The organism is Streptomyces corallincola (assembly GCF_019104725.1).
GTDB classification, from domain to species: domain Bacteria; phylum Actinomycetota; class Actinomycetes; order Streptomycetales; family Streptomycetaceae; genus Streptomyces; species Streptomyces corallincola.
In genome coordinates, this window is the sequence record NZ_JAHRXF010000013.1 from 1 (window position 1) to 54,948 (window position 54,948).

57 protein-coding genes (1 of these 57 only partly in view) are annotated in these 54,948 nt (G+C 72.1%); 37 read left to right on the forward strand and 20 right to left on the reverse strand.

The genetic code is table 11. The features are described from left to right. Window positions 1-32: 32 nt before the first annotated feature. The 8 genes from KUM39_RS11345 (at window position 33) to KUM39_RS11380 (ending at window position 6,858) form a co-directional block, all read left to right on the forward strand. The gene (locus KUM39_RS11345; RefSeq protein ID WP_217785407.1) at window positions 33-677 is read left to right on the forward strand and encodes an HAD family hydrolase; all 645 of its coding nucleotides are present in this window, start codon (window positions 33-35) and stop codon (window positions 675-677) included. A gap of 78 nt (window positions 678-755) precedes the next feature. Beyond that, window positions 756-1,964 (forward strand): MFS transporter, encoded by a 1,209-nt coding sequence (locus KUM39_RS11350; RefSeq protein WP_217785408.1) that lies wholly within the window; start codon window positions 756-758, stop codon window positions 1,962-1,964. Continuing rightward, window positions 1,915-3,087, forward strand: a complete 1,173-nt coding sequence (locus KUM39_RS11355) for an acetoin utilization protein AcuC (RefSeq protein WP_217785410.1) — start codon at window positions 1,915-1,917, stop codon at window positions 3,085-3,087. Before KUM39_RS11350 ends, KUM39_RS11355 begins: the two co-directional genes overlap by 50 nt. Window positions 3,088-3,188: 101 nt before the next feature. Next, window positions 3,189-4,001 (forward strand): phosphatase, encoded by an 813-nt coding sequence (locus KUM39_RS11360; RefSeq protein ID WP_217785411.1) that lies wholly within the window; start codon window positions 3,189-3,191, stop codon window positions 3,999-4,001. A 130-nt stretch (window positions 4,002-4,131) separates the two neighbouring features. Next, a complete protein-coding gene (locus KUM39_RS11365) occupies window positions 4,132-4,344 on the forward strand; it encodes a helix-turn-helix domain-containing protein (protein WP_217785412.1) in 213 nt (70 codons plus the stop codon). Between the two features lie 136 nt (window positions 4,345-4,480). Further along, complete coding sequence (locus KUM39_RS11370) at window positions 4,481-4,579, forward strand: 30S ribosomal protein bS22 (protein ID WP_003948845.1); 99 nt, start codon at window positions 4,481-4,483, stop codon at window positions 4,577-4,579. 162 nt (window positions 4,580-4,741) lie between these two features. Then, window positions 4,742-5,812: an NAD-dependent epimerase/dehydratase family protein gene (locus tag KUM39_RS11375; RefSeq protein WP_217785414.1), complete on the forward strand. Its 1,071-nt coding sequence runs from the start codon at window positions 4,742-4,744 to the stop codon at window positions 5,810-5,812. Window positions 5,813-5,826: 14 nt separating this feature from the next. Further along, the gene (locus KUM39_RS11380) at window positions 5,827-6,858 is read left to right on the forward strand and encodes a lysophospholipid acyltransferase family protein (RefSeq protein WP_217785415.1); all 1,032 of its coding nucleotides are present in this window, start codon (window positions 5,827-5,829) and stop codon (window positions 6,856-6,858) included. 113 nt (window positions 6,859-6,971) lie between these two features. On the opposite strand, the gene KUM39_RS11385 is transcribed toward KUM39_RS11380, so the two are convergent. From KUM39_RS11385 to KUM39_RS11395, 3 genes are all read right to left on the reverse strand, one after another. Further along, window positions 6,972-8,222, reverse strand: a complete 1,251-nt coding sequence (locus KUM39_RS11385; protein WP_217785417.1) for a DUF5667 domain-containing protein — start codon at window positions 8,220-8,222, stop codon at window positions 6,972-6,974. Window positions 8,223-8,443: 221 nt separating this feature from the next. Then, window positions 8,444-9,241, reverse strand: coding sequence for an ECF subfamily RNA polymerase sigma factor, BldN family (locus KUM39_RS11390; protein ID WP_217785419.1), 798 nt, complete (start codon window positions 9,239-9,241; stop codon window positions 8,444-8,446). Between the two features lie 426 nt (window positions 9,242-9,667). Continuing rightward, window positions 9,668-10,591 (reverse strand): HAD family hydrolase, encoded by a 924-nt coding sequence (locus KUM39_RS11395; RefSeq protein WP_217785421.1) that lies wholly within the window; start codon window positions 10,589-10,591, stop codon window positions 9,668-9,670. A 125-nt stretch (window positions 10,592-10,716) separates the two neighbouring features. On the opposite strand from KUM39_RS11395, the gene KUM39_RS11400 reads away from it, so the two are divergent. The 7 genes from KUM39_RS11400 (at window position 10,717) to hemB (ending at window position 17,868) form a co-directional block, all read left to right on the forward strand. Next, window positions 10,717-10,989, forward strand: coding sequence for a glutaredoxin family protein (locus tag KUM39_RS11400; protein ID WP_217785423.1), 273 nt, complete (start codon window positions 10,717-10,719; stop codon window positions 10,987-10,989). A 241-nt stretch (window positions 10,990-11,230) separates the two neighbouring features. Beyond that, window positions 11,231-11,998: a redox-sensing transcriptional repressor Rex gene (locus KUM39_RS11405; RefSeq protein ID WP_217785425.1), complete on the forward strand. Its 768-nt coding sequence runs from the start codon at window positions 11,231-11,233 to the stop codon at window positions 11,996-11,998. Then, window positions 11,995-13,689: a glutamyl-tRNA reductase gene (locus KUM39_RS11410; RefSeq protein ID WP_217785426.1), complete on the forward strand. Its 1,695-nt coding sequence runs from the start codon at window positions 11,995-11,997 to the stop codon at window positions 13,687-13,689. Before KUM39_RS11405 ends, KUM39_RS11410 begins: the two co-directional genes overlap by 4 nt. Continuing rightward, window positions 13,686-14,645: a hydroxymethylbilane synthase gene (hemC, locus tag KUM39_RS11415; protein WP_217785427.1), complete on the forward strand. Its 960-nt coding sequence runs from the start codon at window positions 13,686-13,688 to the stop codon at window positions 14,643-14,645. The genes KUM39_RS11410 and hemC overlap by 4 nt, the downstream gene beginning before the upstream one ends. After that, a complete protein-coding gene (locus KUM39_RS11420) occupies window positions 14,642-16,342 on the forward strand; it encodes a bifunctional uroporphyrinogen-III C-methyltransferase/uroporphyrinogen-III synthase (RefSeq protein ID WP_217785429.1) in 1,701 nt (566 codons plus the stop codon). The genes hemC and KUM39_RS11420 overlap by 4 nt, the downstream gene beginning before the upstream one ends. Before the next feature lie 170 nt (window positions 16,343-16,512). Continuing rightward, window positions 16,513-16,761, forward strand: coding sequence for a hypothetical protein (locus KUM39_RS11425; RefSeq protein ID WP_217785430.1), 249 nt, complete (start codon window positions 16,513-16,515; stop codon window positions 16,759-16,761). A gap of 114 nt (window positions 16,762-16,875) precedes the next feature. Then, window positions 16,876-17,868 (forward strand): porphobilinogen synthase, encoded by a 993-nt coding sequence (gene hemB / locus KUM39_RS11430; protein ID WP_217785431.1) that lies wholly within the window; start codon window positions 16,876-16,878, stop codon window positions 17,866-17,868. Window positions 17,869-17,889: 21 nt separating this feature from the next. On the opposite strand, the gene KUM39_RS11435 is transcribed toward hemB, so the two are convergent. From KUM39_RS11435 to KUM39_RS11450, 4 genes are all read right to left on the reverse strand, one after another. After that, the gene (locus KUM39_RS11435) at window positions 17,890-18,657 is read right to left on the reverse strand and encodes a DUF4253 domain-containing protein (RefSeq protein WP_217785433.1); all 768 of its coding nucleotides are present in this window, start codon (window positions 18,655-18,657) and stop codon (window positions 17,890-17,892) included. Beyond that, a complete protein-coding gene (locus KUM39_RS11440; protein WP_217785435.1) occupies window positions 18,602-19,057 on the reverse strand; it encodes a DUF3566 domain-containing protein in 456 nt (151 codons plus the stop codon). The genes KUM39_RS11435 and KUM39_RS11440 overlap by 56 nt, the downstream gene beginning before the upstream one ends. A 202-nt stretch (window positions 19,058-19,259) precedes the next feature. Then, window positions 19,260-19,454, reverse strand: a complete 195-nt coding sequence (locus KUM39_RS11445) for a DUF397 domain-containing protein (RefSeq protein WP_217785436.1) — start codon at window positions 19,452-19,454, stop codon at window positions 19,260-19,262. Beyond that, entirely contained in the window at window positions 19,451-20,278 is an 828-nt protein-coding gene (locus KUM39_RS11450) for a helix-turn-helix domain-containing protein (protein WP_217785437.1), read from the reverse strand. Before KUM39_RS11450 ends, KUM39_RS11445 begins: the two co-directional genes overlap by 4 nt. 112 nt (window positions 20,279-20,390) lie before the next feature. Here KUM39_RS11450 and KUM39_RS11455 point away from each other — a divergent pair, with 112 nt between their 5' ends. Next, complete coding sequence (locus KUM39_RS11455) at window positions 20,391-20,801, forward strand: ATP-binding protein (RefSeq protein WP_217785438.1); 411 nt, start codon at window positions 20,391-20,393, stop codon at window positions 20,799-20,801. Window positions 20,802-20,938: 137 nt separating this feature from the next. Next, a complete protein-coding gene (locus KUM39_RS11460; protein ID WP_217785439.1) occupies window positions 20,939-21,907 on the forward strand; it encodes an SDR family NAD(P)-dependent oxidoreductase in 969 nt (322 codons plus the stop codon). 28 nt (window positions 21,908-21,935) lie between these two features. Here KUM39_RS11460 and KUM39_RS11465 read toward each other — a convergent pair whose 3' ends face one another. Both KUM39_RS11465 and argS read right to left on the reverse strand, forming a co-directional pair. Further along, window positions 21,936-22,190, reverse strand: coding sequence for a hypothetical protein (locus KUM39_RS11465; protein ID WP_217785440.1), 255 nt, complete (start codon window positions 22,188-22,190; stop codon window positions 21,936-21,938). A gap of 161 nt (window positions 22,191-22,351) precedes the next feature. Continuing rightward, the gene (gene argS, locus KUM39_RS11470) at window positions 22,352-24,130 is read right to left on the reverse strand and encodes an arginine--tRNA ligase (protein ID WP_217785441.1); all 1,779 of its coding nucleotides are present in this window, start codon (window positions 24,128-24,130) and stop codon (window positions 22,352-22,354) included. Between the two features lie 165 nt (window positions 24,131-24,295). Here argS and lysS point away from each other — a divergent pair, with 165 nt between their 5' ends. Then, window positions 24,296-26,038, forward strand: a complete 1,743-nt coding sequence (gene lysS / locus KUM39_RS11475; protein WP_217785442.1) for a lysine--tRNA ligase — start codon at window positions 24,296-24,298, stop codon at window positions 26,036-26,038. 78 nt (window positions 26,039-26,116) lie between these two features. On the opposite strand, the gene KUM39_RS11480 is transcribed toward lysS, so the two are convergent. From KUM39_RS11480 to KUM39_RS11490, 3 genes are all read right to left on the reverse strand, one after another. After that, complete coding sequence (locus KUM39_RS11480) at window positions 26,117-27,403, reverse strand: DUF2637 domain-containing protein (protein WP_217785527.1); 1,287 nt, start codon at window positions 27,401-27,403, stop codon at window positions 26,117-26,119. A 147-nt stretch (window positions 27,404-27,550) separates the two neighbouring features. After that, window positions 27,551-28,525: a DUF3558 domain-containing protein gene (locus tag KUM39_RS11485; protein WP_217785443.1), complete on the reverse strand. Its 975-nt coding sequence runs from the start codon at window positions 28,523-28,525 to the stop codon at window positions 27,551-27,553. A 126-nt stretch (window positions 28,526-28,651) separates the two neighbouring features. Further along, window positions 28,652-29,629 (reverse strand): DUF3558 domain-containing protein, encoded by a 978-nt coding sequence (locus KUM39_RS11490; protein ID WP_217785444.1) that lies wholly within the window; start codon window positions 29,627-29,629, stop codon window positions 28,652-28,654. Window positions 29,630-29,874: 245 nt separating this feature from the next. On the opposite strand from KUM39_RS11490, the gene KUM39_RS11495 reads away from it, so the two are divergent. From KUM39_RS11495 to KUM39_RS11505, 3 genes are all read left to right on the forward strand, one after another. Further along, complete coding sequence (locus tag KUM39_RS11495) at window positions 29,875-31,068, forward strand: RtcB family protein (RefSeq protein WP_217785445.1); 1,194 nt, start codon at window positions 29,875-29,877, stop codon at window positions 31,066-31,068. A 123-nt stretch (window positions 31,069-31,191) separates the two neighbouring features. Beyond that, entirely contained in the window at window positions 31,192-31,479 is a 288-nt protein-coding gene (locus KUM39_RS11500) for a hypothetical protein (protein WP_217785446.1), read from the forward strand. Further along, entirely contained in the window at window positions 31,467-31,784 is a 318-nt protein-coding gene (locus KUM39_RS11505; protein WP_217785447.1) for a hypothetical protein, read from the forward strand. The genes KUM39_RS11500 and KUM39_RS11505 overlap by 13 nt, the downstream gene beginning before the upstream one ends. A 48-nt stretch (window positions 31,785-31,832) precedes the next feature. On the opposite strand, the gene KUM39_RS11510 is transcribed toward KUM39_RS11505, so the two are convergent. Together KUM39_RS11510 and KUM39_RS11515 are read right to left on the reverse strand one after the other, a co-directional pair. After that, complete coding sequence (locus KUM39_RS11510) at window positions 31,833-32,609, reverse strand: SDR family NAD(P)-dependent oxidoreductase (protein WP_217785448.1); 777 nt, start codon at window positions 32,607-32,609, stop codon at window positions 31,833-31,835. Window positions 32,610-32,778: 169 nt separating this feature from the next. After that, window positions 32,779-33,120 carry a YnfA family protein gene (locus KUM39_RS11515; RefSeq protein ID WP_217785449.1) on the reverse strand — a complete coding sequence of 114 codons (342 nt, stop codon included), beginning with the start codon at window positions 33,118-33,120 and terminating at the stop codon, window positions 32,779-32,781. 174 nt (window positions 33,121-33,294) lie between these two features. Between KUM39_RS11515 and KUM39_RS11520 the strand changes: the two genes are divergently transcribed. From KUM39_RS11520 to KUM39_RS11540, 5 genes are all read left to right on the forward strand, one after another. Further along, window positions 33,295-33,834 (forward strand): hypothetical protein, encoded by a 540-nt coding sequence (locus KUM39_RS11520; RefSeq protein WP_217785450.1) that lies wholly within the window; start codon window positions 33,295-33,297, stop codon window positions 33,832-33,834. A 273-nt stretch (window positions 33,835-34,107) separates the two neighbouring features. Continuing rightward, the gene (locus tag KUM39_RS11525) at window positions 34,108-35,256 is read left to right on the forward strand and encodes an LLM class flavin-dependent oxidoreductase (protein ID WP_217785451.1); all 1,149 of its coding nucleotides are present in this window, start codon (window positions 34,108-34,110) and stop codon (window positions 35,254-35,256) included. Continuing rightward, on the forward strand, window positions 35,253-35,951 hold the full coding sequence (locus KUM39_RS11530; protein ID WP_217785452.1) for a CE1759 family FMN reductase: 699 nt from the start codon (window positions 35,253-35,255) through the stop codon (window positions 35,949-35,951). Before KUM39_RS11525 ends, KUM39_RS11530 begins: the two co-directional genes overlap by 4 nt. A gap of 150 nt (window positions 35,952-36,101) precedes the next feature. Further along, window positions 36,102-36,812, forward strand: a complete 711-nt coding sequence (locus tag KUM39_RS11535; RefSeq protein ID WP_217785453.1) for a response regulator transcription factor — start codon at window positions 36,102-36,104, stop codon at window positions 36,810-36,812. 138 nt (window positions 36,813-36,950) lie between these two features. Further along, window positions 36,951-38,423 (forward strand): HAMP domain-containing sensor histidine kinase, encoded by a 1,473-nt coding sequence (locus tag KUM39_RS11540; RefSeq protein ID WP_217785454.1) that lies wholly within the window; start codon window positions 36,951-36,953, stop codon window positions 38,421-38,423. A 59-nt stretch (window positions 38,424-38,482) separates the two neighbouring features. Here KUM39_RS11540 and KUM39_RS11545 read toward each other — a convergent pair whose 3' ends face one another. Beyond that, window positions 38,483-38,815 (reverse strand): hypothetical protein, encoded by a 333-nt coding sequence (locus tag KUM39_RS11545; RefSeq protein ID WP_217785455.1) that lies wholly within the window; start codon window positions 38,813-38,815, stop codon window positions 38,483-38,485. 319 nt (window positions 38,816-39,134) lie between these two features. Between KUM39_RS11545 and KUM39_RS11550 the strand changes: the two genes are divergently transcribed. Together KUM39_RS11550 and KUM39_RS11555 are read left to right on the forward strand one after the other, a co-directional pair. Beyond that, window positions 39,135-40,145, forward strand: a complete 1,011-nt coding sequence (locus tag KUM39_RS11550; RefSeq protein ID WP_217785456.1) for an ATP-binding cassette domain-containing protein — start codon at window positions 39,135-39,137, stop codon at window positions 40,143-40,145. Next, window positions 40,142-41,014 carry an ABC transporter permease gene (locus KUM39_RS11555; RefSeq protein ID WP_217785457.1) on the forward strand — a complete coding sequence of 291 codons (873 nt, stop codon included), beginning with the start codon at window positions 40,142-40,144 and terminating at the stop codon, window positions 41,012-41,014. The genes KUM39_RS11550 and KUM39_RS11555 overlap by 4 nt, the downstream gene beginning before the upstream one ends. Window positions 41,015-41,101: 87 nt before the next feature. Here the strand turns inward: KUM39_RS11555 and KUM39_RS11560 are convergent, their stop codons facing one another. Beyond that, a complete protein-coding gene (locus KUM39_RS11560; RefSeq protein ID WP_217785458.1) occupies window positions 41,102-41,590 on the reverse strand; it encodes a hypothetical protein in 489 nt (162 codons plus the stop codon). A 295-nt stretch (window positions 41,591-41,885) separates the two neighbouring features. Between KUM39_RS11560 and KUM39_RS11565 the strand changes: the two genes are divergently transcribed. Continuing rightward, window positions 41,886-42,218 carry a hypothetical protein gene (locus KUM39_RS11565; RefSeq protein ID WP_217785459.1) on the forward strand — a complete coding sequence of 111 codons (333 nt, stop codon included), beginning with the start codon at window positions 41,886-41,888 and terminating at the stop codon, window positions 42,216-42,218. A 58-nt stretch (window positions 42,219-42,276) separates the two neighbouring features. Here KUM39_RS11565 and KUM39_RS11570 read toward each other — a convergent pair whose 3' ends face one another. Together KUM39_RS11570 and KUM39_RS11575 are read right to left on the reverse strand one after the other, a co-directional pair. Further along, window positions 42,277-43,263: a CorA family divalent cation transporter gene (locus KUM39_RS11570; protein ID WP_217785460.1), complete on the reverse strand. Its 987-nt coding sequence runs from the start codon at window positions 43,261-43,263 to the stop codon at window positions 42,277-42,279. Between the two features lie 212 nt (window positions 43,264-43,475). Continuing rightward, window positions 43,476-43,913: a hypothetical protein gene (locus KUM39_RS11575; protein ID WP_217785528.1), complete on the reverse strand. Its 438-nt coding sequence runs from the start codon at window positions 43,911-43,913 to the stop codon at window positions 43,476-43,478. A 790-nt stretch (window positions 43,914-44,703) separates the two neighbouring features. On the opposite strand from KUM39_RS11575, the gene hemL reads away from it, so the two are divergent. The 8 genes from hemL to KUM39_RS11615 all read left to right on the forward strand — a co-directional run bounded on the left by hemL (window position 44,704) and on the right by KUM39_RS11615 (window position 53,031). After that, window positions 44,704-46,032, forward strand: a complete 1,329-nt coding sequence (hemL, locus tag KUM39_RS11580; RefSeq protein ID WP_217785461.1) for a glutamate-1-semialdehyde 2,1-aminomutase — start codon at window positions 44,704-44,706, stop codon at window positions 46,030-46,032. A gap of 95 nt (window positions 46,033-46,127) precedes the next feature. Next, window positions 46,128-46,775, forward strand: coding sequence for a histidine phosphatase family protein (locus tag KUM39_RS11585; protein WP_246619977.1), 648 nt, complete (start codon window positions 46,128-46,130; stop codon window positions 46,773-46,775). Window positions 46,776-46,951: 176 nt separating this feature from the next. Next, complete coding sequence (locus tag KUM39_RS11590; RefSeq protein ID WP_217785463.1) at window positions 46,952-48,277, forward strand: polysaccharide deacetylase family protein; 1,326 nt, start codon at window positions 46,952-46,954, stop codon at window positions 48,275-48,277. A 91-nt stretch (window positions 48,278-48,368) separates the two neighbouring features. After that, the gene (locus tag KUM39_RS11595; RefSeq protein ID WP_217785464.1) at window positions 48,369-48,959 is read left to right on the forward strand and encodes a TlpA family protein disulfide reductase; all 591 of its coding nucleotides are present in this window, start codon (window positions 48,369-48,371) and stop codon (window positions 48,957-48,959) included. 1 nt (window position 48,960) lies between these two features. After that, complete coding sequence (locus KUM39_RS11600; RefSeq protein ID WP_308288107.1) at window positions 48,961-49,761, forward strand: cytochrome c biogenesis CcdA family protein; 801 nt, start codon at window positions 48,961-48,963, stop codon at window positions 49,759-49,761. Between the two features lie 3 nt (window positions 49,762-49,764). Beyond that, complete coding sequence (gene resB, locus KUM39_RS11605) at window positions 49,765-51,462, forward strand: cytochrome c biogenesis protein ResB (protein WP_217785465.1); 1,698 nt, start codon at window positions 49,765-49,767, stop codon at window positions 51,460-51,462. Continuing rightward, window positions 51,459-52,565 carry a c-type cytochrome biogenesis protein CcsB gene (gene ccsB, locus KUM39_RS11610; protein ID WP_217785466.1) on the forward strand — a complete coding sequence of 369 codons (1,107 nt, stop codon included), beginning with the start codon at window positions 51,459-51,461 and terminating at the stop codon, window positions 52,563-52,565. The genes resB and ccsB overlap by 4 nt, the downstream gene beginning before the upstream one ends. 25 nt (window positions 52,566-52,590) lie before the next feature. Continuing rightward, window positions 52,591-53,031, forward strand: a complete 441-nt coding sequence (locus KUM39_RS11615; protein WP_246619963.1) for an SRPBCC family protein — start codon at window positions 52,591-52,593, stop codon at window positions 53,029-53,031. Between the two features lie 47 nt (window positions 53,032-53,078). Here KUM39_RS11615 and KUM39_RS11620 read toward each other — a convergent pair whose 3' ends face one another. Both KUM39_RS11620 and KUM39_RS11625 read right to left on the reverse strand, forming a co-directional pair. Beyond that, complete coding sequence (locus KUM39_RS11620; RefSeq protein ID WP_217785467.1) at window positions 53,079-54,473, reverse strand: condensation domain-containing protein; 1,395 nt, start codon at window positions 54,471-54,473, stop codon at window positions 53,079-53,081. A gap of 215 nt (window positions 54,474-54,688) precedes the next feature. Continuing rightward, window positions 54,689-54,948 carry the 3' portion of a nucleoside deaminase gene (locus KUM39_RS11625; protein ID WP_217785468.1) on the reverse strand. The gene runs 190 nt beyond the window's last position, so the window shows 260 of its 450 coding nt (coding positions 191-450); its start codon lies off the right edge, out of view; its stop codon occupies window positions 54,689-54,691.

The following is a 54,948-nucleotide window of genomic DNA, read 5'->3' on the forward strand; positions in this document are numbered from 1 at the left end:
CTCTGCATTTCCGGGTGTTTTACAGTTGCTGAATGCGCCATGACCTCATCATCTTCGACAACGACGGTGTCCTCGTGGACAGCGAGCCGATCTCCAACCGGCTGCTGGCCGGTTGTCTGACCGAGCTGGGGATTGCCACGTCGTACGAGGACTCCATCCGGGACTACATGGGTTCGGCCATGCACCGGGTGCACGATCTGGTGCGGGAGCGGACCGGGCGGGTGCTGCCCGAGGACTTCGACGATGTGTTCCACGCTCGGGTCTTCGCGGCCTTCGAGCGGGAGTTGCAGCCGGTCGCCGGGGTCGGTGAGGTGCTGGAGAAGCTGGTGGCGGACGGGGTGCCGTACTGCGTGGCGTCCTCGGGGAGCCATGAGCGGATCAGGGTGGGGCACCGGGTGACCGGGCTGGACCGGTGGTTCTCCGAGGACCGGATCTTCAGTTCGCAGGATGTCGGGCGGGGCAAGCCGTCGCCCGATCTCTTCCTGTACGCGGCCGAGCGGATGGGGGTCGCTCCCGAGCGGTGCGGGGTGGTCGAGGACTCGCCGCTCGGGGTCCAGGCCGCCGTCGCCGCCGGGATGGACGTCTACGGGTTCACCGCGATGACGCCCGCGGACCGGCTGCGGGGGGCCACTCAACTCTTCGGTCATATGAGGGAGTTGTCTGACCTGCTGGTATGAGGTGCGGGGTCCGTGCTGCCCGGTGGGGTGGGTGCGCGGGGCTACCCACAGGTAGGTGGGGGTTCTACTCTCGCGCGCATGGGCGATGTGCTGCGGTGGGGGCGGGGGGCGTTGGGGGTTGCATTCTTTGTTCAGGGGGTGGCGTTCGCGCTGCTGGTGACGCGGATTCCGGCGGTGCAGGAAAGGTATGGGGTTTCTGACGGTCTCCTGCCTGTTTTTCTTGCCGCCGTGCCCGTCCTCGCCGGGGTGGGGAGTGTCGCCACCGAGCAGCTGGTGAAGCGGGTGCGGCCGAGTCGGTTGCTGAGGTGGTCGCAGCCGGTGGTGCTGCTCGCGCTGCTCGGGGTCGGGGCGGGGCGGTCCGTACTGCAACTCGCGCTCTGTCTGGCGGTGTTCGGGCTGGCGGTCGGGATGCTGGACGCCTCGATGAACATGCTCGGGGTGAGTCTCCAGCGGGCGTACGGGCGGAGCATCATTCTGGGGTTCCATGCCGCGTACAGCCTGGGCGGGATTCTCGGGGCGTCGCTCGCCTGGGCCGGGGCGCACTGGCATCTGGCGCTGTGGGTGTCGTATCTCCCTGTCGTGGCCGTGCTGTTGCCGGGGGCGCTCATCGGGAGCCGGTGGTATGTGGACGGGGAGCCGGGAGGCGCGGCCGAGGAGGCTCGGGGGCAGGTCCTGGTGTTCCGGTTGCTGCTGCCGCTCTGTCTGGTGATGACCTTCGCCTACATCGGGGACTCGACCGTCTCCAACTGGAGTGCCAAGTATCTGAAGGACGTGCTGGGGAGTTCGGAGCAGCTCGCCACCGTGCCGTACAACGTGTACATGGTGACGACGCTGGTCGGGCGGGCCGTCGGGGACTTCGGGGTGCGGCGGTTCGGCGCGTCGGGGGTCGTACGGGCCGGGGCGGTGGTGGCGGCCGGGGGGTTCGCGGTGGTGGCGGTGGCGCCCGGGGCGTGGGTGGGGATGCTCGGGTTCACGCTGCTGGGGCTCGGGCTGTGTGTGCTCGTACCGCAGACGTTCGCGGCGGCGGGGCGGCTGTTTCCGGGGGCCTCGGACGCGGCGGTGGCGCGGCTCAACATCTTCAACTACGTGGGTTTCCTGGTCGGTTCGCCGCTGGTGGGGGCGCTGGGGGACGCGTGGAGCTACCGGGGGGCGATGCTGGTGCCGATGGTCCTGGTGCTGGTGACGCTGTTCTTCGCGCGGTCGTTCGGGGCGCGGCCGGACCGATACGGTGGCGGGCATGAGCGGGCGCGCGCGGTTGATGTGGGACGAGGCGGTCACGGCCTATGACTTCGGCCCGGACCATCCGATGGACCCGGTGCGGCTGGCGCTGACCCGGCGGCTCGTCGCGTCCTTCGGGCTGGACCAGGATGTGGAGGTCGTCGCGGCGAAACCGGCCGGGGAGTCCACGCTGCGGCTGGTGCACCGGGCCGACTACATCGACGCCGTGCGGTCCGCCTCGGCCGATCCCGGTGCGGCGGACGGCGCGTACGGGCTCGGCACACTCGACGATCCGGCGTTCGCCGGGATGCACGAGGTGTCCGCGCTGATCGCGGGCCAGTCGGTGGGCGCGGCGGAGGCGGTCTGGCACGGCGAGGCGCTGCACGCGGTGAACTTCGCGGGCGGGCTGCACCACGCGATGCCGGGCGGTGCCTCCGGGTTCTGCGTCTACAACGACGCGGCGCTCGCGGTGGCGCGGCTGCTGGAGCTGGGCGCGGAGCGGGTCGTGTACGTGGACGTGGACGTGCATCACGGGGACGGGGTGCAGGCCGCGTTCTGGGAGGACCCGCGGGTGCTGACGATCTCGCTGCACGAGCATCCCGGCACGCTGTTCCCGCAGACGGGCTGGCCGCAGGAGACCGGGGCCGGGGACGGTGCGGGCACGGCGGTGAACGTGGCGCTGCCCGCCGGGACCGGGGACGCGGGGTGGCTGCGGGCGTTCCACGCGGTGGTGCCGGAGCTGGTCGCGGAGTTCCGGCCGCAGGTGCTGGTGTCCCAGCACGGCGCCGACACGCACTTCGAGGACCCGCTGGCGCATCTCGCGGTGTCCCTGGACGCGCAGCGGGCGGTGCAGGTCGCCTGTCACGAGCTGGCGCACGAGCACGCGGACGGCCGCTGGATCGCGCTCGGCGGTGGCGGGTACGCGGTGGTGGACGTCGTACCCCGGTCGTGGACGCACCTCGTGGGGATCGCGGCCGGGCGGGAGATCGCGCCGGAGACGGTGATCCCGGAAGGGTGGCGGCAGGAGGTGTACGCGCGGACCCGGCGGCTCGGGCCGCAGCGGATGACGGACGGCCGCTGGCCGGTGTCGTACGCCTCGTGGGAGTCGGGGTACGACCCGGCGGACCGGCTGGACCAGGCGGTGCTGGCGACCCGGCGGGCGGCGTTCCCGCTGCGCGGGCTGCTGCCGTAACGGCGTTGCCGCGCGGCCGGGTTGGCGGTCGCGTACGCCGACCGTGCGGTGTTCCGGCGGATTCGGCGCGGGCGGGGGCGCGGTGGGCCAGCATCGGTGGGGTGTTGACCCATGACGGCCTGCGGGCGCATCTGCTGGCGGCCCGGCTCGCCGGTACCGTGGCCACCGCGCGCGAGGGGAGCCTGCGCAGGTACCGGATGTTCGCGGACCGGGACCCGCGCGCGCTGCTCGGGCTCGATCCGCTGGGCGGGTGGGACCGGGCGGAGGTGCTGGCGCTGATGGTGCGGCGGTGCGGGGTCGTGGCCGATCCCGGATACGTCTCGGGGCCGGAGACGATCGATCCGGAGCGGACGTTGGCCGCGCTGGACGTGTTCGCGGAACGGGTCGGGGAGGCGGCGCGGCGGCGGGCGCCGGTGCTGATCGGCACCGGGCATCCGCACCGGCTGCTCGGTTTCTACGGTGCTCTGGCGGACGCGTTGTCGGCGGCGGGATGTGAGGTTCTCCGCCCGGCGCAGGGTCGTTGTATCGACATATTGACCCGGTTCGGTCTACGTACACACGTCCTGGAGTACGTCCGGGGGGTGGCCGTGGTGCGCGATCCGGGGGACGGGCGCCCCGGTGGTGAGCCGGGGGCGCACACGCATTCCCCGCTCCCGGTGCGGGTGGCGCTGGCCGCCGCCGCGGAGACCGGGGGGCCGTTGCCCGGACTGGTGATCGGGGACCACGGCTGGGTCTGCGGGGCTGGTCAACTGGGGTTCGAGGCCGTCGGTCTGGCCGACGCGGACGATCCGGCGCCGTTCGTGGGGGAGGCCGAGGGGGTGATCGCCGCCGTGGTGCCGCTGGACGACGGAGTGCGCTCCCCCCACTACCGTCCACTGGCCCGCTGGGTGCTCAAACGGGCATGTCTGTCATAGGCCGCCGATGGGTGCACCTCTTCCCCATTCGCATCACCCGCCCCTACATTGGGGAGTGAGCACGCAACGACGAAGAGTCACCGGAAGGGGAAGCCGGTGGCCGGTCGAGTGCGGAAGGTTCAGGTGTGTCATGGCTGCAAATGGCGAGAGGCCTCTGAACGAGGTCCAGTTCCTTACCGTGGCGGAGGTCGCGTCGCTGATGCGGGTCTCCAAGATGACCGTGTACCGCCTGGTGCACAGCGGTCATCTGCCGGCGATCCGGGTCGGGCGGTCCTTCCGCGTCCCGGAACAGGCGGTGCACGAGTACCTCCGTGACAGCTATGTGGGGGTGGAGACGGCCTGACGGCGCGTCCCGGCCCGGACCGGGATCACCCCTCGATTACGACCTCGGCGCTCGGGCGGGTAGGCTAGCCCCTCGTAGGTCGTGTGGGCCCGTGACGCCCAAACAACCGAGTGATGAGAAGTGAGCGAGGGTAGTCGTGGGCTCTGTTATCAAGAAGCGGCGCAAGCGGATGGCGAAGAAGAAGCACCGCAAGCTGCTCAAGCGCACGCGCGTTCAGCGCCGCAACAAGAAGTAGCGGCGAGCTGGAGCGTGCCCCTGTGGCCCCCCGTCCTTCAAGGACCGGGGGCCACAGGCATGTTCGGTCACCGCGCCGCGACACCGAGCGGCTAAGTTGGCGGCACAGGGGAACGCGGGTGGGGCCACGGTCCCCGCGAGGCCGGGAAGGAAGGCGCTGATCTTGGGGAAGGTCGTACTCGTCACCGGAGCCGCCCGGCGCCTGGGCGGCCGGTTCGTGCGCAGGATCGGCCGGGACCCGGACGTGGACCGGGTGATCGCGGTGGACGCGGTGCCCCCGGCGCACGACCTGGGCGGCGCGGACTTCGTCCAGGCCGACATCCGGCAGCCCGCCGTCGCGCGGGTGCTCGCCGAGACCGGCGCCGACACGGTCGTCCACCTCGACGTGACCGGCACCCCGCTCAGCGGCGGCAGCCGGGCCACGGTCAAGGAGACCAACGTCATCGGCACCATGCAGGTCCTCGGCGCCTGCCAGAAGGCACCGGGCGTGCGGCGGCTGGTGGTCAAGTCCAGTACGAACGTCTACGGTTCGGCCTCCCGCGACCCGGCCGTCTTCACCGAGACCACCCCGGCCAAGTCGCTGCCGAGCGGCGGGTTCGCCAAGGACACCGTCGAGGTGGAGGGGTATGTACGCGGGTTCGCGCGGCGGCGCCCCGATGTCGCGGTGTGCGTACTGCGGTTCGCCAACATCCTCGGCCCGGCCGCCGAGACCCCGCTCGCCTCCTACTTCTCGCTGCCGGTGCTGCCGACCGTGTTCGGCTACGACCCCCGGCTCCAGTTCGTGCACGAGGACGACGTGCTGGAGGTGCTGCGGATCGCCGCGCACGAGCCGCGCCGGTCCACGCTGAACAGCGGGACGTTCAACATCGCCGGGGACGGGGTGCTGCCGCTGTCGCAGTGCGCCCGGCGGCTCGGGCGGCCCACCGTGCCGCTGCTGCTCCCGGCGGTGACCTGGACCGGGTCGCTGGTGCGTACGCTGGGCATGTCGGACTTCTCACCGGAACAGATCCGGCTGCTCACCCACGGCCGGGTCGTGGACACCGGCCAGATGCGCGACACGCTGGGCTTCACCCCCCGGTACACGACGGCCGAGACGTTCGCGGACTTCGTACGCGGGCAGGGGCCGGGCCTGCTGCCGCCGGAGGCCCTGGCCGGGGCCGTCGAGCGGGTCGCCGCGCTCGCCGCCAGGAGCGGCGGGCCCCTTTCGCAGAGCGCCAACCAGAGCGCCGACTGAGGAGCGCAGCAACGATGGCGGACGCCAAGGTCATTCCGTTCGACGACGACCGGTCGCGCGGTGGTTCCGGCGCACGGCCGCCCCGGCGCCGGGGCACGGGCGGGCGGCGGGCCGCCGCGGAGGCCGCGCCGGTCCACGAGGTCCCGCCGTTCGACCCGGCCGCCGGGGAGGCCGTACCGGAGGCGCCGGACGGGCCGGAGGGGGCCGCCGGTGCGGAGCGGCGGATCGCGGCCGGGCTCGCGTTCCTGCGCCGCCGCCTCACCGGGGACTACACGGTGGACGACTTCGGGTACGACGAGGAACTCACCGATCAGGTCCTGATGTCGCTGCTGCGGCCGGTGTACGAGAAGTACTTCCGGGTCGAGGTGAAGGGCGTCGAGAACATCCCCGACAAGGGCGGGGCGCTGATCGTCGCCAACCACTCCGGGACGCTGCCGCTGGACGGCCTGATGATGCAGGTCGCGGTGCACGACCACCACCCGGCGGACCGGCACCTGCGGCTGCTCGCCGCCGATCTGGTGTTCGCGCTGCCGGTCGTCAACGAGCTGGCCCGCAAGCTGGGTCACACCCTGGCCTGTGCGGAGGACGCCGAACGGCTGCTGGCGCAGGGCGAGTTGGTCGGGGTGATGCCGGAGGGGTTCAAGGGCATCGGCAAGCCGTTCGGTGAGCGGTACAAGCTCCAGCGGTTCGGACGGGGCGGGTTCGTCTCGACGGCGCTGCGGCAGGGGGTGCCGATCGTCCCGTGCTCGATCGTCGGGGCCGAGGAGATCTACCCGATGATCGGCAACTCCCGCACGCTGGCACGGGTGCTGGGCATCCCGTACTTCCCGCTGACGCCGACGTTCCCCTGGCTCGGCCCGCTGGGCGCGGTCCCGCTGCCGACGAAGTGGACCATCCAGTTCGGGGAGCCGATCCCGACGGACGGGTATCCGGCGGAGGCGGCCGAGGACCCGATGCTGATGTTCAACCTGACCGACCAGGTCCGCGAGCAGATCCAGCACACCCTGTACAAGCTGCTGGTGCAGCGGCGCTCCGTGTTCTTCTGACCCCGGTTCCTTCCGGCCCCGCCCGGCGGCCCGGACGCACGTACGCCCGTGGGGGCGCCCCTGCTCGGAAAGGGGCGCCCCCACGGGCGTGTTGCCGTGCCGCGTGGTGACCGCTAGTCGGCGTCCTCGCCGTCGATGCCGAGGCCCGGAAGCAGGCCCGGCAGCAGCGGCGGGACGGTGACGTCCGGCGGCTGGACGGACGGCTTGGCGATGGACGGCGTACCGATGTCGCCGCCGATGTCCGGCGGGTTCAGCAGGCCGCCGGTGTCGCCGCCCACGAGTCCGCTGCCGGGTTCGCCGGAGGCGGAGCCGCTGGGGCCCGCGGACGCCGAGTGGCGCCCGGCGGACGGGGTGCCCGCGCCGGTGCTGCCCGGTGCCGCGGAGCGGTGCGTGCCGGAGCCGGACTCCCCGGCCGACGGACCGGCGCTGTGCCGCCCGGTGCCGTCGGTCCGCCGGGGTGCCTCGGGAAGCAGCGACTGGAGCGGCGCGACCTCCTCGTCTATGGCGTCGAACATCGAGGAGACCTCCTGCTTGACGTCCCCGAGCTGCACCGGGAGCCGGTCGCTCAACGAACTCCACGCCTCGCGGTGCGACTGGGAGAACGCCGACAGGGCCTGCATGGGGCCCAGCGAGTCCGGGTCGCGCTGGTAGGCGGCGCGCAGCAGGCGGTGGCCCTCGGCCACGTCGTGCCGCATCCCCGACAGCGTGCGGCGGATCTCACCGATCGACTCGTGGTCCAGGTGGCCGCCCCGGCCGCGCTCCATGAGCCGCCGCGCCTCGCTCAGCCGGGTGGACGCCTGGTCGAGATAGGTCTGGCCGCGCTCGTCGTCGTTGTCGCTCAGGTAGTTGAGCCGGAAATCCTCCATGCCCCGCTTGAGCCCGTACAGCGAGTCACCGGGCAGGGCGTCGGAACTGGCGGCGGCCACTCCGCCGAAGGCACCGGCGGCCACGCCCACGCTGAGCCCGCCCGCCGCGAGCCCCTTCGTCAGCCGCGACCGGGGACGGAGCTTGCCGAGCGGGCTCGCCCGGTGCGTCCCCCGGGCGCGGCCACGCTGCTCGGGCAGTGACGCGTCCGCCGCCGTACCCTCCTGGAGCATGGCCTCCATCGCGGCCACGAGCTGGGCGCGCTGGACGACCTTGACCTCGGGGTCGAGCTGGGGCCGGGGCAACTCGGCGAGCCCGGTGGCCAGGGTCAGCAGCTCGCCCTGGTCGCCCTGGTCGGCCCGCGCCCCCTGGTCCTGGACGGTCGGCGGCGGACCCGCCGACACCGCGGAACGCTCGGCCGCCGTGTCCCGGTCGGACTGCTCCTCCAGAGCCTGGGCGAAGGCGTTCGCCCGCCGGTGCGCCGATACGTTTGCGATCACGGGCGGCACCTCCTCTCATCATGACGGTCGGCTCTCCAGGGGGTCCTGAGGGCCGCCGTCCGTGACCGGACCGCACGATCGAGTGATCGGGGCCGGCCGGGACGTGACCACAGAGAGCCTGTATCCCGCACAACGAGTGGCTCGGCACTTGGGTTACGGACCGGGGGTGACCGGTTCGGAGAGTCAACGCGCCTTCACTGAGCGTGAGTTGGGGGTGCCCGTCAGCGGGTGTCCTCCGGGAGCAGCCGGGCCAGGGTGCGCACGGCCCGGTACTGGAGGGTCTTGATCGCCCCCTCGTTCTTGCCCATGACCCGCGCCGTCTCCGCCACCGACAGACCTTGCAGGAAGCGCAGCGTCACGCACTCCTGCTGCTGCGGGTTGAGCCGTCGTACGGCTTCGAGCAGCGCGGTGTTGGAGAGGTGTTCGAGGACGGACTCCTCCGGTGAGCGCGCGACCTCGTTGGCGTCGAGCATCTCGCCGGTGGTGACCTCCAGGCGGAACCGGCTGGACTTGAAGTGGTCCGCGACGAGGTTGCGGGCGATGGTCACCAGCCAGGCCCCGAAGTCGCGGCCCTGCCAGGTGAAGGTGCCGATCCGGCGGAGCGCCCGCAGGAACGTCTCGCTGGTCAGGTCCTCGGCGGTCGCCTTGCCGCCCACCCGGTAGTAGATGTACCGGTACACCGTGTCGCTGTACTGGTCGTAGAGCCGGCCGAACGCCTCGGACTCACCGGCCTGGGCGCGTTCGACCAGGTCCAGCATCCGGGCGCTGTCGCTGTCGGCGGCCGGGCGCCGGGCGGTGGGCGCGCCGGTGGTCCGGCCGCGTCTGCCGACGGCGGCACCGCTCTCGGCCAGTGCGTAGCACGGACCGGCGGGCGCGGCGGCGGTGGCGAGGGCGGGGACGGCGTACGCGGGGACGGCGTACGCGGTGGGGACGAGGCCGCGCAACGTCTCTTTGACCGTTGCGACTGTTGTGCGCAGCGTAGCCAGGCCCGAGGTGTCAACCCCGACGTGTGGGTACACGGGACTCCCAGAGGCAGAGCTTTCATCACGTGCGGTGCCCGGACTTTCACCCGTCGTAGCGACGGAAGGGGCACCTGATTGCGTTTGAGGAGAATAACGCTTCGTACAGGGGCTGCTACACCGAGTTGCTCAAACTGTCGGTTGCGTCGCTTCCGGTGCGGATTGGTGACGCTTCACGTGCCGCAAGCTGATCGCTTCTTGATCGAAAAGTGCTCGTTTTCGGTGATGCGATGGGCGAGTTACGGGGACGGAGGCATAATCCGGCGGCAGGCGGCACGTTTCGGCAGTCGCGGCCGGATGATCGAAGATGACGCGCGGAACACGCGTCCCCGGCGCCCGGTGCCGTAACCCCCGCGCGTTACAGGGGCGACAAAACGGGCGCGCCCCCGGTGCCGGGTGACGCGCCCTCGGGTTGGCGGGGGAGTGCTAGCGGCGGCGCCTGCTGATGGCGATGGCCGCCGCCGTGCCGCCCGCGACGGCGCCGACTCCGGCCGCCGCCGGGATGCCGACCTTCGCGGCCTTGCGGCCGGTGCGGTAGTCGCGCAGCCGCCAGTCCTTCTCCCGCGCGTGCCTGCGCAGCTTGGCGTCCGGGTTGATGGCGTAGGGGTGGCCGACCAGGGAGAGCATCGGGATGTCGTTGTGGCTGTCGCTGTACGCGGCGCAGCGGGTGAGGTCCAGCCCCTCGGCGGCGGCCAGCGCGCGCACCGCCTCCGCCTTGGCGGGCCCGTGCAGCGGCTCGCCGACCAGGCGCCCGGTGTAGACCCCGCCGACCGACTCCGCGACCGTGCCGAGGGCGCCGGTGAGGCCGAGGCGGCGGGCGATCACCGTGGCGATCTCCACCGGTGCCGCCGTCACCAGCCACACCTTCTGCCCCGCGTCCAGGTGGGCCTGGGCGAGGGCGCGGGTGCCGGGCCAGATCCGGTCCGCCATGTACTCGTCGTAGATCTCCTCGCCGATGCTCTGGAGCTCGGCGACGCGGTGGCCCTTGACGATGGAGAGCGCGGAGTCGCGGGCCTCCTGCATGTGCTCGGGGTCCTCGACCCCGGCCAGCCGGAACCACGCCTGCTGCCAGGCGAACTTGGCCAGCTCGCGGGTCTCGAAGAACTTCCGTTTGTACAGGCCGCGTCCGAAGTGGAAGAGGGCGGCGCCCTGCATGACGGTGTTGTCCAGGTCGAAGAAGGCCGCCGCGCGGTCGTCGCCGATCACCGGGAAGTCCGGCTCCTGCGCGGCGGGCCGGGTCGGCGCCTCCCGCGAGGACTTGCGCGCCGCCTCCGCGGCGGCCTCGCCTGCCAACACGCTCCGCGCCGTGGCGGAGCGCCTACGGGGAGTGAGCCATCCGAGAGCGGCCATGCCGTGAGCATAGCCATTCCGCAAGGGGGCGTTGGGAGCCGATGGGTTCGCGGGGTGTGAACTCTCCGCGACCGGGCCGTAAAAGAAGAGGGAGCGCGGTGCGGAGGCGGAGGGAGAATGGCGGCATGACTCCTCTCTTCCGGCGCAAGGCCGCTCCGCGGGAGCGTTTGGTCACACTGGTCCGCAAGGAGGGCTGCCATCTGTGCGACGACGCGCAGGCGGTGGTCGAGCGGGTCTGCGGTGAGCTGGGCGTGCCCTGGGAGCACAAGGACATCGGCGCGGACCGGGAGTTGTACGAGCGGTACTGGGAGCAGATCCCGGTGGTGCTGGTGGACGGGCGGCAGCACACCTTCTGGCGGGTGGACCCCGCGCGGCTGCGGAAGGAACTGACCGAGTAGTACAAGTGTCCGGTGAACGTCGCTTAGGATCGATGGCGCTCGACGTTCGGTCTCGGGGGCGGGATTCATGAGGAGTGTGTCGGTTTTGCCCCCACGAGTGACGTGCGTGACCCCGATCACGTTGGACGGGCAAAACGGACACCATCTTTGTGCACGCGTTCACAAAGACATAGCCTGCTTCCGACGGGGCGGTCCGGGGACGTATGGCCGCCAACAGCCCCGCTCTACCCGCAGGAGCACCGTGGCAACTGGCCGAACACACCGACCGGCGACCCGTAGCCGAGGAATTCCCGAGGCCACCGTCGCCCGTCTTCCGCTGTACCTCCGGGCCCTGACCGCGCTCTCCGAGCGCTCGGTGCCCACGGTCTCCTCCGAGGAACTCGCCGCCGCCGCCGGTGTCAACTCCGCCAAGCTGCGCAAGGACTTCTCCTACCTCGGCTCGTACGGCACCCGCGGGGTCGGTTACGACGTCGAGTACCTCGTCTACCAGATCTCCCGCGAACTCGGCCTCACCCAGGACTGGCCGGTCGTCATCGTCGGCATCGGCAACCTCGGCGCCGCGCTCGCCAACTACGGCGGGTTCGCCTCGCGCGGGTTCCGCGTCGCCGCGCTGATCGACGCCGACCCGGCGATGGCCGGGAAGCCCGTCGCGGGCATGCCGGTCCGGCACAGCGACGAGCTGGAGCGGATCATCGAGGACAACGGGGTCTCCATCGGTGTCATCGCCACCCCGGCCGGTGCCGCGCAGCCCGTCTGCGACCGGCTGGTGGCCGCCGGTGTCACCTCCATCCTGAACTTCGCGCCCACCGTGCTGTCCGTCCCCGAGGGCGTCGATGTGCGCAAGGTGGACCTCTCCATCGAGTTGCAGATCCTCGCCTTCCACGAGCAGCGCAAGGCCGGTGAGGAGACCGCCGCCGGTGACGGCGCGGTGCCCGCCGCCACCACCCGCCGGGGCGGCCCGGCCGACCAGGGACCCGACGGGGACGTGCCCGCCGTGATGCCGGCATGAGTCTCCTCGTCGTCGGGCTGAGCCACCGCAGCGCCCCGGTCAGCGTCCTGGAACGGGCCGCGCTCACCGCGGACGCCCAGGTCAAGCTGGTCCAGGACACGGTCGCCGCCGAGCCCGCCACCGAGGCCGCGGTACTCGCCACCTGTAACCGCATCGAGCTGTACGCCGACGTGGACAAGTTCCACGCCGGTGTCGCCGAGCTGTCCACGCTGCTCGCCCAGCACAGCGGCGTCGGCCTGGAGGAACTCACCCCCCACCTCTACGTCCACTACGAGGACCGCGCCGTCCACCATCTGTTCTCGGTGGCGTGCGGGCTGGACTCGATGGTGGTCGGTGAGGGACAGATCCTCGGCCAGATCAAGGACGCCCTGGCCCGCGCCCAGGAGCTGCACTCCGCGGGCAAGCTGCTCAACGACCTCTTCCAGCAGGCGCTGCGGGTCGGCAAGCGCGCCCACTCCGAGACCGGCATCGACCGCGCCGGGCAGTCCCTGGTCACCTTCGGCCTGGAACAGCTCGCGGCGGGCGGACCGGTGGAGGGCTGGGCGGCCGGGCGCCGGGCGCTGGTCATCGGCGCCGGGTCCATGTCGTCCCTGGCCGCCGCGACCCTCGCGCGGGCCGGGGTGGCGGAGGTCGTGGTCGCCAACCGCACCTTCGAACGCGCCGAGCGCCTAGCGGGGATCCTCGCCGACGGCGACGACACGGCGGTGACCGCCCGCGCGGTACGGATGGACGCCGTGCCGTACGAGCTGACACGTGCCGACGTCGTCGTCTCCTGCACCGGCGCGACCGGCCTCGTCCTCACGGCGGACGCCGTCGCGGAGGCGGCCCTCGGCCGTACCGGGCGGACCGCCACCGGGACCGCACCGGCCGGGGAGACGGCCCGTACCCCCAGGGCGCCGCAGGCCGCGGCCGAGGACGGCTGCCCGCTCGACCTGGCCGCCGTCCAGGGCGGCACCGGGTTCTCCGTGCACGGCGAGGCCGCCGTCGCCGGGATGGACGCGGCCACCCTCGAACAGCACGCGGCCTGGGTGGACAACGGCACCGCCGACCGGCGCGAGAGCGCCCGGCGCACGCCCGAGACCGACCCCGAACTGATCACCGCGCTGGCCGCGACCGCCGCCACCGCCGGACGGGTGCCCGAGCGGCGCCGCCCCGAGCCGGTGGCCGTCATCCCGCGCCCGGCGCCCGCCCTGTTCCTCCTCGACCTCGCCATGCCCCGCGACATCGACGCGGCCGTGCACCGGCTGGCCGGGGTGCGCCTGGTGGACATCGAGTCGCTGGCGGAGGCGTCGGCCGACGCCCCGATGGCGGCCGACGTGGACCGGGTGCGGCGTATCGTCTCCGACGAGGTCGCCGCCTTCGGCGCGGCGCAGCGGGCGGCGCACATCACGCCGACCGTGGTGGCACTGCGCAGCATGGCCGCCGACGTGGTCGCGGGCGAGATCGCGCGGCTCGACGGCCGGCTGCCCGGCCTGGACGAACGCCAGCGCGGCGAGATCCGGCAGGCCGTGCACCGGGTCGTGGACAAACTCCTGCACGCACCGACCGTACGGGTCAAGCAGCTCGCGGCCGAGCCCGGCGGTGCCGGGTACGCGGACGCGCTGCGGACCCTGTTCGACCTCGACCCCGAGACGGTGGCCGCCGTCTCGCGGGCCGTGGACAGCACAGACGAGAAGGACCGACCGGCATGACTGACAGGGCTTTGCGGCTGGGGACCAGGCGGAGCAAGCTCGCCGTGGCCCAGTCCGGGCAGGTGGCGGACGCGGTCCGCCGGGCGACCGGACAGCAGGTCGAGCTGGTCGAGATCACCACCTACGGCGACACCTCGCGCGAGCACCTCGCGCAGATCGGCGGCACCGGTGTCTTCGTGACGGCGCTGCGCGACGCGCTGCTGCGCGGCGAGGTCGATTTCGCCGTTCACTCGCTCAAGGACCTGCCGACGGCGCAGCCCGAGGGGCTGGTGCTGGCGGCCGTACCGCAGCGCGAGGACCCCCGTGACGTGATCGTCGCGCGGGACGCGCTGAAGTTCACCGACCTGCCGCGTGGGGCGCGCGTCGGCACCGGCTCGCCCCGGCGCATGGCGCAGCTCAACGCGTACGCCCGCGCGCACGGACTGGACATCGAGACGGTCCCGATCCGCGGCAACATCGACACCCGCGTCGGATATGTGCGCGCCGGTGAGCTGGACGCGGTGGTGCTGGCCGCCGCCGGGCTCAGCCGGATCGGCCGCACCGACGAGGTGACCGACTTCCTGTCGGTCGATACGGTTCTGCCCGCCCCCGGCCAGGGGGCCCTGGCGATCGAGTGTGCCGCGGACCGCGCGGACCTGATCGCCGCGCTCGGCGAACTCGACGACCCGTTCAGCCGGGCCGCCGTCACCGCCGAACGATCTCTGCTCGCCGCCCTGGAGGCCGGATGCAGCGCCCCGGTGGGCGCGCTGGCCGACCTGCTGGCCGACGGGCGGAATGTCAAGGAAATGCGCCTGCGGGCCGTTGTCGGCACCACCGACGGCTCCCGCACGGTGCAGATGTCCACCACCGGTCCCGTGCCCCTCACGCACGACGGGGCGACGGCACTCGGGCGCGAACTCGCCTCCGGGATGCTCGCCCAGGGCGCGGCCGGTCTGATGGGGGAGCGAGCACTGTGAGCCCCACCACTCTTCCCGCCGGTCCGGAGCACGGGCACGTCACCTTCCTGGGTGCCGGACCCGGAGATCCGGGACTGCTGACCCTGCGCGCCGTGGAGGCGCTGTCCCACGCGGACGTCCTGGTCGCCGAGCCCGATGTGCTCGACGTCGTGCGGACGCACGCCCGGCAGGGCGTGTCGGTCGTGCCCACGGACGCGTCCTCGGAGGCGCGGCCGGGCACTCCGCAGCTGACCGTCGTTGACGGGGCGTCAACAACCGCCGCCGCCCCGGCTGTCGTCCGGGACGCGGCTCATCTTGTCATGGAGGCCGCGCGGGGCGGCAGGCGGGTCGTACGGGCGGTGTCCGGTGATCCGGGCCTCGACGCCTACGCGGCCGAGGAGATGCTCGCCTGCGCGGCGGCCGGGGTGCCCTTCGAGGTCGTCCCGGGTGTCGCGGCGGCGGTCGGTGTCCCCGCGTACGCCGGTGTGCCGCTGCGCGACGCGCAGGGCGCGGACGTCCGGTTCGTGGACGCCCGTACCGCCTCCGCGCGCTGCTGGACCGAGGTCGGCGCCTCGGACGGCACGGCCGTCGTGTCCACCACGCTGGACGCGGTGGCGGCGGCGGCCGGGGAGCTGGTCTCCGCCGGGCGCAAGCCGGACACCCCGCTGTCCGTGACGGTGGCCGGTACGACCACCCGGCAGCGCACCTGGACGGCGACGCTCGGCACGATCGCGCAGACGCTGAAGCAGGCGAAGGTGCTGCCCTCGCCGGACGGCGGCCGACCGGTGATAGCCGTGGTCGGCGAGCTGTCCGCCGCCGCCCGGCGCGACCAGTTGTCGTGGTTCGAGTCCAAGCCGCTGTTCGGCTGGAAGGTCCTCGTGCCGCGCACCAAGGAGCAGGCGGTGTCGCTCTCCGACCAGCTCCGCTCCTACGGCGCGGTGCCGTACGAGGTGCCGACCATCGCGGTGGAGCCGCCGCGCACCCCGCAGCAGATGGAGCGGGCCGTCAAGGGCCTGGTCACCGGGCGCTACGAGTGGATCGCCTTCACCTCGGTGAACGCGGTCAAGGCGGTCCGCGAGAAGTTCGAGGAGTACGGTCTCGACGCCCGCGCGTTCGCCGGGATCAAGGTCGCCGCGGTGGGCGAGCAGACCGCGAAGGCGCTGATCGCCTTCGGCGTGAAGCCCGACCTGGTGCCGAGCGGCGAGCAGTCGGCGGCCGGGCTGCTGGAGGACTGGCCGCCCTACGACCCGGTCTTCGACCCGATCGACCGCGTCTTCCTGCCGCGTGCCGACATCGCCACCGAGACCCTGGTGGCCGGGCTGATCGAGCTGGGCTGGGAGGTGGACGACGTCACGGCCTACCGGACCGTGCGCGCCTCGCCGCCGCCCGCCGAGACGCGGGAGGCCATCAAGGGCGGCGGGTTCGACGCGGTGCTGTTCACGTCGTCCTCCACGGTCCGCAACCTCGTCGGCATCGCGGGCAAGCCGCACAACGTGACGGTGATCGCGTGCATCGGCCCGGCCACGGCGAAGACCGCCGAGGAGCACGGGCTGCGGGTGGACGTGATGGCGCCCGAGCCGTCCGTGCTGAAGCTGGCGGAGGCGCTGGCCGACTTCGGCATGAAGCGCCGCGCCGCGGCCCTGGAGGCGGGCGACCCGGTGACCCGGCCCAGCGAGCGGCGTCCCGGCGCCCGGAGGCGCAGGACGACCACGACCTGAGCCCTGCCCGACCGACCGGCGGCGGAGCACCCCTCGGGGGGCGCTCCGCCGCCGTTTCGCGTTCCCGTTCGCCAACTCGCTGAACTCTTCCGCCCGTTGACGCGTGTGATGTGCGAGACCGTTCGGGGCAATCGGGCCTCACGGTGTGGAAGCCGCAGAAAGGTGAACAAATGCTGAGCAATCTGAAGCGTTCCGCCGCCGTCACCGGTGCGCTGGCCGTCGCGTCCGTCTCCCTGGTCGTGGGCGCCACCGGCCAGGCCTCGGCCGACCCGGACGACCCGAGCGTCACCACCGTCGCCGAGTACTCCAATGTGGCGTTCTGCATGGCGAACCTGCCGCGTTGGCAGGCGGAGAACCAGAACACGGGTGTCCAGTTCCGCTGTGTCTTCAAGGGCGGCACCTGGCACCTCCTGTTCTAGGACCTGTCACCGGCACGGCGGCGGAACGCTGCTCGGAAGCGCTCCGCCGCCACCGTTCGCGGTCCGACATCGCGTCGGCAAGGGGGCGGGCGGGCCGGGCGTAGCGTAGGGGGCATGACGAAGTACGGAACCTTCCCCGGTACGCGTCCCCGGCGGCTGCGGACCTCGCCCGTCATGCGCCGGATGGTCGCCGAGACCCGGCTGCACCCGGCCGACCTGATCCTCCCGGCGTTCGTCCGCGAGGGCGTGAGCGAGCCGGTGCCGATCGGGGCGATGCCCGGGGTGGTGCAGCACACGCGGGACAGTCTGCGGAAGGCCGCCGTGGAGGCGGTGGAGGCCGGGGTCTCCGGGATCATGCTCTTCGGGGTGCCGGAGGACGCCAAGAAGGACGCCCTCGGCACCCCCGGCACCGACCCGGACGGCATCCTCCAGGTCGCGCTGCGCGACGTGCGCGCCGAGGTCGGGGACGACCTGCTCGTCATGTCCGACCTGTGCCTGGACGAGTTCACCGACCACGGTCACTGCGGGGTCCTGGACGCCGAGGGCCGCGTGGACAACGACGCCACGCTGGAGCGGTACGCCGAGATGGCCCAGGTCCAGGCGGACGCGGGCGCCCATGTCGTCGGCCCCAGCGGCATGATGGACGGCCAGATCGGGGTCGTGCGCGACGCGCTGGACCAGATCAACCGGGAGGACGTGGCGATCCTCGCCTACACCGCGAAGTACGCCTCCGCGTTCTTCGGGCCGTTCCGGGAGGCCGTCGGCTCCTCCCTCCAGGGCGACCGCAAGACCTACCAGCAGGACCCGGCCAACCTGCGCGAGTCGCTGCGTGAGCTGGAGCTGGACCTCGCCGAGGGCGCCGACATGGTCATGGTGAAGCCCGCCGGGCCCTACCTCGACATCCTGGCGCGGGTCGCGGACGCGGTGGACGTGCCGGTCGCCGCGTACCAGGTCTCCGGGGAGTACGCGATGGTCGAGGCCGCCGCCGAGAAGGGCTGGATCGACCGGGACCGGGCGATCATGGAGACCCTGACCGGCATCAAGCGGGCGGGCGCCCGCACCATCCTCACGTACTGGGCGACGGAGGCGGCGCGGGCGCTGCGCTGAGCACCCGCCGCTCCGGCGGGGTCAGTCCCACCAGAAGGTCCACGAGGTGGCTCCGGGCAGGGTCTCGGCGTACTTGGCCAGATCCGCCGGGCTGTCCGGCTCCACCACGTCCGGGCAGAACGCGCCGTGTTCGGCGGCCAGCGTCAGGGCCGCCTCCGCCGTCGTGGGCGGCGCCCCGACCGACACCGTGAGGTGGTCGAAGCCGAGCCCCACGACGCGTATGCCGTAGCGGTCCTCCCAGGAGCGGAGGACCGCGCAGAGCCGGGCCACGTCGTCGTCGTGGTTCAGCGGGCCCGACCAGCCGAGCACGGCCGGGATGTCGGCGGAGCGGCGGGCCGGGACCAGCGCGAGGTGCGGTCGCGCGAAGCGGCTGTCCTCGGTGAGCGCGTCCGCGACCACCGTCGCGCGGGTGTCGGGGTCGGCGGTGGGCGTGCCGTCCGGCGCGAAGCCGGGCCACTCCTCGTCCGAGAGGTCCGCCCAGTACTCCGTGAGCACGTCCTCGGCGTCGTGATCGCCGGGGTACGAGGCGTGCTCCGGCATCAACTCCCAGTCGCTGGGCGCCCCTTGAGCGCCACCTAGCTCCAGCAGCACCGGCAGCAGCCCCGCCCGCGCGGCGGGCCGCCCGAGCGCCTTCCACGTGCCGGGGCCCGCCGTCTTCTCCGCGTGCCACAACAGGGGTTCGCCCGTGGGCGCCTTGCCGACCAGTCGGCCGGGCGGCAGTGCGAGGCCGACGCTACGGCCGCTGGGGTCCGTTGCCAGCCTGGGCAGCGGGTTGGGAAGAGTCGCCATGCCCGTGACTGTAGGGGGTGGCACTGACAGTGCCGGGTGCGATCCGTCGCCGTACGCGGGTGCGGAGTCGGTCGGCGTACTGGTACGCGCGTGCCGCCGCCGGTGTCGGGTCGCTGAGGTCGTCCGTCACGGCGACCTCCACGCCTCCGCTGTACTGCGCGGTCATGTTGTAGATGAACGTGCTCAGCGAGGCGAGCGCCGTCCCGAGGACGATCTCCATGACCGCCACGGCGCCCCCGATGACCAGGGTCGTCCACACGCCCGGCCACTCACCGGGCGCGACGATGTCCAGCACGGCCGCGAGGATCACCATCCCGAGCAGCACGCTCGCCCCGAGCCCGGTCAGGAACAGGAAGCTCGTCACCGTCACCGACCAGGGGTCCGCCTCGGATATCCGCATCCGCGTGCTTCCCGGACGGGGTATCGGTGCCGGTACCTCCACCGCGGGGGCGGGGCCTCGGGTCCTGCGCCGTGATCTGCTCATGCGCTACTCCCCTGGCTGGCTCGCATTCCACCAGCGACGGTATGCGGGGGCGGGGGGCGACGCATCCAGAAGAGTTACGGTGCGTGAGGGGTACCGCTGAACGGGTGTATTTGGGGGATCAGCGGGGCTGAGCTGCGGCGTACGCGGTGAAGGTCTGCCAGGTGGCGCTGGCCACGTGCAGCTCGGGGCCCGTGGTGGGGGTGTGCTTGGAGTCGCGGACGTGGATGTGGTCTGGCGCGAGGGCCACTTCGAGGCAGGCGCCGCCTTCTTCCATGCTGTGTGACGACTTGAACCATGCAAGTGCGGTGCTCATAGCTCTCCTAGCAGGTCGTCCAGCAGGCTCGCGGAAAACTCGGGAGTCAGGGCCTGCGAGCGCAGCATCGCATACTTGCGGGCCAGGAAAGACACCCATTCCGGGTCCCTCACCAACTCGCTGCCTCCGTAGGACTCGGTGTACGCGAGCTGCTGATGATCGGGTGTCTCCATCAGGGTGAAGAAGCCGCCGATACCCGCATGCCCGTCCCGTTTCAACGGGAGGATCTGCAAGGAGACATGCGGGATATCGGCTGAATCCCGCAGGCGCTCGATCTGTTCGCGGTGCGCCTCCGGGCCGCCCACAGGGAATCGAATCACGGGCTCCCAGATCACGAAGCTCAGCGTGGGCGGGTCTGGGCGGTGGATGATCTCCTGACGGTTCAGCCGCTCCGCGATCATCTCCTCCAGTTTCTCGGCGCTGAAGGCGGGGACGCGGCATCTGAAGACGGCACGTGCGTATGCCTCGGTCTGCAATATGCCGGGCATCACGAGGGCGTCGAACCACGAGAGTGACAGCGCATCGTGCTCGTGCTGCATGTACTGCTCTGCGTTCAAGGGGAGCTGGTCCACTTCGGGAAGCTTGGCAACGCCTGCCGCCAGCATGCCCTTCGTGTCCAACAGATCGTCGATCAGCACGGCGAGGTCCGGCATCAGTACGCGCCGTCCCTGCTCAATCGAAGCGATCGTCTCCTCGTCCACGTTCAGACGGCCCGCCAGTGAGCGTTGGGTGTAACCCGCCGCCTTGCGTGCTGCCTGTAGCTGGGCGCCCAGCATTCTCATGGACGAGTAGTTCTTCTTGCGTGGCAGCTTGCCCGAGTTCATGTTGCTCCCACTCCCCACAGGCACACCGCCCGGACCCTTTCCAACCCGTACTCATAACGAGTACGGGCTCACTCCCTGATCCACGCTAGTGACTGTGCGCCACATTCGTACCGTGAACGTAGAAACCGAACTCCCCAAGCAGCGCGACCAGTTCTACGGTCGCGCCCGCCAATCCGTCCCCGCTGCCAGGAAGTTCGCGGAGTGGTCCTTGGACCACTGGGGGCTCACTGACTGGGCCCGCGCCCGCGATGTGTCGCTGTGTGTGAGCGAGTTGGCCACCAACGCGCTCGTGCACGGGGTGCCGCCCGGCCGGGGTTTCCTCGTGCGGGTGCGGTACGACGGGACGCTCGTCCGGGTCGAGGTGCACGACAGCGGCTCCGGCGTCCCGCACCTCGCCGGGGTGGGCGGCGCGGACGACGAGCACGGGCGCGGCCTGCTGCTGGTGGCGGCGCTCGCGGACAAGTGGGGGGTGGGGGAGCGGGTGCCCGGCAAGCTGGTGTGGTGCGAGTTCGCGGTGGAGTGAGGCGCGGGGGCGCGGCCCTCGCCCGGAGGTCCCTGCCGTTGAGTGACCGAGCCGTTTCGGAACGCGGTGTGACCAAGTCGAGGCTGCTTTGCAGCACAAACGGTGAACGCCATAGAGGTCAAATACGGTGTGTAGTTATGACACTCATGACGACTCCTTTCGACACGCGAGCCACCGCCACGGAGATCCTGGCCGGAACCGACCTCACCGGGCGGCGGATCATCGTCACCGGAGGGGCCTCCGGCCTCGGCACGGAGACGGTGCGCGCGCTCGCCGGTGCGGGTGCGCGGGTCACCATCGCCACCCGTGACCCCGCACTCGCCAAACCGCTCCTCGACGCGTTCCCCGGTACCGAGGCCGTCGCGCTGGACCTCGCCGACCTGGACTCGGTCCGGGCCTTCTGTGCCGCGTGGGACGGGCCCCTGGACGCGCTGGTCGCCAACGCGGGCGTGATGATGCTGCCCACCCGGCAGGTCAACGCGCAGGGCTGGGAGATGCAGCTCGCCACCAACTACCTCGGCCACTTCGCCCTGGCGAACGGCCTGCACGGCGCCCTGAAGGCGGCCGAGCGGCCCCGGGTGGTCACTCTCAGCTCCGGTGCCCACCTGGTGGTGGGCTTCGACTTCGACGACCCGCAGTTCGAGAACCGCCCCTACGACCCCTTCGCCGCCTACGCCCAGTCGAAGACGGCCGATGTGCTGCTCGCCGTCGGTATCAGCCGCCGGTGGGCGGACGACGGGATCGTGGCCAACTCCTGCGCCCCGGGTGCCATCCACACCAACCTGGCCCGGCACCTGGACGAGCCCACCCTGAAGGCGCTGGGCGCGATGGACGACGAGGGCAACCTCATCACCCCGGACCACTTCAAGACGGCGGAACAGGGCGCCGCCACGACCGTGCTGCTCGCCGCCTCGCCGCTTCTCGACGGCGTGACCGGCCGTTACTTCGAGGACAACCAGGAGGCCACCCTGGTGGAGGGCGGCCCGCAGCTGATGGCCGCCGGTCCCGAGAACCTGATGCGAAACGTCGCCACCTGGGCTCTCGACCCGGCCGCCGCCGACCGGCTGTGGGACTACGCGCTTCCCGTGATCCACGAAGCCGCCTGACACCGGAACCAGTACGTCCCGGAACGCCCTAGAACACGAGGTACCACACGTTGTCGTCCGACTTGAAGACGCACTGGTAGTGGGCGTCCGGGTTGCTGTCGCTGGCCTGGCGGATCGCCCTGTTGAGCTCGCACGGGGCCTGGGAGGTGAAGTGTCCGACGGAATTCTTGGACGTGTCCGTCCACTCCGCGGCGGCCGGGGTGGTGGAGCCGAGGACCAGCGCGAGGGCCGAGACGGCCAGGGCACCCGAGGCGGCTATGGAGCGCTTGACGCGGTGACGCATGTTCGTGCCTTTCGTCCGCACGTGGGCCATTCGGAATCAATTGACCCGAATGGTCATACGCTCCCTACACGAGCCAACGGCCGGGCAGGTTCACGGAGTTGAGGACATGCACGGGAAGGCGGCCGTGGGGCCCGCGGTGATCGGGGCCCCACGGCCGGCCGTCAGAGCTTCTCCGGGGTCCTGATGCCCAGCAGGGTCATCCCCGTGTGCAGGGTCCGGGCCGTCAGGTCCGCCAGGAACAGGCGGTTCTCCATCTGGGCCGGGGTCTCGGCCTTCAGGACCGGGCACTGGTCGTAGAAGGTCGTGAGGTGGGAGGCGAGCTGGTAGAGGTAGGCGGCGAGCTTGTGGGGCTCGTAGCCGGAGGCGACCTCGTGGACCGTCTCCGCGAACTGGTCCAGGTGGAGCCCCAACGCACGTTCCGCCGGGGCGAGTTCCAGCTCGGGGTGGGCCGCCGGGACCGCCGCGCCCGCCTTGCGCAGGATGGACTGGACACGGGCGTAGGCGTACTGGAGGTAGACCGAGGTGTCGCCGTTCAGCGAGACCATCTGGTCCAGGTCGAACTTGTAGTCCCGGACCGCCGAGGTGGACAGGTCGGCGTACTTGACCGCGCCGATGCCGACGTAGCGGCCGTTCTCGGTGATCTCCTCGTCCGTCAGGCCGACCTTCTCCGCCTTCTCCCGGACGACCGCCGTGGCCCGCTCGACGGCCTCGTCCAGGAGGTCCTCCAGCTTCACCGTCTCGCCCTCACGGGTCTTGAACGGCTTGCCGTCCTTGCCGAGGACCGTGCCGAACGCGAGCTGCCGCGCGTCCACGTCCGCGCCGAGCCACCCGGCCCGCCGGGCGGTCTCGAAGACCATCTTGAAGTGCAGGGCCTGCCGGGCGTCCACCACGTAGAGGAGGGTGCTCGCCTTCAGGTGGAAGACGCGGTCCCGGATCGCGGACAGGTCCGTCGCCGCGTACCCGAAACCGCCGTCCGACTTCTGCACGATCAGCGGGACCGGGTTGCCGTCCGGGCCCTTCACGTCGTCGAAGAACACGCACAGCGCGCCCTCGGAGCGCACCGCGACACCGGACTCCTCCAGCAGGCGGCAGGTCTCGGCGAGCATGGCGTTGTAGCCGGACTCGCCGACCACGTCCGGGTCCCGGATCTCCATGTCCAGCTTGTCGAAGACCGAGTAGAAGTAGACCTTCGACTCGTCCACGAACTTCTGCCACATGGCCAGCGTCTCCGGCTCGCCCGCCTGGAGGTCCACCACCCGGCGCCGGGCCCGCGTCTTGAACTCCTCGTCGGAGTCGAAGAGGGCACGGGACGCCTTGTAGAGCCGGTTCAGGTTGGACATGGCCTGCTCGCCGGAGGCGGCCGTGCCGTCGTCGCCGGAGCGGTCCAGCTCGTGCGGGTGCTCGATCAGATACTGGATGAGCATGCCGAACTGGGTGCCCCAGTCCCCGATGTGGTGCCGCCGGACCACCGTCTCACCGGTGAACTCCAGCAACCGCACCACCGCGTCACCGATCACCGCCGACCGCAGGTGACCGACGTGCATCTCCTTCGCCACGTTCGGCTGGGCGTAGTCGATGACCGTCGTACCCGACAGCTCCGCGAACGGGACGCCGAGCCGGCCGGTGGCGTCCGCGTACCGCGCGGCCAGGTTCTCGGTGATCGCCCGGTCCGCGATCGTCACGTTGAGGAAGCCGGGGCCCGACACCTCCACGTCCGCGATCACCCCGCCGGTGACCAGGTGGGACACCACTTGCGTGGCCAGCTCGCGCGGGTTGGCCTTGGCCTTCTTCGCCAGCGCCAGGATGCCGTTGGCCTGGTAGTCCGCCCGGTCGCTTCGGCGCAGCAGCGGGTCCGCGCCCGCCGCCTCCGGCACGGAGGCCGTGAGCGCGGACGCCAGGTGCTGCTGGACGGAGTCGCTGAGGGACGTGACCGAGGCCATGAGGTGGATGCCGTTTCTGCTCGGGTTCCGGGGCGCGCCGGCGGACAGCGCTTCGGAGCCGAGTATCCCACGCGGTGAAAAGCGGTTTTCGTGCTCGCGGGCCCGCCTGGGACAATGGACCGGCCAGCCGTGCGACCGTACCGGCTGCCGGACAGGAAGAAGGACGTGCCGATCGTGGCTCAGAGCACCGAGACCACCGACTGGGTCTCCCGTTTCGCGGACGAGGTCATCGAGGCATCGGAGCGCCGCGCCCCGGGGAAACCCGTCGTCGTCGCGTCCGGGCTCTCCCCGTCCGGCCCGATCCACCTCGGCAACCTGCGCGAGGTCATGACCCCGCACCTCGTCGCCGACGAGATCCGCCGCCGGGGCCTGCAGGTACGCCACCTGATCTCCTGGGACGACTTCGACCGGTACCGCAAGGTGCCGAACGGCGTCCCCGGTGTGGACGAGAGCTGGGCCGAGCACATCGGCCGCCCGCTGACCTCCGTGCCCGCGCCGAAGGGCTCCGACCACCCGAACTGGGCCGAGCACTTCAAGGCCGCCATGACCGCCTCGCTCGCCGAGCTGGGTGTCGAGTTCGACGGGATCAGCCAGACCGCGCAGTACACCTCCGGCGTCTACCGCGAGCAGATCCTGCACGCCATGCGCCACCGCGCCGACATCGACGCGATCCTCGACCAGTACCGGACCAAGGCCAAGCCCGGGAAGAAGCCCCAGCAGAAGGCCGCCGACGCCGCCGAGCTGGAGGCCGAGGAGGGCTCCGGCGCCGCCGCCGAGGACGACGGCGGCTCCGGCTCCGCCGGGTACTTCCCGTACAAGCCGTACTGCGGCGGCTGCGGCAAGGACCTCACCACCGTCACCGCCTACGACGACGCCACCACCGAGCTGGCCTACACCTGCACCGCCTGCGGCTTCTCCGAGACCGTCCTGCTCAGCGAGTTCAACCGGGGCAAGCTGGTCTGGAAGGTGGACTGGCCGATGCGCTGGGCGTACGAGGGCGTGATCTTCGAGCCCAGCGGCGTGGACCACTCCTCGCCGGGCTCCAGCTTCCAGGTCGGCGGGCAGATCGTCTCCCTCTTCGGCGGCGAGCAGCCCATCGGCCCGATGTACGCCTTCGTCGGCATCTCCGGCATGGCCAAGATGTCCTCCTCGCGCGGCGGCGTCCCCACCCCCGGCGACGCCCTCCGGATCATGGAGCCCCAGCTGCTGCGCTGGCTCTACGCCCGCCGCCGCCCCAACCAGTCCTTCAAGATCGCCTTCGACCAGGAGATCCAGCGCCTCTACGACGAGTGGGACAAGCTCGCCGCCAAGGTCCAGGACGGCTCCGCGCTGCCGGGTGACATCGCCGCGTACGCCCGCGCCGTCGGCACCGCCGCCGCGCCGCTGCCCGCGACCCCGCGCCCGCTGCCTTACCGCACCCTCGCCTCCGTGGCCGACGTCACCGCCGGGCACGAGGACCAGGCGCTGCGCATCCTCAGCGAACTCGACCCCGACCAGCCGCTGACCTCGCTCGCCGAGGCCCGGCCGCGCTACGACAGGGCCGAGGCGTGGATCAACACCCACGTCCCCGCCGACCAGCGCACCATCGTCCGCGACGAGCCCGACGCCGAGCTGCTGAAGTCCCTCGACGACGCCTCCCGGCAGTCGCTGCGCCTGCTGCTCGACGGCCTCGCCGCCCACTGGTCCCTCGACGGCCTCACCCAGCTCGTCTACGGCGTCCCCAAGGTCCAGGCCGGTTTCTCCGCCGACGCGGGCCCCAAGGAACTCCCGGCCGAGATCAAGACCGCCCAGCGCGCCTTCTTCGCCCTGCTCTACCGCCTCCTCGTCACCCGCGACACCGGGCCCCGGCTGCCCACGCTGCTGGTGACGGTGGGACAGGAGCGGGTGCGGACGCTGCTGGGGGAGTGACTCCCGCCACGGCACGGTGAACCGACGAAGGGGGCTCCCGGATTCTGGGAGCCCCCTTCGTCGTACGCGGTCACGGGGTCACGCGATGTGGTCCTCCTCCAGCTCCGCCAGATGGCGCTGCTGGAAGCGTTCCGCGAGGGTCTTCAGCTCGCTCGGGCTCAGGGCCAGGCCGTAGGTCGCCTCGACGTTGTCGCCCAGGACGCGGGGCGTCGGGTAACTGCCGTCTATCGACTGCCGGAACACCTGGTAGAGCGCGTCCTCGGTCGGCTCCGCCTGGGGTGTGCCGCCGCCGTCGCCCAGCTCGCGGGTGCGGTTCGGGCCCGACGGCACCGGGAAGCTGCCCGTGTCCTCCGGCGAGGGCTGCTGGAACTGCTCCGGGGGCTGCTCGTCGTACCAGTCCTCGTACTGCTCCTCCGGGGCGTACAGCGGGTCCGGGGGCTCGAAGGTGGGGTCGTAGCCGCCGTGGTACTCCATCTGCTGGGGGTCACGGGCGTGCAGCCACAGGTTCACGCCCGGCTCCTCCGGCTCCGGTACGGAGTCGTCCGCGGGCCGGGGCTGTTCCTGCCGCGTGAGCTGCTGCTGGGGTGCCTGGGGTCCCTGGGACGCCTGCGGTGCCTGGGGTGACAGGGCTGCCTGGGACGCCTGGGGTGCCGCTGTCAGGGCGGGCTGGGCGGCGGCCGGGGACGGGCGCAGGGCGGGCAGTTCGATGCCCGCCGCCGCCAGGCCCTCGGGGGCGGTCTCCGCGAGCGGGACGCCGTAGCGGGCCAGGCGCAGCGGCATCAGGGACTCCACCGGGGCCTTGCGGCGCCAGGCGCGGCCGAAGCGGGAGCGCAGCCGGGCCTGGTAGACCAGCCGTTCCTGCTCCAGCTTGATCACCTGGTCGTAGGAGCGCAGCTCCCACAGCTTCATCCGGCGCCACAGCAGGAACGTCGGCAGCGGCGAGAGCAGCCAGCGGGTCAGCCGGACGCCCTCCATGTGCTTGTCCGCCGTGATGTCCGCGATCCGGCCGATGGCGTGCCGGGCCGCCTCCACCGCGACCACGAACAGCACCGGGATCACCGCGTGCATACCGACGCCCAGCGGGTCCGGCCAGGCGGCGGCGCCGTTGAACGCGATCGTCGCCGCCGTCAGCAGCCACGCCGTCTGCCGCAGCAGCGGGAACGGGATGCGAATCCACGTCAGCAGCAGGTCCAGGGCGAGGAGCACACAGATGCCCGCGTCGATGCCGACCGGGAACACGTAGGAGAAGTTCCCGAAGCCCTTGGTCAGGGCCAGCGCCCGGACGGCCGCGTACGAACCCGCGAAGCCGATACCGGCGATGACCATCGCACCGGCGACGACCACGCCGATGAGTATGCGGTGCATCCGGGTCAGCTCGATGGGCTCGGACTTGATGGGCGCGGACACTCGTACTCCCCTCCCGTTGCGGGTTGTTGCGCGCAACAGAGTGGCACAGGTGTGCGTCGAACGTGATGTCGATCAGTTCTCGACCGGCTCCTGGCCGGTTCCCGGTCAGTTCCCGGCGGCGGCCGACTCCGACGCGGAGGTGCTCGGGGAGGCGCCGCCGGACGGCGCCTTCGACGCGCCCCCGGCGCCCTTCTCCGTGGCCGTGGCCGACGGCTTCCCGCTGCTCTTGGCGCCGTCCTTGCCGCTTCCGGGGTCGGCGGAGCCGGAGCCCGAACCCGCCCCGGAACCCTTCCCGTTGGCCGCCGAGACGGCCGCCACGGCCTCCTTCGCGGCCTTCTCCGCCGCCTTCGTCAGATCGGACGCGTCCGGCGTCTTCTCGCCCGCGAGACCGGCGCCGTTGTAGTCCACGGTGACGACCACGTTCTCCACGCGGGTCACCACGGTCTGCTCCTTGAAGGCGCCTTCCTTCTTCTTCAGGTCGTAGCGCACGGCCGTCGCCTCGTCGCCCGTCCCGGCGACCGCCTCCCACTTGACCGACTTCGCGCCGGACACGCCCTGCGCGTCCTTCACCTGCTGGGTGAAGTACGTGTGCGCCTGCGCGTCGCCCGAACCCCGGTTCGCGTCCGAGTCGAAGCGGAGCAGCGACACGTTCAGCCAGCGGAACTGGGAGCCCTTGACGCCCTTGTTGTCGAGGCTGCTCCACGAACACGAGCCGCGCGTCGAGGAGTCGTCGGACCTGCCCTCCTTGCCGGACGTGCCCGCCTTCGGCACGAGGTCGCCGAGGGCGCCCTTGGACAGCACCGCGCACGGCTTCGGCAGCGCGCGGTACGCGGCGGCCGGAACCGCCGGGGACGCGCTCGCGGAGGGGTCGGCGGACGCGCCGCCCGTCGCCCGCGCGGAGGCGTCGCCGCCCCGCGCGGCCGAGCCGCCGTCCTTGGCGCCGCCGTCGCCGGAGTCCGACGAGCACGCGGCGGTGATCAGGACCGCGGGGACGGCAGCCGCGCACACCAGGGCGCGGCGCAGGCGCTTCGCCCGCTGGTCCTTGGGGGCACGGACGTCTCGCTGTGCTGCTCGCTGCATGGTTCCTTCACTCGTGACGCTCGGTGGTCGTGCGGGTTCCTGCGGGCCCACCGTACGTGGTGAAGAAGGGGTGCGACCGGTGTTCACCGGCTCGCGCGGGGACCGGTGCCGGGTGCGCGGCGGGGGTCAGCCGTCGAGCGTCGCGGCCAGCTGCGCGGCCAGTTTCCGGGCCTTGTCCTGCATTTCCCTGCTGTCCGGCACGGCGCCGACGGCCATCGGCTGCTCCTCGTACTCGACCGTGACGACGACGTTGGACGTGCGGAACACCACAGTCACCGTGCGCGGTTCGGCGGTCGAACCGGAGGTGCTCAGCTTGTCGTCCAGGTACGCCTGGTCGGCCAGGTCGGAGAGGACGCGCGGCTGGAGCTCGGCGGTGGCGAGGCTGCCTCCGGCGCCGGTGGAGGCGGGGTCGGCGGGGGTGTTGGTGCCGGAGGGGGTGGCGGTGCCGGAGGGGGTGGCGGTGCCGGAGGGGGGCGCGGTGCTGGACGGGGTCGCGGGGCTGGAGGGGGTGCCGCCCTTGCCGTCCTTCCCGCTCGTCCCGCCCGTCCCGTTCTTGTCGTTCTTGTCGCCGGGGCTCGAAGAGGAGCCGGGGGAACCGGAGTTGGCGGACCCGGTGGACTCGGCGGGTGGGGAGGCGGGGGTGGTGGTGGCGGGCTCGGGCAGGTCGGCGGCGGTCTCCCGCTCGTCGAAGAGCTGCTTGGCCTGGTCGTCGTCGCTGACCGCGTTGTCGTACGACACCACGCGTTCCAGGTCCACCGTGAGGCGGTCGGTGCCGTCGGCGGAGTCCACCTTCCAGCGGCAGCCCACCTTGCGGTCGGTGTTGTAGGTCAGGGCCGCGGCGCCCTGGTACGCCTTGTCGCGCTGGGCGGGGTCGGTGAGCCGCCGGATGCCGGGCAGCAGCGCGTCCAGGGTGCCGCGGCCGACCGCGCCGCAGGGCTCGGGCAGCGTGCGGTACTTGCCGGGCTGGGCCGCCGCGGTGGCGGTGCCCGCGTCGCCGGGATTGGCGTCGTCGGTCGAACCGCCGTCGCCCGAGCCGCTCGTGCAGCCTGCCAGCAGGGCCGCGAGGAGGGCGGCGGTACCGGTGACGTACGCCTTCCGGTGCACGGTCGGGCTCCTCTCGTACGGGATGCGGCGCCGCCGGGGGGCGGGGAGCGCGCTGGTTATTCGCTTGCCGGGGCGGTGCGCCCGCTGGACACAATGTGTATCGCACCCGCCGCTGTGAACGCCGGTTCCGTGTCCTGTAACCACACGTTGATGCCGTTTTTTGCGTTCCGGTGTGATCTGGGCGCACAGAGGACGTTCCGGGGCCCACGGGCTGCCGGACGGTGACCGGGGGAGACGGGAAACACATGTCGTACGTGGAGATGCCGGGCGCCCAGGTGCCCATCCGGATGTGGGCCGACCCCGCCACTGTCGAGGACGTGGCACTCCGTCAGCTCCAGAACGTGTCCACCCTGCCCTGGATCAGGGGCCTCGCCGTCATGCCGGACGTCCACTTCGGCAAGGGCGCCACCGTCGGCTCCGTCATCGCCATGCAGGGCGCCGTCTGCCCGGCCGCCGTCGGCGTGGACATCGGCTGCGGCATGTCCGCCGTCCGCACCTCCCTGACCGCCAACGACCTGCCGGGCGACCTGTCCCGGCTGCGGTCGCGGATCGAGCAGGCGATTCCGGTGGGGCGGGGGATGCACCAGGAACCGGTCGAGCCGCGCGACTTCCACGGGCTGGCGACGGCCGGGTGGGACAGTTTCTGGGCCCGGTTCCAGGGGGTCGCGGACGCGGTCAAGTTCCGTGAGGGCCGGGCCGTTTCGCAGATGGGTACCCTCGGCGCGGGGAATCACTTCATCGAGGTCTGTGTGGACTCGGACGGCGTCGTCTGGCTGATGCTGCACTCCGGTTCCCGCAACATCGGCAAGGAGCTGGCCGAGCACCACATCGGGATCGCGCAGAAGCTGCCGCACAACCAGGACCTGATCGACCGCGACCTCGCCGTCTTCGTCGCGGACACCCCGCAGATGGCGGCGTACCGCAACGACCTGTTCTGGGCGCAGGAGTACGCGAAGTACAACCGCACCCTGATGATGGCGCTGCTCAAGGACGCGGTCCGCAAGGAGTTCAAGAAGGCCAAGCCGGTCTTCGAGCCGGAGATCTCCTGTCACCACAACTACGTGGCGGAGGAGCGGTACGACGGGCTCGACCTGCTGGTCACCCGCAAGGGCGCGATCCGCGCCGGATCCGGTGACTACGGCATCATCCCCGGCTCGATGGGCACCGGCTCGTACATCGTGAAGGGCCTCGGCAACGAGCGCGCCTTCAACTCCGCCTCCCACGGCGCCGGGCGCCGCATGAGCCGGGGCGCCGCCAAGCGCCGCTTCAGCGTCCAGGACCTCGCCGACCAGACCAGCGGCGTCGAGTGCCGCAAGGACTCCGGCGTCGTGGACGAGATCCCGGCCGCCTACAAGCCCATCGAGCAGGTCATCGACCAGCAGCGCGACCTGGTGGAAGTGGTGGCCCGGCTGAAGCAGGTGGTGTGCGTGAAGGGCTGACCTGGAGGGCCGAGTCGTACCGGCCGGGCGCGGGGGCGGGCGTCACGGGGCGGGGGTGGGAACCGGGGGTGGGGGTTCGGGTGTCTTCTGGTTTGGCAACTTCTGTATTCAGGGGGTGTGTTGATGAGGGGAAGGCGTGGGCGGCTGGTCGTCTCGGCCCTGGTCGTGGTGCTGGTCGGGGTGGGGAGTGCGGGGTGTTCGAAGGAGTACAACGACAAGCGGGGGAAGGGGGACGCGCCGGTGCGGGGGCGGGCCGGGGACAACTCGCCCGCCGAGGTGTTCAACATGCCGGACGGGTTCGGGAATCTGGCGACGAAGTGTGTCGGGCACGGATACCGGGCGTACGTGACGACCAACGGGAGCGGGCCGTCGAACGTCGAGATCGTGCCGGACAAGACATGCGCGAGCTGATCCGGGCGGTCTCGGCCGCGGCGGTGGCCGTGCTGGTGCTGGTCGCGCTGTCCGGGTGCTCGCGGGAGTACGAAGAGAAGCGGGGCAAGGCGGACGCGCCCGTCGCGGGGCGCGCGGGCGAGGACAGCCCGGCCGAGATCTACAACTTCCCGGACGGGTTCGGAAACCTTGCCTCCAAGTGCGTGGGGCCCGGTCGGCGCGGCTACGTCACCACCAAGTACGTCCGGCAGGACGACGACGACACGATCGTCATGCCGTCCACCTCTGTGATCGTGGACGACCCGGAGTGCCGGGCGGCCCCGTAGGACCGTCCAACCGCGTTGTGCCGTACGGCACTTCGGGACCCCGCGCGCTCACTGCTCCCGGTGCACCTTGTTGTTGGGGGTCTGCGCGCGGGGGCGTACGACCAGCAGGTCCACGTTGACGTGGGCGGGGCGGGTGACCGCCCAGGTGATCGTGTCGGCCACGTCGTCGGCGGTGAGCGGCGCGGCCACGCCCTCGTAGACCTTCTCGGCACGCTCGGCGTCGCCCGCGAAGCGGGTCAGCGAGAACTCCTCGGTCTTCACCATGCCGGGCGCGATTTCCACCACCCGCACCGGGCGGCCCAGCAGTTCCATGCGCAGGGTCTCGGCGAGGACGTGCTCGCCGTGCTTGGCCGCCGCGTAGCCGCCGCCGCCCTCGTAGGTGCCGTGCGCGGCCGTGGAGGAGACGACGGCCACCACGCCGTCGCCGCTCGCCTCCAGCTTCGGCAGCAGCGCCTGGGTGATGTGCAGGACGCCGAGCACGTTCGTCTCGTACATCGTGCGCCAGTCCGCCGGGTCGCCGGTGGCCACCGGGTCCAGGCCGAGCGCGCCGCCCGCGTTGTTGACCAGCACGCCGACCGTCCGGAACGCCGAGGCGAACTCGTCCACCGCCGCCCGGTCGGTGACGTCCAGCCGGTACGCGGTCGCGGAGTGCCCGGCGGCGGTGATCTCCTTGGCCAGCGCCTCGATCCGGTCCGCGCGGCGCGCGGTCAGCACCACGCGGTACCCGGCCGCCGCGAGCCGCCGCGCGGTCGCGGCGCCGATGCCGCTGCTCGCGCCCGTGACGACGGCGATACGGGACGCTGCGGACGGGGCGTCGCTGGTCATGACCTGCTCCCTCGGTTCGGACGACTCGCTCGCCCCGGACCTGGGGTGAGTCTCCCGAAAGCCTAGGGGGTGTCTCTCCGGTCGTCCCGGTCGTCCCGGTCGTCCCGGTCCTCCCGGTCGTCGTGGGCTCCCCGCGCCCGGTCACGCGGCACCTCGCCGCACGGCGGCCTCACGCCCCGTTCCTGGGCGCCCACATGATCACCGCCATGCCCGCCAGGCAGATCAGGGCGCCCGTGATGTCCCAGCGGTCGGGGCGGTAGCCGTCCGCGACCACGCCCCACAGGATCGAACCGGCGACGAAGATCCCGCCGTACGCGGCCAGGATGCGGCCGAAGTGCCCGTCCGGCTGGAAGGTCGCCACGAAGCCGTACGCCCCGAGCGCCACCACCCCGCCCGCCGCCCACAGCCACCCCCGGTGTTCCCGCACCCCCTGCCAGACCAGCCAGGCCCCGCCGATCTCGAACAGCGCGGCGACGACGAAGAGGGCGGCGGAGCGGAGCAGCGGCGTCATGCGGGCCAGCCTCGCACGCGCCCGTGCCGGTCCTCCCGCCCCGCCCCGGCCCCGGCCCGTGTCACCTGTTGGAGGGCGGCCGGTGTCCCGCGCCGCGTGGCATACATCCGTAGCGCCCGTGCGCACCGGTGCGGCACGGCTACGGCTACGGCTACAGGGAGCGAGGCGGTCGGCATGCGCGGGAGGACGTGGCTGGTGGCGGGGTGCGTGAGCGGGCTGGTGCCGCTGCTGTGCGGCGGTACGGCGTGGGCGGTCGCCCCGGTGTCCGGGGCGGATGCCGTTCCGGTGGCCGGTGGGGCCGGGGCCGCTCCGGTGCCCGTGGCCTCCGCGCCCCGCGCCGACCTCACCCTGCACGGCAGCGCCGTACTGGCCGAGGGGCGTGCCGAGGTCCGCCTCACCCCGCGCAACAACGGCCCCGCCGCGGTCCCCGACGCCGGTGTGCTGCTGCGCTGGTCGGCCCCGCTCGCGGAGCGGCAGAAGCTGCCGGGCGGATGCGCGCCCACCGACGGGCGGACGGTGCTGTGCCGGACCGGCGCACTCCCGGCGGACGGGACGGGGGAGCCGCTGCGGGTACGGGTACGGTTCGCCGGGCGCCCTTCGGAGGTCACGCTGGAGCTGGACACCGCGTGGACCGGGGGCGTACTGGACACGGACCGTTCCAACGACCGGCTGTCGGTACTCGTCCTGGAGACGGGGGACGAGTACGCGTTCTGAGCGGTCGGGCCGGTGCCGGGCGCGTCCGGGGTCTGGCTGGGGTACGGCCGGGTGTGGCTGGGGTACGGCCGGGTGTGGCTGGGGTACGGCCGGGGCGGGTACGGAGCAGCCCCGCCTCCCACCGGAGCAGCCCGCCTCCCACCGGAACCCCCGAGCCCCCGCCGGGGAAACCCCTCCCCGCCCGGATCAGCCCCCTCCCCGCACGGAATACCCCGCCCCCGCCCACTGTTCCCAGGTAAGTTGAAGCATCAACAACCTGGAGGGTGAGCGGTCATGCAGTTCGGGATCTTCACGGTGGGCGACGTCACGCCGGACCCCACCACCGGCCGCGCGCCGACCGAGCACGAGCGGATCAAGGCGATGGTGGCCATCGCGCGCAAGGCCGAAGAGGTCGGACTCGACGTCTTCGCCAGCGGCGAGCACCACAACCCGCCCTTCGTCCCGTCCTCCCCGACGACCATGCTCGGCTACATAGCCGCGCGGACCGAGCGGCTGATCCTCTCCACCTCCACCACGCTGATCACCACCAACGACCCGGTGAAGATCGCGGAGGACTTCGCCATGCTCCAGCACTTGGCCGACGGCCGGGTGGACCTCATGCTGGGCCGGGGCAACACCGGCCCGGTGTACCCCTGGTTCGGGCAGGACATCCGCCAGGGCATCAACCTCGCGGTCGAGAACTACGCCCTGCTGCACCGGCTGTGGCGCGAGGACGTCGTGGACTGGGAGGGCCGCTTCCGCACCCCGCTCCAGGGCTTCACCTCCACGCCCCGCCCGCTGGACGGCGTACCCCCGTTCGTCTGGCACGGCTCCATCCGCTCCCCGGAGATCGCCGAGCAGGCCGCGTACTACGGCGACGGCTTCTTCCACAACAACATCTTCTGGCCCGCCGACCACACCCGCCGCATGGTCGAGCTGTACCGCGCCCGGTACGCGCACTACGGCCACGGCACGCCCGAGCAGGCCGTCGTCGGCCTCGGCGGCCACGTCTTCATGCGGCGCAACTCCCAGGACGCGGTACGGGAGTTCCGGCCGTACTTCGACAACGCCCCGGTGTACGGGCACGGTCCCTCGCTGGAGGAGTTCAGCACCCAGACCCCGCTGACCGTCGGCACCCCGGAGCAGGTGATCGAGAAGACCCTCGGCTTCCGGGAGTACGCGGGCGACTACCAGCGCCAGCTGTTCCTGGTGGACCACGCCGGGCTGCCGCTCAAGACCGTGCTGGAGCAGATCGACATGCTGGGCGAGGAGGTCGTGCCGGTGCTGCGCGAGGAGTTCGCCAAGGGGCGCCCGGCGGGGGTGCCGGACGCGCCGACGCACGCGGGGCTGGTCGCGGCCGCGGGTGCCGCGGGTGCCGCGGGTTCTTCGGCCGCTTCGGGTTCTTCGGCGGCTTCGGGTGCGCAGGAGGTGACCGCCGTATGAGGCTCGTCGTCGTGTCGGCGGGGCTGAGCGTCCCGTCGTCCACCCGGCTGCTGGCCGACCGGCTGTCCGCCGCCGTGGTCCGCCGGGCGGCCGGACCGGTGGACGTGCGCGTGGTCGAACTGCGGGACCTCGCGGTGGAGATCGCGCACCGGTTCACCAACGGCTTCGCGGGCCCGGCGCTGGCCGCCGCGCAGGAGGCGGTCGCGGGCGCGGACGGCCTGATCGTCGTCACGCCCGTGTTCAGCGCCTCGTACAGCGGACTGTTCAAGTCCTTCTTCGACGTCCTCGACCGGGACGCCCTCGACGGCACCCCGGTCCTGATCGCGGCGACCGGCGGCAGCGCCCGCCACTCCTTGGTCCTGGAACACGCCCTCCGCCCGCTCTTCGCCCACCTGCGTGCCGTCGTCGTCCCGACCGGGGTCTACGCCGCCTCCGAGGACTGGGGCGCGGAGGGTCTGGCGGAGCGGGTGGAGCGGGCCGCGGGGGAGCTGGCGCGGTGGATGGGGGCGGTGGGAGCGGCCGGGGCCGCCGCGGTCGCTGTGCCGGGGCGGGCCGGTGAGGCCGGTGACGCGGGGACCGCCGGTGACGGCGAGGTTGCCGGTGACGGCGGGGTGGCGCGTCCGGTCGTGGCGGAGGAGTCGGCCGGTTTCACGGTCGTACCGTTCGCGGAGCGGCTCGCGGCCCTGCGGCCATAGGGGCGGACCCGTAGGGGTGCGGCTCCGGGTGGCGGCCCGTAGGGGTACGGCTCGGGGTGCGGGCCGTGTGACGGTGTGAGGGCGGTAAAAGGGTGATCGTCCGGCCGCCGCTCACCGGCGCGCGAGCCCCGGCCTTGGCAGACTGGGACCGTGCCCCAGACTGTGCTGCTCGCCGAAGACGACCGCGCCATCCGCCACGCACTCGAACGTGCCCTGAGTCTGGAGGGGTACGAGGTGACGGCGGTCGCCGACGGGGTGGAGGCGCTGGCCCAGGCGCACCGGACCCCGCCGGACGTCCTCGTGCTGGACGTGATGATGCCCGGCATCGACGGGCTCCAGGTGTGCCGGGTGCTGCGTGCCGAGGGCGACCGGACCCCGATCCTCATGCTGACCGCCCTGGTGGAGACCGCCGACCGGATCGCCGGTCTCGACGCGGGCGCCGACGACTACGTGGTCAAGCCGTTCGACGTCGAGGAGGTCTTCGCCCGGCTGCGCGCTCTGCTGCGCCGGACCAGCCCGCCGGCCCCGGCCGAGCCCGGCCGCGAGACCCCCGGTTCGGACCGGCTGGTGGAGGCGGCGGGCATCCGCATGGATCTCCAGGCCCGCCGCGCCTGGCGCGGCACCCGTGAACTGGAGCTGACCCGCACCGAGTTCGAGCTGCTGGAACTCCTGGTCCGCAACGGCGGCATCGTCCTGGACCACTCCACGATCTACGACCGCATCTGGGGCTACGACTTCGGCCCCGGCTCCAAGAACCTCGCCGTCTACGTCGGCTATCTGCGCCGCAAGCTGGACGAGCCGGGCGCCCCGCAGCTCATCCACACCGTGCGGGGCGTGGGTTACGTACTGCGGGAGGACTGAGGCGGTGCGGGGCGCGGCGGTCGTGGCGGTGGTGGTGGCTGGGGCCCCGGGTGCGGGTGATCCCGTAGGGGGTGCGCCGCCGGTCGCCCCGCCTCCGGGGGGCGCGTGGGGGTGCCGTGCGCTCCGGGAGCTTCCCTAGTGGCCCGCCGCAAGCCCTCCCCCCGGTCCGGGCCCCGGCCCCGGCTGGTCTCGCTGCGGACGACGTTCGCGGTGTCCTTCGCCGCCGTCACCGCCGCCGTGACCGTCCTCGTCGGCATCCTGTCGTACAACTCGGCGGCCCGGCTGGTGCGGGTGGACGAGCAGTCGGTGTTCACCCAGGTCGTGCAGGACGTGCGGAGCGAGGTCCGGCAGCACGAGATGGCCCCGGAGGACTTCTCCTCCTCGCGCCCCGGCCACGACCTGGTCCGCCCGGCCCGTACCGACGTACAGGTGCTCGGGGCGCGCGGCGAGATCGTGGACGACGGCAGCCCGGTGCTCCCGGTCACCGCGCAAGACCGGGCGACGGCGACCGCGCGGACGGCGGGCCGGGTGGTGCAGCACAAGGACGTACGGGTGGGCGAGGACCTGTTCCGCATCGCCACCGTGTCGCTCGGCTCCGGGCGGGGCGCGGTGCAGGTGGCGCAGGAGTTCAGCGACACCGAGGACCTGCTCCAGGCGCTCCAGCGGCGCACGCTGATCCTGATGGCGGCCGTGGTGACGGCGGCCGGACTGTTCGGCTGGTGGCTGGCGCGCCGGATCACCCGGCGCCTGGTCGTGCTGACCTCGGCGGCCGAGGACGTGGCCCGCACCCGGCAGCTCGGCATCGAGGTACCGGTCGCGGGGCTGGACGAGGTGGGGCGGCTCGGGCGGGCCTTCGACCGGATGCTCGGGCGGCTCGCGCAGTCCGAGGAGGACCAGCGGCGGCTGGTGCAGGACGCCGGGCACGAGCTGCGCACCCCGCTGACCTCGCTGCGTACCAACATCTCCCTGTTGCGCCGGATCGACGAGCTGCCTCCGGAGGCCCGTGAGGAACTGGTCGCGGATCTCGGCCAGGAGGCCCGCGAGCTGACCGACCTCGTCAACGAACTGGTCGATCTCGCCGCCGGGCAGTCCGACACCGAGCCGCCGCAGCGGGTGGACCTCGCCGACCTCGCGGAGGACGTGGCGTCGGTGGCCCGGCGCCGTACCGGGCGCGAGATCCTGCTGACCGCCACCGGCGACACCCGCACCGAGGGGCGGCCGGGGATGCTCCAGCGGGCGCTGTCGAACCTCGTGGAGAACGCGGCCAAGTTCGACCGGGGCGGCTCGGCGCCGATCGAGATCCGGGTGACGGGCCCGGCCCGGCCCGGCACGCTGCGCTCCGCCGGGGTACGGCCGGGCACCGTCCGCGTCGAGGTGCTGGACCGGGGCCCCGGCATCGACCACGCCGACCTGATCCGCGTCTTCGACCGCTTCTACCGCGCCCCCGACGCCCGCTCCAAGCCCGGTTCCGGCCTCGGCCTCTCCATCGTCCGCGAGGTCGCCCTCGCCCACAGCGGCGCCCCCTTCGCCCAGTGCCGGGAGGGCGGCGGAGCGGTGATCGGGTTCACGGTGGGCGGCGGGGAGGGGGAGACGGGGGAAGGGGGTCTGTAGGGGGCGGGGTGCTGGAGGCTCCGGGTTCCCCCGGCGCCCCTCGGCGCCCCTCCGTGCCCCTACGGGCCGTAGGGGTCCTCAGGGGTCCCCGCGGCCGGTGCTGGGTCGGTCCTCGGGGTGTCGGGGAGGGCCTGGCGGGATGCCGTGAGGGTCCAGGCCAGGTTGCCGAAGGCGGCGCCCGCCGCGACGGCGGCGACGATGACCCCGGCGGTGGCGAGGCCGTCGCTGAAGAGGTGGGGGCGGCGGGCCAGGCTGTGCAGGCCGAAGCCGCAGAGTTCGTAGACGCCGATCCCGGCGACGACCAGGCTGACGACCAGCAGGGTGACCGTCGGGGCGAGACCGCGTGGGCCGGTGGCCGCCGCCGTAACCGGCTCGGTCTGCGTGTGCTGCATGTCTCCCCCGGAGGAACAGGCGGTCTCGTCGATGGCGGTGGGGACCCACACTACGTACGCGCGGCCGGGGCCGGGGCCACTCGGACCGGCCGGGTACGGACGCGCGCGGGCCGCCCGGAGACCGGGGATACCCCCGAAGGGCCGTTCCAAGGGTGCTCGGGGATGTCCCGGAGGGGATTCCACCCGTACGGGCCTGCCGGGGCCACCGACAGCCCCCGACAGCGCGGAACCCGGACGAATCGGACCCTAGCGTGTGGGGTGAGGCGTCGGCCGACAGGGCGCCCGGTCCGAGACTCCGAGACTCCGAGAGAGAGCGCCGATGATCGAGGCACGGAAGCTGACCAAGCGGTACGGGGAGAAGACGGCCGTGGACGGCCTGGACTTCGTGGTGAAGCCGGGCAGCGTCACCGGGTTCCTCGGCCCCAACGGCGCGGGCAAGTCCACCACCATGCGGATGGTCGTCGGCCTCGACGCCCCGACCAGTGGCACGGTCACCGTCAACGGCCGCCGCTACGCCCGGCACCGGGCGCCGCTCCAGGAGGTCGGGGCGCTGCTGGAGGCCAAGTCGGTGCACCCCGGCCGCTCGGCCCACCAGCACCTGCGGGCGCTCGCGCTGACCCACGGCATCCCGCGCCGCCGGGTGGACGAGGTGGTGGAGCTGGCCGGGCTCGGCAGCGTCGCCCACAAGCGCGCCGGGGCGTTCTCGCTCGGCATGGGGCAGCGGCTCGGCATCGCGGCGGCCCTGCTCGGCGACCCCGAGACGGTCATGCTGGACGAGCCGGTCAACGGGCTCGACCCCGAGGGCGTCCTCTGGGTGCGCAACCTGCTGACCTCGCTCGCCGCCGAGGGCCGTACCGTCTTCGTCTCCTCGCACCTGATGAGCGAGGTGGCGCTGGTCGCGGAGCATCTCATCGTGGTCGGCCGGGGGCGGCTGCTGGCCGACACCACCGTGGCCGATCTGGTGCGCGAGGCGGGCGGCGGCACGGTGAAGGTCGCCACCGCCGACCCCGCCCGGCTGCGGGACCTGCTGGCCGGGCCGGACGTGGAGATCACCGGCCGGGCGGGTTCCGAGGAGCTGCGGGTCACCGGGCTGACGGCCCGCGAGATCGGGCTGCGGGCCGCCGAGCACGGGATCGCCCTCTTCGAACTCACCTCGCGCGAGGTGTCGTTGGAGCAGGCGTTCATGGATCTGACGCGGGAGTCGGTGGAGTACCAGGGGGGTGGGGCCGGAGGCGGTGCCGGGACGGACATCGCTGCCGGTGCCGGCGTCGGTCCCGTCGCCGGTGCGGAGCAGCAGGACCAGGCCACCACCGCCGGGAGGACCGTATGAGCACGCTCGCCACCACCGACAACGGGACCGGCGCGGACCCCGGACCGGGTGCCGGAACCTCTCCCACCCGGGCCGCCCGGCCCGACTACCGCGTGACGGGCCGCCGGGTGCTCGCCTCGGAGTGGGCCAAGCTGTGGTCGCTCCGCTCGACCTGGATCACCCTCACGCTCGGCCTGCTGTTCCTCGTCGCGTTCGGCGTCATCGCCGCGATCCGCTACAAGGCGCTGGCCGGATCACCGCGCATCGGCGGGGACTTCGCCGCCTCCACGGCGGTCAGCCTCTCCCTCTTCGGCGCCAACTTCGCCCAACTCGCCCTCGGTGTCCTGGGCGTGCTCATCACGGCGGGCGAGTACTCCACCGGCACGATCCGCTCGACGATGACCGCCGTACCGCGCCGACTGCCCGTCCTGTGGTCCAAGGCGGCGGTGTACGGGGTGGTCGCGCTGGTCGTCGGCCTGGTGGGCGCGTTCGTGGCGTTCCTGATCGGCGGCGGCCTGCTCGCGGGCACCCCGGCCGCGCTGGGACTCGGGCACGCGGGCGTCCTCCGCAGCCTGCTGGGCGCGGGGCTGTACCTCGGGCTGGTCGGCGTGGTCGGTATCGCGCTGGGTGCGCTGCTGCGGTCGGTGGCGGGCGCGGTCGCCGTACTGATCGCCGCCCTCATGCTGATTCCGGGGCTCGCCACGCTGCTCCCCACCTCCTGGCAGGACAACGTGACTCCCTACCTGCCGAGCAACGCGGGGCACGCGATGTTCGCCCTGACCCAGGACCCGACGACGCTGTCCCCGCTGACGGGGTTGCTGGTGTTCGTGGGGTGGACGGTGCTGGTGCTGGCGGGGGCGGGGTACCGGATGGTGCGGAGTGACGTGTGAGGGCGTAAGGGCGTGAGGTCTTGGGGGGCGGCCGGGCGGTGGAGAACCGCCCGGCCGCTTTCCGTACGAGGTGAGGACGGGCGTGGCTCAGTAGCGCAGGGCCGAGCCGATGGTCGCGGTGACGTCGCCGGAGAGTTTGCGGTTGCTGGTGGCGGTGGCCTCGCCGGTGGCGCCCGCGGCTACGTCCTTGACGGTCACGACGGCCACGTCCAGCAGATTGCCGCTCCGGTCACGGAAGTTGACCTGTACGGCGAAGGTCTTGCCGGAGTCGGCGGTGTTCTTGGCGGTCACCTTGACGGCGGCGCGGTCGCCGCTGGTCGTGGGGGTGCCGAGGGACACGTCCTTCTTGGCGTCCACCCCGCCCTTGACCGAGTCCAGCTTCCGCTTCGCCTCCGCGGTGGCCGAGGACAGCGCCTCGGTGCCGCGCGAGGCGAGGGAGGCGGCGGCGGAGGCGGCCTTGCTCGCGTTGCCGGAGGCACCGTCGCCCGAGTCGTCGGAGCACGCCACCGCACCGGCCCCGACGAGGGCGGCCAGCACCACACCGGCCGTACCCCGTGCCCAGTTCCGTCGTCCCATCGCTTTCCTCCCGTTGCCGAGGTCGTCCTGCTTCTCCCAGTAAGGGGTTCCCGGAGGTGGGGCGCACGCCGGGGGCCCGTTCCGGCCAGGAAGGGAGCGGAAACCCGTAGGGGCGGGCCGCGGGCGGCCGTGGGGGAGCGGGCCGTAAACGGTCGGCGGGCCGGGTTCACCCGAATGGAGTCATCGGGGCCGGGTGGCGGCTGCTCGCCGGGCGAGGACGGGGAGGGCGTCGGATAGTGGGACTGACAGTGGCACTTGGACGGAGAGTGCCGTTCCGCCCGGCCCAGGAGGCTCGATGCGGCTCACACGGTCCCTGACCGCGCTCACCGGCGCCGCGGTGCTCGGTATCGCGCTGACCGCCTGCCAGGACCAGGCGTCCGGCACGGTCTCGGGCTACGCCGGCACCCGGCTGGTGGAGACCCTGTCGAACCCCTCGATCGGCGGGTGCCACCGGTTCACCGAGCCGATCAGCCGGGTGGAGAACTGGACGCAGAGCAACCTGCTGATGTTCACCACCCCGGACTGCAAGGTCCCGCCGGGCGGGGCGAGCGCGTACGTGAGCATCCAGTCGGCGAACGAGGCGGTGCCGACGGGGTTGTGGCACAGCTTCTCGTTCGCACCGGAGTGAGAACGCGGTCTCCGAGGGCGGGCCGGGGCGGGCCGGGCCGGGTGTGCCGGGTGCGGCGCTACTCCTCGATGCCGTCGTCGCTGCGGAAGCGGCGCCAGATGTGGGTGCGGTGGAGGACGTAGAGGGCGACGACGAGGACGCCCACCTGGAGGCCGACGGCGAGCAGCCAGAAGAGGACCCTGCTCTGGATGACGTCGGTGAGGTAGGTGAAGTTCATGCCGAAGTAGCCGGTGAGGAACGACAGCGGCAGGAAGATCGTGGAGACGATGGCGAGGCGGTTGATGACGCCGTTCTGCTCACCGGCCACGAGTGAGGAGTACCCGGCGAAGGCGCGGCGGGTGGCTTCCTGGAGCGCCTCGATGTCGTTGAGGGCGAGCCGTCCCGTGTGCTGGAACTCCTGTACCAGGCGCAGGCGTTCCTCGGGGAAGTCGCGGTTGACCATACGGCGCCCGAACATCTCTTCGGTGGCCTGGAGGTAGGGCAGCAGGAAGCGGTGCAGGACGGCCGCGCGGCGGCGCAGCCGGGTGAGCCGGTAGATCTGCTCGGGCCGTCGCCGCTCGAACATGGCGTCCTCCAGGTCCTCCACCTGGAGCAGGTACTTGGTCGCCTCCCGCCGGAAGGTGTCCAGTGCCTCCTGGAGCAGCAGGAACAGCATGGCGGGCGTGTCGGCGGGGTTCTCCGCCTCCAGCCGTTCGATGACGGCGCGCAGCGACCTGGCCGGGCCCCGGTGCAGCGCGACGATGTGCCGTTCGGTGGCCAGCATGTGCACGTGCGACACGTGCCCCTTCTCCACCACGGGCACCACGAACCCCGCGCTGTGCCCGACGTAGTCCGCCCGCGCCGGTTCCTCCGTCCGCCCGAACCACTTCGGCGACTCGTGCTCCAGCCCCAGCTCCTTGACGACCGGCCGCGCGTCGGCGGACGGCTCGTCCCCCACATGCACGTCCACCAGCAGGAAGTCCGACTCCGCCAGCCTCCTCCGGGCCTCCGCCGCGCTCGCCCGAGCCACCGTCGCCCCCGGCATCCCCACCACCGAAACGATCATCACCCTCACCGCCCATTCCGGAACCCACGCACTTCTCGCTACCCACTCCCACCCCACGCGTAGCACCCCGGACAACCCAATGGACCCCACGGACCCGCACCTCGGCACGGCTGACAGGGGTACGGGCCCACCGCCCTCCGACGCCCACGCGCGCGGGGAGCGCGGGCGTGGTCAGGTCAGGGAGGGGCGGGAGGGGTGGGAGCGAGGCGTCCCTACGGCCACACCAGGCAATAAGCCTGATGCCCCGCCTCGTGCAGCCGGTGGCTGAAGTCCTGCCACTCGTGCAGCAGCCGGTACACGTTGAAGGCGTCCCGGGGACCGCCCCGGTCCGGGACGGTGGACCAGATGAAGGCCGCCGCGCCCACGGCTTCCTCGCCGATGCCGCGCAGAGGGTCCACGACCGTCATGGGGAGCTTGACGACCGCGTAGTCCGGGTGGAGGACGACCAGTTCGAGCGGGGGAACCTTGTGCAGGGGGACGCCTTCGATGCCGGTGAGGACCATCGCGGCCATCGTCTCGGGCTTGATGTTGGTGAACATGCCGTTCATGCCCAGCTCGTCGCCGCCGAGTTCCTCGGGACGCATGGAGATGGGGACGCGGGCCGCTGTGGCGCCGTCCGGCGCGCCGAAGTATTTGTAGGTCACCCCCACCCGACCACCATTCCCGCTCGCCGCCCGCAGGCGGTCGCCCCGGTGCTCCGGCCGTCGTGCCGAGCGCCGTCCGGCCGGGCGTTCCGGCTGCCGGTCGTACCGCTCGGGCTCGACGGCCGAGCCGCCCGGTGCACCTTGTACGCCGTGTGCGCCCTGCACACCCGTCGCACCCGCACCCGCGCCAGTGACGCCCTGGCTCCGCTTGCCGTCGGACTGCCGTACCTCGGACACCTCCGGCAGCTCGGACAGTCCCGGCAGCTCCTGCGGGGCCGGACGCGTCTCGGGTCCACTCCTGGAAGCCTCGCCCCGCGCGACCTCGCCCCGGGACACCTCGCGGGAACTCTCCCGAGCCCCCTCCGTCTCCTCCGCCTCGCGCCGGTGCTTGCCACGCCGGGCACGTCGAGGACCCAGGTCGTCAGTCCCCTCGCCCAGTCCGCCACCGCGATGCATATCTCCACCCGACTGCTTTGCTGGGGCGCGTGACCCCCGCCGCGCAACCCGATCATCGTGTCAGTGACCTCCCCCACGGCCGTCCGCCGAAACGTACGGCGGAACAACCGGCGGAACAACACTGTCCGGTCTCCGATCCCCGGCCGGCGGTCCCCGGCCACCGGTCCCACATCCATACGTGCCGCACCGGCCGTGCGTATCACCGCTCAGTCTCGCAGATGCCGGACCGGCCCGGCCGGGAGTGAAGACCGAGGCCGACGGCCCGGCGGGCGGCGCTCGGCCTACCCTGAGGAGGTCACCCCGCACACCGGAGTCCCAGAAGCCGGAGAAACCGCACGTCATGAGCGCTCAGAGCGAACTGCCGTACCCCTATGAAGCGCCCGCCTCGCAGGCGCTGTTCGACCGTGCCTCCGTCGTCACGCCCGGCGGGGTGAACTCCCCGGTACGCGCCTTCCGCGCGGTCGGCGGCACGCCCCGGTTCATGGTCTCGGGCAACGGCCCGTACCTCCGGGACGCCGACGGCCGGGAGTACGTGGACCTCGTCTGCTCCTGGGGGCCGATGATCCTGGGCCACGCGCACCCCGAGGTGATCGCCGCCGTACAGGAGGCCGTGGCGCGCGGCACCTCCTTCGGCACGCCCGGTGAGGGCGAGGTCGCGCTCGCCGAGGAGATCGTCGCCCGCGTGGCGCCGGTGGAGCAGGTACGGCTGGTCAGCAGCGGCACCGAGGCCACCATGTCCGCCATCCGCCTCGCGCGCGGCTTCACCCGCCGTGCCAAGGTGATCAAGTTCGCCGGGTGCTACCACGGCCACGTGGACTCCCTGCTGGCCGCCGCCGGAAGCGGGGTCGCCACCTTCGCGCTCCCGGACACCCCCGGCGTCACCGGCGCCCAGGCGGGCGACACGATCGTGCTGCCGTACAACGACCTCGAAGCGGTGCAGGAGGCGTTCCACCGGTACCCCGGCGAGATCGCCTGCGTGATCACCGAGGCGTCGCCCGGCAACATGGGCGTCGTCCCGCCCGCCCCCGGCTTCAACCAGGGGCTGAAGGACAACTGCCGCAAGAACGGCGCCCTGTTCATCTCCGACGAGGTGATGACGGGCTTCCGCACCAGCCGCGCCGGGTGGTACGGCATCGACGGTGTCGCCCCCGACCTGATGACCTTCGGCAAGGTCATGGGCGGCGGCTTCCCGGCCGCCGCCTTCGGCGGGCGCGCCGACGTGATGGAGCACCTGGCCCCCGCCGGGCCCGTCTACCAGGCCGGGACCCTCTCCGGGAACCCGGTCGCCACCGCCGCCGGTCTCGCCCAGCTCCGGCTGCTCGACGACGCCGCGTACGAGAAGGTGGACGCGGTCTCCGAGCAGATCCGCACGCTGGTGTCGGAGGCGCTGGGCAAGGAGGGCGTGGCGCACCGGGTGCAGACCGCGTCCAACATGTTCTCGGTGTTCTTCGCCGACCGGCAGGTGCGGGACTACGAGGACGCCAAGCGGCAGGAGTCGTTCCGCTTCACCGCCTTCTTCCACTCGCTGCTGGCGAACGGCGTCTATCTGCCGCCGTCGTCCTTCGAGTCCTGGTTCGTGTCCACGGCCCACGACGAGCGGGCCATCCAGAAGATCGCCGACGCCCTCCCGGCGGCGGCCCGAGCCGCCGCGGAGGCCACGGCAGCATGAGCAGCAACGGCAGCACCACCCCTCACGACGACGGCGCCACCCCCGGCGACGGCAGCACCCCCCGCACCGGGTCCGAGCTGACCGTCGTCCATCTGATGCGACACGGCGAGGTCGCCAACCCCGAGGGCGTCCTGTACGGGCGGCTCCCCGGCTACCACCTCTCCGAGCTGGGCCGGGAGATGGCCGAGCGGGTCGCGGAGCACCTCGCGGGGCGGGACGTGGTCGAAGTCACCGCCTCCCCGCTGGAGCGGGCGCAGGAGACGGCCACCCCGATCGCCAAGGCGCACGGGCTCGACCTCGGCAGCGACGAGCGGCTGATCGAGGCGGACAACGTCTTCCAGGGCAAGACCTTCGGCGTCGGCGACGGCGCCCTGCGCAACCCGGACAACTGGAAGCACCTCACCAACCCGTTCCGGCCGTCCTGGGGCGAGCCGTACATCGACCAGGTGGTCCGGATGATGGGCGCGCTCAACGCGGCCAAGGACCGGGCGCGCGGCCACGAGGCGGTCCTCGTCAGCCACCAGCTGCCGATCTGGACCGTACGTTCGTACGTCGAGCGGCGGCGGCTGTGGCACGACCCGCGCAAGCGGCAGTGCACGCTCGCCTCCGTGACCTCGTTCACCTTCCAGGGCGACCGGATCGTCTCGGTGGGCTACTCCGAGCCCGCGATCGACCTGGTGCCCGCCCATCTGCGGGCCGGGGCGAAGCCGGTGGCCGGGAAGAGCAAGGCGTTCGGCGCCTGAGCCGCACCCGGAGCGGGTCGGGCGGACCCGACCCGCTCAACCGCCCCGTGCGCGACCGGAGTCGATCACTTCCTTCGCGTTTGTTGTGAAAAGAGTATGAAGTCAGGGAACTTTCCCGATCGTCGCGTCATCTGACGAGGTGACCATTCACCAGGCGCGACGAATCGGGGAACCCCATGCGCACCAACTCCCGCCCGCTGACCCGCCGGGGCATGATCGGCCTCGGCGCGGGCGCGGCGGCCGCCGCCGGGCTCGCCGGATGCGGGACGCTCACGTCCCCGGGTGCCGGGAAGCCGTCCGCCGGGGGCACCCGGACCGCCGCGGCCGGTACGGGACCGAGCGGCGGGAGCAGTGAGCGCCCGGCCCGGCTGATCGGGGACGGCTCCACCTCCTTCACCGGCGCCCAGCCGCACCAGCCGCCCCGGCCCGAGCCGCTGGAGCCCGGCCAGACCCCGCCCCAGTTCGTGGTCTTCTCCTGGGACGGCGCCGGTGAGGTCGGCAACGGGCTCTTCCCGCGCTTCCTGGACCTGGCCAAGGAGCACGGCGCGAGCATGACCTTCTTCCTCTCCGGGCTCTATCTGCTGCCCGAGTCCAAGAAGCGGCTGTACGACCCGCCGAACAACCCGCGCGGCGCCTCCGACATCGGCTACCTCACCGACGAGCACGTCAAGGCCACCCTCGCCAACGTGCACCGCGCCTGGCTGGAGGGGCACGAGATCGGCACCCACTTCAACGGGCACTTCTGCGGCGGCACCGGCACCGTCGGCAACTGGACCCCGGCGCAGTGGAAGAGCGAGATCGCGCAGGCCAAGGCGTTCGTCAAGGAGTGGCGCACCAACACCGGCTGGACCGACCTGCCCCCGCTCCCGTTCGACTACGACAAGGAGCTGACCGGCGGCCGTACGCCCTGTCTGCTCGGCCAGGACAAGCTGCTGCCCACCGCCCGCGAGCTGGGCTGGCGCTACGACGCCTCCTCGCCCGGCGGCCGACAGGTCTGGCCCACGAAGAAGCTCGGCGTCTGGGACCTCCCGCTCCAGCAGATACCTTTCCCCGGCCACTCGTTCGAGGTCCTGTCGATGGACTACAACATGCTCGCCAACCAGTCCGTGAACACCACCAAGGCGCCCGCGTACAACTACCCGCACTGGCGCCGCCAGTCGGCCGACGCCTACATATCCGGCTTCAAGCGGGCGTACGAGACGAACCGGGCGCCCTTCTTCGTCGGCAACCACTTCGAGCAGTGGAACGGCGGGATCTACATGGACTCCGTCGAGGAGGCGTTCCAGCACATCGCCGCCGAGAAGGAGAAGGGCGGGGACGTACGGCTCGTCTCCTTCAAGCAGTTCGTGGAGTGGATCGACGTCCAGGAGCCCGAGGTGCTGGACCGGCTGCGTACCCTGGACGTCGGGCAGCGCCCGGCGGGGGGCTGGAAGCGGTTCGGGCGGGACGGCTCCGGTCCGACGGGCGGCGCCACCGGCTCGGGCACCTCCGACGGTGCCTGAAATGCCCGGTGTGAATACCGCCTGAAATGGGGATTTCCGCCCGGCAGGGGGGCGGGGGAGATCCCCGGAACAGCCATGCGAAACTTTTCACATGAGTACCCGTAGCCGTGCCGCCCTGCTCGGTGCCGTGGCCGCCGCGGCGGCCCTGACCCTGTCCGCGTGCGGCAACGGCGGCACCTCCGGCGGGGGCGGCAACACCAACTTCGTCACCGGCAACGGCGGTATCGCCACCGTCGCCGCGGGCAAGCGCACGGCCGCCCCCGACCTCTCCGGCAAGACCCTCGACGGCAAGCCGCTGAACGTCGCCGACTTCAAGGGCCAGGTCGTCGTCCTCAACTTCTGGGGCTCCTGGTGCGGCCCGTGCCGCGCGGAGGCGGGCGCCTTCGCCAAGGTGGCCAAGGCGTACGACGGCAAGGGCGTCCAGTTCGTCGGCGTCAACACCCGCGACGCCAACACCACGCAGGCCATCGCCTTCGAGAAGGAACGCGGCGTCGGCTACCCGAGCCTGTACGACCCGACCGGCAGACTGATGCTCCGCTTCGGCAAGGGCACGCTGAACCCGCAGTTCGTGCCGTCCACGCTCATCCTCGACCAGCACGGCAGGATCGCCGCACGCGCCCTGGAACAGCTGGACGCGACCACGCTGACGGACATGATCAAGCCCGTCCTCGCGGGGAAGTGACGTGAGCGCCACCCTGACGCTCGCGGCGGCCCAGCACGTCCCCCTCACGCTCGCCGCCACCGGCACCAACCAGACCGTGCTCAGCGGCGCCCTGCTGCTCGCCCTGCCGGTCGCCGTGCTCGGCGGGCTCGTCTCCTTCTTCTCGCCCTGCGTGCTGCCGCTCGTCCCCGGCTACCTCTCCTACGTCACCGGGGTCGCCGGTACCGACCTGGCCGAGGCCCGCCGGGGCCGGATGGCGCTCGGCGCCGCCCTGTTCGTCCTCGGGTTCACCGCCGTGTTCGTCTCCGGCGGCGCCCTCTTCGGCTTCTTCGGCTCGACGCTGCTCGGCCACCGGGACACCCTGAGCAAGGTGCTCGGCGTCCTGATGATCGCGCTGGGGCTCTTCTTCATGGGCCTGCTGCCCCGGCTCACCCAGCGCGAGTTCCGGTTCCACCGCCGCCCGACCGCCGGGCTCGTCGGCGCGCCGCTGCTCGGCGCGCTGTTCGGCATCGGCTGGACGCCCTGCATCGGCCCGACCCTCGGCTCGGTCGTCGCACTGTCCTCCACCCAGGCCAGCGCCGGGCGGGGCGCGCTGCTGACCGTCGCCTACTGCGCGGGCCTCGGCATCCCGTTCGTCCTCACCGCCGTCGCCTTCCGCAAGGCGCTCGGCGCGTTCGGCTGGGTCAAGCGGCACTACGTCTGGGTCATGCGGCTCGGCGGCACCATGATGATCGTGACCGGCGTCCTGCTTCTCACCGGCGCGTGGGACAGTCTCGTGGGGTACGTCCAGGGCTGGTCCGCCGGCTTCACTGTGGGGATCTGATCAATGAGCGACACCGAAACCGACACGAGCCGGGAACCGGAGGAACTGAGCGCCGCGGGCTCCCAGCTCTCCACCGCCCCGCTGGAGGAGAGCGCGTCCGCGCCGCCCGGCCTGGGCGTCATCGGCTGGGCGCGCTGGTTCTGGCGGCAGCTCACCTCGATGCGGGTCGCGCTGCTGCTCCTGCTGCTGCTCTCGCTCGGCGCGATCCCCGGCTCGCTCATCCCGCAGACCGGCGCCGACATCAACAAGGTCGCCGACTTCCGCAAGGCGCACACCACCCTCGCGCCCCTCTACGACCGGCTCGGCCTGTTCCACGTCTACAGCTCGGTGTGGTTCTCCGCGATCTACATCCTGCTGTTCGTCTCCCTCATCGGCTGCATCGTCCCGCGCACCTGGCAGTTCGTCGGCCAGCTGCGCGGCCGTCCGCCCGGTGCCCCCAGGCGCCTCGACCGGCTGCCCGCGCACACCACCTGGCGCACCACCGCCGACCCCGAGCAGGTCCGCGAGGCCGCGCTCGCGCTGCTGAAGAGGCGCCGCTTCCGCGCGCACCCCGCCGGGGACGCCGTCGCCGCCGAGAAGGGCTATCTGCGCGAGGTGGGCAACCTCGCCTTCCACATCGCCCTGATCGTGCTGCTCGTCGCCTTCGCCTCCGGGCAGCTCTACAAGTCCGACGGCAACAAACTGATGGTCGAGGGCGACGGCTTCGCCAACGCCCTGCCGATGTACGACGACTTCAAGTCCGGGAGCCTCTTCCAGACCCAGGACCTGGTGCCGTTCAGCTTCGACCTGAAGAAGTTCACCGGCACCTACGAGACCAGCGGCCCCAACCGGGGCACCCCGCGCACCTACGAGGCGAAGATCACGTACAGGGTGGGCGCGTACGGCAAGGAGAAGGCGACCACCGTCAAGGTCAACGAGCCGCTGCGCATCGGCGACTCCAAGGTCTACCTGGTGAGCCACGGGTACGCCCCGGTCGTCACCGTCCGCGACGGCAGCGGCAAGGTCGTCTACCACGACGCCGTACCCCTGCTCCCGCTGGACGGGAACGTCACCTCCAACGGTGTCGTCAAGGTGATGGACGGCTACCGCGACGCGCGGGGCAAGGCCGACCAGCTCGGCTTCCAGGCGTTCTTCGTGCCCACCTTCGACCCCCGGGCCGGGACCATGCTGTCCCAGTTCCCCGCGCTGGTGAACCCGCTGCTCGCGGTGAACGCCTACCACGGCGACCTGGGTGTCAACTCCGGCCGCCCGCAGAGCGTGTACCAGCTGGACACCTCGCGGATGAAGCAGTTCAAGGACGCCAAGGGCCAGCAGCTGAAGAAGCTGCTGCGGCCCGGTGACACCCTGACGCTGCCCGACGGCGCCGGATCGCTCACCTTCGACAAGGACATCAAGCAGTGGGCCGGCTTCGAGATCGTCCAGGAGCCGGGCAGCGGCTGGGCGCTCGGCGGGGCCGTCGTCGCCATCCTCGGGCTCGCCGCCTCGCTGTTCATCCAGCGCCGCCGCGTCTGGGTGCGGGCGGTCACCGGCCCGGACGGCGTCACCGTCGTGGAGATGGCCGGGCTCGGCCGCAGCGAGTCCGCGAAGGTCCCGGAAGAACTGGGCGACCTCGCCGCCCGCCTCTACGAACAGGCCCCCGGCGCCCCCGCCGAACCCGACCCCACCACCCGCGCCGTACCCGCCGAAGGGGCTGAGAAGTGACTCTCGCCGCCGCAACCGATCTCGCCGCCGCGACCAACGAGCACCTGGCGAACATCAGCAACACGCTGATCTACTCGTCGATGGCCGTCTACACGCTGGCCTTCTTCGCCCACATCCTGGAGTGGCTGTTCGGCAGCCGCAGCAAGGTCGCCCGCACCGCCGCCGCGCTCACCGCGGGCGGCAGCCGTCCGGCGGCCAAGGGCGCGCCCGCTGTCACCGTCCAGCAGGGCGGCTCGACCACCGTGCTGGAGCGCCCGCAGGTCGTGGTCCGCGCGGCGGCCGGTGCGCGGGACGTCCCGGACGGCCCCGGCGCCCACGGCGGCGACGTGCAGGGCGACCTGTTCGGCCGGGTCGCGGTCTCCCTCACCGTGCTGGCGTTCCTGGTGGAGCTGGCCGGTGTCGCCGCCCGCGCGGCCTCCGTGCAGCGCGCCCCCTGGGGCAACATGTACGAGTTCAACATCACCTTCTCCACGGTCGCCGTCGCCGTGTACCTCACGCTGCTGGCCCTGAAGAAGAACGTCCGCTGGCTCGGCCTGTTCCTGGTCACCACCGTGCTGCTCGACCTCGGCCTCGCGGTCACCGTGCTCTACACCGCCAGCGACCAGCTCGTCCCGGCCCTGCACTCGTACTGGCTGTACATCCACGTCTCCACCGCGATCTTCTGCGGCGCGGTCTTCTACGTCGGCGCGGTCGCCACGATCCTGTACCTCTTCAAGGACTCCTACGAGGCGAAGCTCCAGGCGGGCGGCAAGCCCGGCACCTTCGCCACCTCCGTGCTGGAGCGGCTGCCCGCCTCCGCCTCGCTGGACAAGTTCGCCTACCGGGTCAACGCGGCCGTCTTCCCGCTGTGGACGTTCACGATCATCGCGGGCGCCATCTGGGCGGGCGACGCGTGGGGCCGGTACTGGAACTGGGACCCCAAGGAGACCTGGTCCTTCATCACCTGGGTCGCCTACGCCTGCTACCTGCACGCCCGCGCCACCGCCGGGTGGAAGGGCCGCAAGGCCGCCTACCTGGCGATGCTCGCCTTCGCCTGCTGGCTGTTCAACTACTACGGCGTCAACATCTTCGTCACCGGCAAGCACTCGTACGCGGGCGTCTGAACCCCGCCTTTGGGACACTGGGCCCATGAGCGGAGCCATCGAGCACTTCGGTCGGGAGAACCGGGCGGGCGGCGGCGGGGACGGGGACGCGCCCGGCAGCGCGCACCTGCTGCACTTCCTGGTGCGGCTGCCCCGCCGCATGGAGGAGGTCTGGGCGGCGGTGTCCACCGCCGAGGGGCTCGGGGAGTGGTTCGCCGCCGTGGACGTCCTCGAACCCCGCCTCGACGGCCTGATCGCGCTGCGCGGTCTCGGCTCGGGGCGGGTCACCGCCTGGGACGTGGACCGCGTCGCCGAGTACACCCTCGACGACGACCGCGCCGGAAAGCTCCGCTTCCACCTGGAACGCGACGGCGACACCGGCAGCGTGCTCCGCTTCACCCACGAGTTCCGGGGCGAGGGCGGCGGCACCGAGGCCGCCTGGCGCATCCGCTTCGAGGACCTCGTCGCCGTACTCGAACGGCCGTAGCGGCTCCGGTCTCCCCGGCCCCGCCCGTCCCCGCCCCGCCGGGTGCGCTACCCGGCCGCCGTCGCCGTCATCAGGTCCCGCAGCCGCTCCACGTAGAGCCGCATGTTCTTCGCGGCCACGTCGGTGTCCGGGTAGCGGCTGGCCAGCCAGAGGCCGTCGTTCAGCCGGGTCACCCACACGCACACCTGGTCGCCGTACGACACCCGCAGCAGGGCGTGCGCGCGCTGCGCGGCCCAGTCGGCGGCACCGGGGACCCCGCGCGCGTCCACGTACGACACGATCGAGTACAGGTCCGGCGAGGTGGGCGCGAAGTCGGCGCCGAGCAGGGACAGCACGCGGGCGATCGGCATCCGGGCCAGCGGGCGGGCGGCCTGGAGCTCGGCGCGCACCGCGCGCAGCGCGCTCGGCAGGTCCGGGGTCCCCGCCACCGGCACCTCGATCGGCGCCCCGCCCACGAACCAGCCCACCGCCTCCGTCCACCGCGTCTTCATCCGGGTGTGGAACGGCACGACCGTCCGGTACACCGACTGCCCGCCCAGCTCGTGCACGACCAGCCCGGTCGCCGCCAGCAGCCCGACCAGGCTGCCGCCGTACGCCCTGCAGTACGTCTCGAACGCGGCGGCCGTGTCCGCGTCCACCAGGGGCTCGCAGATCATCCGCTGCGGGGGCAGCGGGCCGCCGCCCGCCGGGTCCAGTCCCAGGTCCACCGGGAACGAGGGCAGGGTGCCGCCGCAGCGGCGGATGAACTCCCGCCAGCGGGCGACCACTTGGTGCCCGTCGTCGGCGCGGTCCGCGTCCGCGCGCTCCAGCTCGCAGAAGTCGATGTAGCTCGCCGCCGGGGTGCGCACCACCGCGCCGCGCCCCTCCACGCCCGCCGTGTACAGCTCCGTGATCTCGGCGGGGATGCCGTGCAGGGAGTACGCGTCCACGTTGCTGTGGTCGAAGCCCATGCACACGGTGACCGAGTCGTCCCGGACCACCGCCGTGTAGATCAGGTTCGGCCAGCGCAGCGCGTCCGCCACGGTGTCGAAACGGTCCTGGAGGTACGCGGTCAGCGTCTCCGGGTCGGTGAACTCGCCCGCCTCCTCCCGGCGCAGCGACACGTCCTCCGCGTCCAGCGTGAACCTGCGCAGCTCCTCGCCCGCCCAGCGGAAGCCGCTGCGCAGCGTCTCGTGGCGCACCGTCCACTCCAGCAGGGCCCGTTGCAGCACGTCCAGATCGACCGGGCCGGGCAGGTCGAAGACCGTACCCAGCCACGTCGGCACGAACAGGCCGCCCTCGCGGACGGCCCGGGCCGTCCGGATGTGCGACTCCTGGATGTAGGCCGGTGGGCGGGTGTCCTCCGGCAGGCCGTGCGCCCGCTCGACCGTGGCCGGGCTCAGCGTCCACTCCACGAGTCGTCCCGGTCGCATTCCGCACCGCTGGATGTCACTGATTCGCACGGGTCTCCGATCACCGAAGAGGTCCTTCTTTTGCGGGCCTCTCCTGCAAGGCAATGCCGTTCAGCGTGAGCGGGACATGCGTCTTGGGCGCATTTCAGCGGAACGTGTGGTGGGGCGAACGGGGAAGTGAATTACGGCGGGTCAGGTTCTGGCGCGGGGTCGTCCCCGGGCGCGGGCCCGCCGCGGCTCGTCGCGCGGCTTCCCGGTCGGGGCGCCTACGCGCCGATGTCCTCGTTCCACAGGGCCGGGTGGGCGGTGACGAAGTCGCGCATCAGCGAGACGCACTCCCGGTCGTCCAGCAGGACGATCTCCACACCGTGTTCCGCGAGCCAGTCGTGGCCGCCCCGGAAGGTGGTCGCCTCGCCGATGACGACGCGGGAGATGCCGAACTGGCGGACGAGGCCGCTGCAGTACCAGCAGGGGGAGAGGGTGGTGACCATCGTCGTACCCCGGTAGGCGCGCAGGCGACCGGCGG

Excerpts from the sequence above, each read along its gene's own strand:
- KUM39_RS11380 (WP_217785415.1), top strand. The coding sequence starts at position 5,827 with ATGGCGGACGCCAAGGTCATTCCGTTCGACGACGACCGGTCGCGCGGT.
- KUM39_RS11510 (WP_217785448.1), bottom strand. The coding sequence starts at position 32,609 with ATGACCAGCGACGCCCCGTCCGCAGCGTCCCGTATCGCCGTCGTCACG.
- KUM39_RS11345 (WP_217785407.1), top strand. The coding sequence starts at position 33 with ATGCGCCATGACCTCATCATCTTCGACAACGACGGTGTCCTCGTGGAC.
- KUM39_RS11495 (WP_217785445.1), top strand. The coding sequence starts at position 29,875 with ATGTCGTACGTGGAGATGCCGGGCGCCCAGGTGCCCATCCGGATGTGG.
- KUM39_RS11465 (WP_217785440.1), bottom strand. The coding sequence starts at position 22,190 with ATGCGTCACCGCGTCAAGCGCTCCATAGCCGCCTCGGGTGCCCTGGCC.
- KUM39_RS11355 (WP_217785410.1), top strand. The coding sequence starts at position 1,915 with ATGAGCGGGCGCGCGCGGTTGATGTGGGACGAGGCGGTCACGGCCTAT.
- KUM39_RS11410 (WP_217785426.1), top strand. The coding sequence starts at position 11,995 with ATGAGTCTCCTCGTCGTCGGGCTGAGCCACCGCAGCGCCCCGGTCAGC.
- KUM39_RS11615 (WP_246619963.1), top strand. The coding sequence starts at position 52,591 with ATGAGCGGAGCCATCGAGCACTTCGGTCGGGAGAACCGGGCGGGCGGC.
- KUM39_RS11570 (WP_217785460.1), bottom strand. The coding sequence starts at position 43,263 with ATGATCGTTTCGGTGGTGGGGATGCCGGGGGCGACGGTGGCTCGGGCG.
- KUM39_RS11440 (WP_217785435.1), bottom strand. The coding sequence starts at position 19,057 with ATGCGGATATCCGAGGCGGACCCCTGGTCGGTGACGGTGACGAGCTTC.
- KUM39_RS11565 (WP_217785459.1), top strand. The coding sequence starts at position 41,886 with ATGCGGCTCACACGGTCCCTGACCGCGCTCACCGGCGCCGCGGTGCTC.
- KUM39_RS11500 (WP_217785446.1), top strand. The coding sequence starts at position 31,192 with ATGAGGGGAAGGCGTGGGCGGCTGGTCGTCTCGGCCCTGGTCGTGGTG.
- KUM39_RS11435 (WP_217785433.1), bottom strand. The coding sequence starts at position 18,657 with ATGGCGACTCTTCCCAACCCGCTGCCCAGGCTGGCAACGGACCCCAGC.
- argS (WP_217785441.1), bottom strand. The coding sequence starts at position 24,130 with ATGGCCTCGGTCACGTCCCTCAGCGACTCCGTCCAGCAGCACCTGGCG.
- KUM39_RS11460 (WP_217785439.1), top strand. The coding sequence starts at position 20,939 with ATGACACTCATGACGACTCCTTTCGACACGCGAGCCACCGCCACGGAG.
- KUM39_RS11515 (WP_217785449.1), bottom strand. The coding sequence starts at position 33,120 with ATGACGCCGCTGCTCCGCTCCGCCGCCCTCTTCGTCGTCGCCGCGCTG.
- KUM39_RS11595 (WP_217785464.1), top strand. The coding sequence starts at position 48,369 with ATGAGTACCCGTAGCCGTGCCGCCCTGCTCGGTGCCGTGGCCGCCGCG.
- KUM39_RS11530 (WP_217785452.1), top strand. The coding sequence starts at position 35,253 with ATGAGGCTCGTCGTCGTGTCGGCGGGGCTGAGCGTCCCGTCGTCCACC.
- KUM39_RS11585 (WP_246619977.1), top strand. The coding sequence starts at position 46,128 with ATGCGACACGGCGAGGTCGCCAACCCCGAGGGCGTCCTGTACGGGCGG.
- KUM39_RS11480 (WP_217785527.1), bottom strand. The coding sequence starts at position 27,403 with ATGCACCGCATACTCATCGGCGTGGTCGTCGCCGGTGCGATGGTCATC.
- KUM39_RS11395 (WP_217785421.1), bottom strand. The coding sequence starts at position 10,591 with ATGGCCGCTCTCGGATGGCTCACTCCCCGTAGGCGCTCCGCCACGGCG.
- hemB (WP_217785431.1), top strand. The coding sequence starts at position 16,876 with ATGACGAAGTACGGAACCTTCCCCGGTACGCGTCCCCGGCGGCTGCGG.
- KUM39_RS11525 (WP_217785451.1), top strand. The coding sequence starts at position 34,108 with ATGCAGTTCGGGATCTTCACGGTGGGCGACGTCACGCCGGACCCCACC.
- KUM39_RS11505 (WP_217785447.1), top strand. The coding sequence starts at position 31,467 with ATGCGCGAGCTGATCCGGGCGGTCTCGGCCGCGGCGGTGGCCGTGCTG.
- KUM39_RS11365 (WP_217785412.1), top strand. The coding sequence starts at position 4,132 with ATGGCTGCAAATGGCGAGAGGCCTCTGAACGAGGTCCAGTTCCTTACC.
- KUM39_RS11590 (WP_217785463.1), top strand. The coding sequence starts at position 46,952 with ATGCGCACCAACTCCCGCCCGCTGACCCGCCGGGGCATGATCGGCCTC.
- KUM39_RS11450 (WP_217785437.1), bottom strand. The coding sequence starts at position 20,278 with ATGAACTCGGGCAAGCTGCCACGCAAGAAGAACTACTCGTCCATGAGA.
- KUM39_RS11425 (WP_217785430.1), top strand. The coding sequence starts at position 16,513 with ATGCTGAGCAATCTGAAGCGTTCCGCCGCCGTCACCGGTGCGCTGGCC.
- KUM39_RS11550 (WP_217785456.1), top strand. The coding sequence starts at position 39,135 with ATGATCGAGGCACGGAAGCTGACCAAGCGGTACGGGGAGAAGACGGCC.
- KUM39_RS11350 (WP_217785408.1), top strand. The coding sequence starts at position 756 with ATGGGCGATGTGCTGCGGTGGGGGCGGGGGGCGTTGGGGGTTGCATTC.
- KUM39_RS11560 (WP_217785458.1), bottom strand. The coding sequence starts at position 41,590 with ATGGGACGACGGAACTGGGCACGGGGTACGGCCGGTGTGGTGCTGGCC.
- KUM39_RS11555 (WP_217785457.1), top strand. The coding sequence starts at position 40,142 with ATGAGCACGCTCGCCACCACCGACAACGGGACCGGCGCGGACCCCGGA.
- KUM39_RS11400 (WP_217785423.1), top strand. The coding sequence starts at position 10,717 with ATGACTCCTCTCTTCCGGCGCAAGGCCGCTCCGCGGGAGCGTTTGGTC.
- KUM39_RS11545 (WP_217785455.1), bottom strand. The coding sequence starts at position 38,815 with ATGCAGCACACGCAGACCGAGCCGGTTACGGCGGCGGCCACCGGCCCA.
- KUM39_RS11520 (WP_217785450.1), top strand. The coding sequence starts at position 33,295 with ATGCGCGGGAGGACGTGGCTGGTGGCGGGGTGCGTGAGCGGGCTGGTG.
- KUM39_RS11485 (WP_217785443.1), bottom strand. The coding sequence starts at position 28,525 with ATGCAGCGAGCAGCACAGCGAGACGTCCGTGCCCCCAAGGACCAGCGG.
- hemL (WP_217785461.1), top strand. The coding sequence starts at position 44,704 with ATGAGCGCTCAGAGCGAACTGCCGTACCCCTATGAAGCGCCCGCCTCG.
- KUM39_RS11445 (WP_217785436.1), bottom strand. The coding sequence starts at position 19,454 with ATGAGCACCGCACTTGCATGGTTCAAGTCGTCACACAGCATGGAAGAA.
- hemC (WP_217785427.1), top strand. The coding sequence starts at position 13,686 with ATGACTGACAGGGCTTTGCGGCTGGGGACCAGGCGGAGCAAGCTCGCC.
- resB (WP_217785465.1), top strand. The coding sequence starts at position 49,765 with ATGAGCGACACCGAAACCGACACGAGCCGGGAACCGGAGGAACTGAGC.